The organism is Microcoleus sp. w2-18bC1, assembly GCF_036700365.1.
Lineage (GTDB): Bacteria > Cyanobacteriota > Cyanobacteriia > Cyanobacteriales > Microcoleaceae > Microcoleus.
This window is the reverse complement of sequence record NZ_JAUBOS010000012.1, coordinates 57,672-113,128: the sequence shown is the minus strand read 5'-3', so window position 1 is coordinate 113,128 and position 55,457 is coordinate 57,672. Positions and strand designations below refer to the sequence as shown.

At 45.7% G+C, this 55,457-nt stretch carries 42 protein-coding genes and 2 pseudogenes (1 of these 44 only partly in view); 30 read left to right on the top strand and 14 right to left on the bottom strand.

The window, feature by feature from the left end:
• Nucleotides 1–84 precede the first annotated feature (84 nt).
• On the top strand, nt 85–546 hold the full coding sequence (locus tag QT979_RS10345) for an HNH endonuclease (protein ID WP_333309654.1): 462 nt from the start codon (nt 85–87) through the stop codon (nt 544–546).
• A gap of 121 nt (nt 547–667) precedes the next feature.
• On the opposite strand, the gene fusA is transcribed toward QT979_RS10345, so the two are convergent.
• The 5 genes from fusA to rpsB form a co-directional block, all read right to left on the bottom strand.
• On the bottom strand, nt 668–2,752 hold the full coding sequence (gene fusA / locus QT979_RS10340) for an elongation factor G (protein WP_333309650.1): 2,085 nt from the start codon (nt 2,750–2,752) through the stop codon (nt 668–670).
• Nucleotides 2,753–3,316: 564 nt separating this feature from the next.
• Nucleotides 3,317–5,830 (bottom strand): ATP-dependent DNA helicase RecG, encoded by a 2,514-nt coding sequence (gene recG, locus QT979_RS10335; protein ID WP_333213974.1) that lies wholly within the window; start codon nt 5,828–5,830, stop codon nt 3,317–3,319.
• A gap of 178 nt (nt 5,831–6,008) precedes the next feature.
• Nucleotides 6,009–6,962, bottom strand: coding sequence for a hypothetical protein (locus QT979_RS10330; RefSeq protein WP_333309647.1), 954 nt, complete (start codon nt 6,960–6,962; stop codon nt 6,009–6,011).
• A gap of 287 nt (nt 6,963–7,249) precedes the next feature.
• Nucleotides 7,250–7,909, bottom strand: a complete 660-nt coding sequence (gene tsf, locus QT979_RS10325) for a translation elongation factor Ts (RefSeq protein ID WP_006635114.1) — start codon at nt 7,907–7,909, stop codon at nt 7,250–7,252.
• A 428-nt stretch (nt 7,910–8,337) separates the two neighbouring features.
• Complete coding sequence (gene rpsB, locus QT979_RS10320) at nt 8,338–9,168, bottom strand: 30S ribosomal protein S2 (RefSeq protein WP_333309645.1); 831 nt, start codon at nt 9,166–9,168, stop codon at nt 8,338–8,340.
• Between the two features lie 436 nt (nt 9,169–9,604).
• On the opposite strand from rpsB, the gene QT979_RS10315 reads away from it, so the two are divergent.
• The 5 genes from QT979_RS10315 to QT979_RS10295 all read left to right on the top strand — a co-directional run bounded on the left by QT979_RS10315 (nt 9,605) and on the right by QT979_RS10295 (nt 14,678).
• On the top strand, nt 9,605–11,809 hold the full coding sequence (locus tag QT979_RS10315) for a cation:proton antiporter domain-containing protein (RefSeq protein WP_333213980.1): 2,205 nt from the start codon (nt 9,605–9,607) through the stop codon (nt 11,807–11,809).
• Nucleotides 11,810–11,947: 138 nt separating this feature from the next.
• The gene (locus QT979_RS10310; protein ID WP_333213982.1) at nt 11,948–12,451 is read left to right on the top strand and encodes a hypothetical protein; all 504 of its coding nucleotides are present in this window, start codon (nt 11,948–11,950) and stop codon (nt 12,449–12,451) included.
• A 196-nt stretch (nt 12,452–12,647) separates the two neighbouring features.
• On the top strand, nt 12,648–12,770 hold the full coding sequence (locus QT979_RS10305; protein WP_333213984.1) for a hypothetical protein: 123 nt from the start codon (nt 12,648–12,650) through the stop codon (nt 12,768–12,770).
• 105 nt (nt 12,771–12,875) lie between these two features.
• Nucleotides 12,876–13,502, top strand: coding sequence for a DUF3038 domain-containing protein (locus tag QT979_RS10300; protein ID WP_333081936.1), 627 nt, complete (start codon nt 12,876–12,878; stop codon nt 13,500–13,502).
• 3 nt (nt 13,503–13,505) lie between these two features.
• Nucleotides 13,506–14,678, top strand: coding sequence for a DUF4335 domain-containing protein (locus tag QT979_RS10295; protein WP_333309641.1), 1,173 nt, complete (start codon nt 13,506–13,508; stop codon nt 14,676–14,678).
• Between the two features lie 171 nt (nt 14,679–14,849).
• Here the strand turns inward: QT979_RS10295 and QT979_RS10290 are convergent, their stop codons facing one another.
• Together QT979_RS10290 and QT979_RS10285 are read right to left on the bottom strand one after the other, a co-directional pair.
• Nucleotides 14,850–16,925 (bottom strand): abortive infection protein, encoded by a 2,076-nt coding sequence (locus QT979_RS10290; RefSeq protein ID WP_333309638.1) that lies wholly within the window; start codon nt 16,923–16,925, stop codon nt 14,850–14,852.
• A gap of 5 nt (nt 16,926–16,930) precedes the next feature.
• Nucleotides 16,931–17,602, bottom strand: coding sequence for a hypothetical protein (locus QT979_RS10285; RefSeq protein WP_333213990.1), 672 nt, complete (start codon nt 17,600–17,602; stop codon nt 16,931–16,933).
• 240 nt (nt 17,603–17,842) lie between these two features.
• Here QT979_RS10285 and QT979_RS10280 point away from each other — a divergent pair, with 240 nt between their 5' ends.
• Nucleotides 17,843–18,778, top strand: a complete 936-nt coding sequence (locus QT979_RS10280) for an OmpA family protein (RefSeq protein ID WP_333309634.1) — start codon at nt 17,843–17,845, stop codon at nt 18,776–18,778.
• A gap of 165 nt (nt 18,779–18,943) precedes the next feature.
• Here the strand turns inward: QT979_RS10280 and QT979_RS10275 are convergent, their stop codons facing one another.
• Complete coding sequence (locus QT979_RS10275; RefSeq protein ID WP_333213993.1) at nt 18,944–20,056, bottom strand: AI-2E family transporter; 1,113 nt, start codon at nt 20,054–20,056, stop codon at nt 18,944–18,946.
• Nucleotides 20,057–20,202: 146 nt separating this feature from the next.
• Here QT979_RS10275 and QT979_RS10270 point away from each other — a divergent pair, with 146 nt between their 5' ends.
• From QT979_RS10270 to QT979_RS29025, 3 genes and pseudogenes are all read left to right on the top strand, one after another.
• Nucleotides 20,203–21,159: an alpha/beta fold hydrolase gene (locus tag QT979_RS10270; protein WP_333309631.1), complete on the top strand. Its 957-nt coding sequence runs from the start codon at nt 20,203–20,205 to the stop codon at nt 21,157–21,159.
• A gap of 54 nt (nt 21,160–21,213) precedes the next feature.
• The gene (locus tag QT979_RS10265) at nt 21,214–21,444 is read left to right on the top strand and encodes a DUF433 domain-containing protein (RefSeq protein WP_333213996.1); all 231 of its coding nucleotides are present in this window, start codon (nt 21,214–21,216) and stop codon (nt 21,442–21,444) included.
• A gap of 11 nt (nt 21,445–21,455) precedes the next feature.
• Nucleotides 21,456–21,787: pseudogene (locus QT979_RS29025) on the top strand (DUF5615 family PIN-like protein).
• Nucleotides 21,788–21,881: 94 nt separating this feature from the next.
• Here QT979_RS29025 and cysS read toward each other — a convergent pair.
• Together cysS and QT979_RS10245 are read right to left on the bottom strand one after the other, a co-directional pair.
• The gene (gene cysS, locus QT979_RS10250; RefSeq protein ID WP_333309623.1) at nt 21,882–23,420 is read right to left on the bottom strand and encodes a cysteine--tRNA ligase; all 1,539 of its coding nucleotides are present in this window, start codon (nt 23,418–23,420) and stop codon (nt 21,882–21,884) included.
• 71 nt (nt 23,421–23,491) lie between these two features.
• Nucleotides 23,492–23,656 (bottom strand): annotated as a pseudogene (locus QT979_RS10245) (Uma2 family endonuclease); the annotation flags it as partial.
• A gap of 333 nt (nt 23,657–23,989) precedes the next feature.
• On the opposite strand from QT979_RS10245, the gene QT979_RS10240 reads away from it, so the two are divergent.
• The 3 genes from QT979_RS10240 (at nt 23,990) to QT979_RS10230 (ending at nt 28,716) form a co-directional block, all read left to right on the top strand.
• Entirely contained in the window at nt 23,990–25,504 is a 1,515-nt protein-coding gene (locus tag QT979_RS10240; RefSeq protein WP_333309621.1) for an efflux RND transporter periplasmic adaptor subunit, read from the top strand.
• A 73-nt stretch (nt 25,505–25,577) separates the two neighbouring features.
• Nucleotides 25,578–26,753 carry an ABC transporter permease gene (locus tag QT979_RS10235; RefSeq protein ID WP_333309618.1) on the top strand — a complete coding sequence of 392 codons (1,176 nt, stop codon included), beginning with the start codon at nt 25,578–25,580 and terminating at the stop codon, nt 26,751–26,753.
• A gap of 52 nt (nt 26,754–26,805) precedes the next feature.
• Complete coding sequence (locus QT979_RS10230) at nt 26,806–28,716, top strand: TolC family protein (protein WP_333309615.1); 1,911 nt, start codon at nt 26,806–26,808, stop codon at nt 28,714–28,716.
• Between the two features lie 154 nt (nt 28,717–28,870).
• On the opposite strand, the gene QT979_RS10225 is transcribed toward QT979_RS10230, so the two are convergent.
• Entirely contained in the window at nt 28,871–29,071 is a 201-nt protein-coding gene (locus QT979_RS10225; RefSeq protein ID WP_333214570.1) for a hypothetical protein, read from the bottom strand.
• Nucleotides 29,072–29,594: 523 nt separating this feature from the next.
• Here QT979_RS10225 and QT979_RS10220 point away from each other — a divergent pair.
• The 13 genes from QT979_RS10220 (at nt 29,595) to QT979_RS10160 (ending at nt 47,184) form a co-directional block, all read left to right on the top strand.
• Entirely contained in the window at nt 29,595–30,959 is a 1,365-nt protein-coding gene (locus QT979_RS10220) for a DUF4912 domain-containing protein (RefSeq protein ID WP_333214572.1), read from the top strand.
• An 805-nt stretch (nt 30,960–31,764) separates the two neighbouring features.
• A complete protein-coding gene (locus tag QT979_RS10215) occupies nt 31,765–33,081 on the top strand; it encodes an ABC transporter substrate-binding protein (protein ID WP_333309612.1) in 1,317 nt (438 codons plus the stop codon).
• A 204-nt stretch (nt 33,082–33,285) separates the two neighbouring features.
• The gene (locus QT979_RS10210; RefSeq protein ID WP_333309609.1) at nt 33,286–34,194 is read left to right on the top strand and encodes a sugar ABC transporter permease; all 909 of its coding nucleotides are present in this window, start codon (nt 33,286–33,288) and stop codon (nt 34,192–34,194) included.
• A 71-nt stretch (nt 34,195–34,265) separates the two neighbouring features.
• Entirely contained in the window at nt 34,266–35,129 is an 864-nt protein-coding gene (locus QT979_RS10205) for a carbohydrate ABC transporter permease (RefSeq protein WP_333214578.1), read from the top strand.
• A gap of 145 nt (nt 35,130–35,274) precedes the next feature.
• Nucleotides 35,275–36,357: an ABC transporter ATP-binding protein gene (locus QT979_RS10200; RefSeq protein ID WP_333214580.1), complete on the top strand. Its 1,083-nt coding sequence runs from the start codon at nt 35,275–35,277 to the stop codon at nt 36,355–36,357.
• A gap of 333 nt (nt 36,358–36,690) precedes the next feature.
• Nucleotides 36,691–37,038, top strand: a complete 348-nt coding sequence (locus QT979_RS10195; RefSeq protein ID WP_333214581.1) for a hypothetical protein — start codon at nt 36,691–36,693, stop codon at nt 37,036–37,038.
• Between the two features lie 378 nt (nt 37,039–37,416).
• Nucleotides 37,417–37,608 carry a hypothetical protein gene (locus QT979_RS10190; protein ID WP_333214583.1) on the top strand — a complete coding sequence of 64 codons (192 nt, stop codon included), beginning with the start codon at nt 37,417–37,419 and terminating at the stop codon, nt 37,606–37,608.
• A 21-nt stretch (nt 37,609–37,629) separates the two neighbouring features.
• Nucleotides 37,630–37,722, top strand: a complete 93-nt coding sequence (locus tag QT979_RS10185; RefSeq protein ID WP_333214612.1) for a hypothetical protein — start codon at nt 37,630–37,632, stop codon at nt 37,720–37,722.
• A gap of 299 nt (nt 37,723–38,021) precedes the next feature.
• Nucleotides 38,022–38,225, top strand: a complete 204-nt coding sequence (locus QT979_RS10180) for a hypothetical protein (protein WP_333214584.1) — start codon at nt 38,022–38,024, stop codon at nt 38,223–38,225.
• 473 nt (nt 38,226–38,698) lie between these two features.
• Complete coding sequence (locus QT979_RS10175; protein ID WP_333214586.1) at nt 38,699–39,211, top strand: hypothetical protein; 513 nt, start codon at nt 38,699–38,701, stop codon at nt 39,209–39,211.
• Nucleotides 39,212–39,433: 222 nt separating this feature from the next.
• Entirely contained in the window at nt 39,434–41,467 is a 2,034-nt protein-coding gene (locus QT979_RS10170; RefSeq protein ID WP_333309605.1) for an ABC transporter ATP-binding protein, read from the top strand.
• A gap of 643 nt (nt 41,468–42,110) precedes the next feature.
• Nucleotides 42,111–45,548 carry a PAS domain S-box protein gene (locus tag QT979_RS10165; protein WP_333309602.1) on the top strand — a complete coding sequence of 1,146 codons (3,438 nt, stop codon included), beginning with the start codon at nt 42,111–42,113 and terminating at the stop codon, nt 45,546–45,548.
• Nucleotides 45,549–45,882: 334 nt separating this feature from the next.
• On the top strand, nt 45,883–47,184 hold the full coding sequence (locus QT979_RS10160) for a cytochrome P450 (protein ID WP_333214592.1): 1,302 nt from the start codon (nt 45,883–45,885) through the stop codon (nt 47,182–47,184).
• Between the two features lie 137 nt (nt 47,185–47,321).
• Here QT979_RS10160 and QT979_RS10155 read toward each other — a convergent pair whose 3' ends face one another.
• Nucleotides 47,322–47,927: a chorismate lyase gene (locus QT979_RS10155; RefSeq protein ID WP_333214594.1), complete on the bottom strand. Its 606-nt coding sequence runs from the start codon at nt 47,925–47,927 to the stop codon at nt 47,322–47,324.
• Between the two features lie 189 nt (nt 47,928–48,116).
• On the opposite strand from QT979_RS10155, the gene QT979_RS10150 reads away from it, so the two are divergent.
• On the top strand, nt 48,117–49,736 hold the full coding sequence (locus QT979_RS10150; RefSeq protein ID WP_333309598.1) for an NAD(P)/FAD-dependent oxidoreductase: 1,620 nt from the start codon (nt 48,117–48,119) through the stop codon (nt 49,734–49,736).
• 62 nt (nt 49,737–49,798) lie between these two features.
• On the opposite strand, the gene QT979_RS10145 is transcribed toward QT979_RS10150, so the two are convergent.
• The gene (locus QT979_RS10145) at nt 49,799–50,350 is read right to left on the bottom strand and encodes an acireductone dioxygenase (RefSeq protein ID WP_333309596.1); all 552 of its coding nucleotides are present in this window, start codon (nt 50,348–50,350) and stop codon (nt 49,799–49,801) included.
• 226 nt (nt 50,351–50,576) lie between these two features.
• On the opposite strand from QT979_RS10145, the gene QT979_RS10140 reads away from it, so the two are divergent.
• From QT979_RS10140 to QT979_RS10130, 3 genes are all read left to right on the top strand, one after another.
• Nucleotides 50,577–51,542 (top strand): M48 family metallopeptidase, encoded by a 966-nt coding sequence (locus QT979_RS10140; protein WP_333309593.1) that lies wholly within the window; start codon nt 50,577–50,579, stop codon nt 51,540–51,542.
• Between the two features lie 225 nt (nt 51,543–51,767).
• The gene (locus QT979_RS10135) at nt 51,768–52,193 is read left to right on the top strand and encodes a DUF4359 domain-containing protein (RefSeq protein ID WP_333309590.1); all 426 of its coding nucleotides are present in this window, start codon (nt 51,768–51,770) and stop codon (nt 52,191–52,193) included.
• Between the two features lie 227 nt (nt 52,194–52,420).
• Nucleotides 52,421–52,987, top strand: a complete 567-nt coding sequence (locus QT979_RS10130) for a TerD family protein (protein WP_445304771.1) — start codon at nt 52,421–52,423, stop codon at nt 52,985–52,987.
• 248 nt (nt 52,988–53,235) lie between these two features.
• On the opposite strand, the gene QT979_RS10125 is transcribed toward QT979_RS10130, so the two are convergent.
• A protein-coding gene (locus QT979_RS10125) for a calcium-binding protein (protein WP_333309585.1) crosses the window boundary here: on the bottom strand, nt 53,236–55,457 show its 3' portion. The gene runs 4,453 nt beyond the window's last position; only the last 2,222 of its 6,675 coding nucleotides appear in the window; the start codon falls outside the window, past its right edge — the gene reads right to left on this strand; its stop codon occupies nt 53,236–53,238.

Genomic DNA, 55,457 nt, shown 5'->3' with positions numbered 1-55,457 from the left:
GTGCAATCGTTTGGGAGTTTATTGTTGCCAAATCTATCTTCCTTTACCTCTGCTTGAATATCTGCGGAATGTGGGCTAAAATGTTTGAGGGATTGGCAAAATCCGCTTTTTGAAAAATACCTAAAATGTTTGTTGGATTGGCAAAATCCGCTTCAGGTGCAGGAATCTGTAACTACTACTAGATTCTTTCCTGATGAAGTAGATGCAGTACAAACATTTCGTGAAGGGGCAGTACGGCAAGTTTCAGTCAATGCCTATGAACGAGAGCCTAAAGCTCGGCAAAAATGTATTGATTATTACGGTTCAAGTTGCTATATTTGTGATTTCGATTTTGGCAAAACTTTTGGGCAACTGGGAAAAGGTTTCATTCATGTTCATCATCTAAGACCCCTTTCAGAAATTGCAGAAGAGTATGAAATTGATCCTATAAAAGATTTGCGTCCTGTTTGCCCAAATTGTCACGCTATGATTCATCGTCGTTCACCACCATTTAGTCTTGAAGAAATCCAGATGTTGTTGAAGTCTGCTCGTGGTTCTACTATCTAATATGTTTTGTTGACTTATTCTAACCGATAGTTTACAAAAATTAGATCCCCGATTTCTTCAAAAAGCGGGGATCTAATTTTTCTGTTTGACTCCAGATAGCACCTACCAGGAGTCAAATACATTACTTCGCAGCTTGACGCTCTTTTGCCGCCTTAATCACTTCTTCAGCGATGTTATTCGGACAAGGAGCATAGTGCGAGAAGGACATGGAAAACTGACCGCGGCCAGATGTCATAGTACGCAAATCGCTAATGTAACCAAACATTTCGCTCAACGGCACATCGGCCTTGATCCGTGCTCCTGTTTGGCTTGTTTCCTGAGATTTCATCATCCCCCGGCGGCGGTTGAGGTCGCCGATCACGTCGCCCATGTAATCATCTGGAGTGAATACATCGACATTCATAATCGGTTCGAGCAACTGAGGCGCGGCTTTAGGCAGAGACTGCCGATAGGCCGCTTTGGCAGCAATTTCAAAGGCCATTGCTGAGGAGTCAACGGGGTGGAAACCGCCTTCTAGAAGCGTGAATTTCAAGTCTAGGCAGGGGAATCCGGCCAAGACGCCTTTGTCGATGCAGCTTTCAAAGCCTTTTTCGACCGCTGGCCAATATTCTCTCGGTACGCTACCACCAGTCACTTTGGACTCAAACTGGAAGCCGCTTCCAGGCTCACCAGGCTCGATCACATAGCCGATTTTGGCAAATTGACCGGAACCACCTGATTGCTTTTTGTGGGTGTATTCGTCTTCGAGGCGCTTGGTAATCGACTCGCGGTAAGCCACTTGTGGTTCGCCGACTTCTACTTCGATGCCGTGGGTGCGCTTGAGAATGTCTACTTTGATGTCGAGGTGTAACTCGCCCATCCCCTTGAGAATCATTTCGCCGCTTTCTAGATCCGTCACCATGTGGAAGGATGGGTCTTCTTGCACCATTTTGGTGAGGGCTGCTCCCATTTTTTCTTCGCCGCCTTTTTGTTTCGGTTTGACCGAAATCGAAATAACGGGATCTGGGAATACCATCGGCTCTAGGGTGGCGGGATTTTTGGGGTCGCAGATGGTGTGTCCGGTGCGGACGTTTTTCATACCGACGATCGCCACAATGTCCCCTGCTTGGGCAGATTCAATTTCTTCGCGCGAGTTGGCGTGCATTTCCACCAAACGGCTGATGCGCTCGGTTTTGCCTGTGGCGGTGTTGAGTACGGTGTCGCCCTTGGACAACTTACCGGAGTACAGGCGCGTGAAGGTTAAAGCACCGTAGCGATCGTCCATGATCTTAAACGCCAGTGCCCGCAATGGTCTGTTGGGATCGACGATCGCAAACTCGCCGGTTTCCTCGCCATCGAGATCGACTTCTGGCTGCGGTGTGACTTCCATCGGGTTTGGCAGGTAGTCAACTACGGCATCTAGAACCAACTGCACGCCTTTGTTTTTAAACGATGAGCCGCAGTAGGTGGGGAAAAATGCCCGATCGCGAGTACCTTTGCGAATACAGCGCTTGAGGTCATCAATACTCGGTTCATTGCCTTCGAGATATTGTTCCATCAGAGCGTCGTCTTGCTCTACTGCCAGTTCGATCAACTGTTCGCGCCAAGTTTCGACATCATCGACCATATCGGCGGGGACATCTTTAATTTCGTAGTTCATCGGATCGCCCGAGTCATCCCAGATCCAGGCTTTGCGGGTCAGCAAATCGACTACGCCGCAAAACTTTTCTTCTATGCCGATCGGCAATACCATCACCATCGGTTTAGCTCCGAGGATTTTATCAACTTGCTTGACAACGCGGTAAAAATCTGCTCCGGTGCGATCGAGCTTATTGATGTAGATGACGCGAGCGACTTTGGAATCGTTAGCGTAGCGCCAGTTGGTTTCAGATTGCGGTTCAACTCCACCCGAACCGCAGAACACACCAATGCCACCATCAAGAACCTTCAAAGAACGGTAAACCTCGATCGTAAAATCGACGTGTCCCGGAGTATCAATGATGTTGAGCTGATGCTCGTTCCAGAAGCAGGTGGTAGCAGCGGATTGAATCGTAATACCGCGCTCTTGCTCCTGTTCCATGAAGTCAGTAGTCGCCGCGCCTTCGTGAACTTCACCAATTTTGTGGATTTTGCCTGTCAGTTTCAGGATTCTTTCTGTTGTGGTGGTCTTGCCAGCATCTACGTGGGCGAAGATGCCAATATTTCGATAACGAGTGAGATCTTTCATAATTACTGTTGAGATTAAATTCGACGAACCGTCGGCGACCACCTGCAAGCGTAACCAGCGAGGAATCAATGTTGCCTTAGGCGCCAGTACAGGCTAGATTTCCTTTCCCCTGTTTCTGGCAGAACTATCTTAATTTTGACACTTTCCCGTCATTCCTGCGAAGGATTTTTGGTTTAATCAGTACGGGAATCCTTACAATTCATAAAAATACCCTAGACCAAGGGAAAAATTTTCTGTGAAAGTTAGGTTGGGTTCAGAAAGTAGGTTGGGTTGAGGCAGGCGTACCCAACAAATTCGTGTTTTTGACGCTTCGCTCAACTTGATATTTTGCACCATTGTCAGCAAAACGGTATAAAGCGGGTTTTCCTGACAAAAACCCTAATATTTTACGTGACTTTGTGGCAAGAAACCCGCTTTCTGACATTAAATAGGTAGGTGCAAATAAATCAGCCTATGGGGAGAGGGTGCGTGAGTGCAGCAATAAACTGCCGGCTTTGATAGATATTCGCTTAACCCGACCATACAAAATATTATTAAAAACACCGTTGCTGCGTCCAGAAATATCTAAGTCAAAATCGACCCACTCATCATCCGCTGATATCTCCGCTCCAATTCATCCCGCACCACCGGCCACTGATTCAAACTTTCATCATTCTCAATTACCATTTGAGCCGCCGCCCTCGCCAACTCCAAAACCTCTTGATCCTCCACCAAACTCGCCAAAGCAAAATCAGGCAAACCCGACTGCCTAGTTCCCAAAACTTGGCCGGGTCCGCGCAATCTCATGTCCATTTCCGCAATAAAAAAGCCATCTTGAGATTGTTCTAAAACCTTCATTCTCTGCATGGCTTCCGCCGTTTTGGAACCGGGCATTAACAAACAATAAGAACGGTTGCTGCCCCGACCAACTCTACCCCGCAACTGGTGCAGTTGCGACAGTCCAAAACGCTCAGAATTTTCAATTAGCATTACCGTGGCATTCGGCACGTCTACTCCCACTTCGACGACAGTAGTAGATACTAAAATATCAGTTTCTTTGTCTCGAAACTTAGAAATTGCTTCATCTTTGTCAGCACTGCTCATTCTACCGTGCAGCAAACCCACCTTAAACTCAGGAAATACACTTTTTTCAAGTTTCTCTTTTTCCTCAATTGCCGATCGCACATCCAACTTTTCCGACTCCTCCACCAGCGGCAGCACCACATAAACTTGACGCCCGCTCGCCACTTCCCGCCGAATCAAATCGTAAGCTTGAATGCGTTCTTTGGCCGACAGTACAGTGGTTTGAATCGCCTGCCTGCCGGGGGGAAGTTCATCAATTTGACTTACATCTAAATCCCCGTGCAGCGTCAGCGCCAGCGTCCGGGGAATGGGAGTTGCCGTCATCGTCAAAACGTGGGGAGCTTCGCCTTTTTGCTGCAATTTAGCGCGCTGGTGCACACCGAATCTGTGCTGTTCGTCAATTACCGCCAAACCCAATTTATGGAAATTTACCGTATCTTGAATCAGCGCGTGAGTTCCCACTAAAACAGGCAATTCTCCGGTTTCTAACTGGTTGTGAATTTCGCGGCGCTTGGCTATTTTTGTCGAACCTGTTAACAGTTCAACAGACAAATGCATTAAGTTAAACCAACCTACCAATTTGCGGTAATGCTGTTCTGCTAAAACTTCTGTCGGTGCCATTAAAGCTGCTTGATAGCCGGATTGAATTGCTGCTAGCATTGCCACTACGGCGACTACGGTTTTGCCGGCGCCGACATCGCCTTGCACTAATCTGTTCATCGGTTGCGACGAAGCTAAATCGTTGAGGATGTCGTTAATTACTCTTTCCTGAGCATTAGTCAACGCAAAAGGCAATATTTCATAAAAATGTTCGATCAATTTACCGCTAGGAATGATGACTGCACTCGCTTGAGCTTTTCTTTGGGTTTGGCGGCGCTTTAAAAGTCCTAATTGCAGGTAGAAAAATTCGTCAAAAACTAAGCGGCGGCGGGCGGCGGCCAAACAATCTCGATCGAGCGGAAAGTGAATATTAGTCACGGCATCGGCTAAACCCATTAAACCGTAACGCTCGCGCAAATCCTCTGGTAGCGATTCTGGCAACATTTTCGCCGCCGGCATTGCCGCCAAAATCGATCGCCTCACCGAACCAGCATCCACTCCCTCCGTCAGCGGATAAACTGGTATCAGGCGGCCGACTTTCATTGATTCGATCGCACCGCCGGAGTCGTCTAATACTTCTAATTCAGGATTTTCTAAAGTAATTCCATATTTACCTTGCTTCACCAACCCGGAAGCTGCCAGCACCGCACCTGTACAATACTCGCGCTTTTTAAATTCTTGCCAGCCGCGATTACTGTAGCGAGGGCCTGCAAAAAAACGACTAATTTTTATCTCTCCGGTGCGGTCTTTTAAAATTACTTCTAATATGGTTAACTTCTTATTCTTCGGGCTAGAAAAGCAATTACAGCGCTTTACTTCGGCAATTAAGGTGACAGTTTCCCCGGCTATTAGCTCGCGAATTTGTACTTGCTTTGCATAGTCGATGTGGTTGCGGGGATAGTAGTAAAGCAAGTCATATACAGTGTATAAACCCAGTTTTAGCAAGCGGTTGCCGTTGGCGGGGCCGATGCCGGTGACGCGGGTTAACTGTTGGTCGAGAGTCAGGCTGGGCGGTGGGGGGGCTGTACTCAGGGGTACTGTTCGGGGAACGGAAAGTGTTGGGGCGGTTGGTTCAGAAGCGTTAGCGTTTGCGGGTCTGACTTGTGCTACTTGTTCTTGCTGGTGGCGACTTTCTTGTTCCCAAACTTGCTCCATTTGCCTCAAAAAACTGACCGTAATGGCGATCGAATGTTGGCGCTGTTCGAGATCTTTCTGAGGATAGATGTCAAATTCAGTGGCTAGTTGTCTGGCTCGATCGCGCGCCGAAGCAGCCACAGAACCTGCCAACTGTCTCAAACTCAGGCCCAGAAACTCGCTGAAGCGGTATTGACTGCCTTGGATGTCGTTAAATCCGCGATCGGCTTCTACTGAAAGAGCTTTTTGCAATCGCTGCCATTCGGGTTGATTATTAGTCATCAGTCATTAGTTATTAGTCATTAGTCATTGGTCATTGGTCATTAGTCATTAGTCGTTAGTCATTAGTCGTTAGTCATTAGTTATTAATCATAGCTCAAGAATTCCCGACAACTGACAACTGTCAACTGACAACTGACAACTGACAACTGACAATTATCAACTGACAACTGACAACTGACTAATCTTCAAACCAACTCGATCGCCAAGCCGACTCAGCCTCCACCACAGCGAGTTCCCGCTGCTTTTTCTGGTAATCGCGGCCCAGCGAGTTCAATTTTACAGACAGGTTACGAATTTGCTGGCGCCAAGCCGAGGTTCCCGCATCGGCAAACTCTATTTCCGATAGCCGCAGTTTAATCGCTGTAATGTGCAGCGCCCTACTACCAAAGGTTGCTGCCAATTTTCGCGATGCTGATGAGGCATCGGTTTCAATGATTAAGTTTAATAAGTTAGGCGGCCCGGCAACACTATCGCCGGAGGATTCAGCTTGAGAAGCAGCTTCTAGAACAGGTTCTGGCAATTGACTCGGCAAGATTCCCGACTGTTGCAGCAAGCGGTTGGTGTCGCGAGAAAGTAGCTTGAGTATATGGGCGATCGACTTTTCAATACTATTTTGCCAGCGTGCCAAACTTTCTGGGGAATTGGCACTTGGCAATTGATAATTTGCCAACGAAAATAGATAGTTAATGGCCGAAACTTGGTTTTTTTCCTTTTCGTCTTCTTCCTTGTCGTCTGCTTCGTCTGCTTCGTCTTCCTCTTCCTCTTCCTCTTCCTCTTCCTCGAAGTCGTCTTCGTCTTCTTCTTCCTCTTCCTCTTCCTCTTCCTCTTCCTCTATTTCTTCATCTGCTTGTGATTCAGTCACCAGCGATCGCAATTTTTCCTCCGACGCCGCAGCCAAAGCCTTTACAGACTGCTGCATTTTTTGCCGCCCCTCGAAGGACAACTTGAGAAACGACTCCGGTACTGCTTGAGTGCAAAGATGATAGCAAGCCAAAATTAACTGCTGCCGCACCGCTTGTCCCAACGCAGTTAAATAACCTTCGTAGGTACTGCGAAACTCCAAATTCAAGGCTGCTAAAGCCTCTTCGAGTCCTGCCAAATCTTGCTCTATTCTCTCTCTTGGTCGCACCATATCTCTCGTATAAAATTAAAATAAGCTAATCCACATTTAAATTCCATGGTCAAATAAATTTTCACTTTTGTGGCGTGGGCAGCAGATCCCGCCCTCAACAAAAAATTTAAATGCACAACAGCTTAAGACTTACGCAATTTTTCACTTTTTACGCTGTCTGTAGTAAGGTTTGCAGCGATCAGCCTACAAATATAGTCTGTCCATAAGTCCTGTAAAAATTAAAAATTAAAAATGCAAAAAATTGATTCTTCACATTTTTAATTTTTAATTCTCAATCTTAATTGGGATTATTGAACACCCATTTGGGCTGCCACTTCATCGGCAAAGTTAGCTTCTACCTTTTCAATGCCTTCGCCCAAGACAAAACGCACGAATCGGCGCACTTGGACATTTTCTCCAATTTGGGCGATCGTTTGTTTCACCAACTCTTCCACCGAGATATTCTGATCTTTAATAAAAGGCTGATCCATCAAAGATAACTCTTTCATGCGCTTCTCAATCCGCCCTAGAACAATCTTTTCTTTGATGTTCTCCGGCTTATTGCCCAAGTCATCTTTGCCCATTTCAATTGCCTTTTCTCTTTCGACAACTTCGGCGGGGATATCTTCAACTTTCACGTATTCCACATTTGGGCAAGCTGCAATTTGCATCGCAATATCCCGCACCAACTTTTGGAATTCTTCGCGGCGTGCCACAAAATCTGTTTCGCAGTTAACTTCCACCAGCACTCCCACGCGGCCGCCCGTGTGAATGTAGCTACCTACCAGTCCTTCTGAGGCAACTCGTCCACCTTTTTTACCTGCCGAAGCCAGACCTTTTTTCCGCAGCCACTCGATGGATGTTTCCATATTGCCTTCGTTTTCAACGAGGGCTTTTTTGCAGTCCATCATGCCCGCGCCAGTTTTTTCGCGCAGTTCTTTAACAAGTTTTGCAGATATGTCCGCCATCTTCTTTAAGTTCCCAATCAAAATTAGTTATTAGTCATTAGTCATCAGTCATTAGTCATCAGTCATTAGTCACTAATTTTAATGTTAATGATTAGACCAAAGTGAAGAAATACCCAGTGGATATTAGTACCGACTTTGTAGGTGTAGCGCCAGAATTAATTCTGGCCCTCACACAATGAATGCTTTTGCCAGATATCTACTAATGACTTAGACTCGTGCTAAGCAGTCGCCCATTTAAATTGTATATTCAGGGCGGCCGGGACGCCCACCCCACAAGACTTTAATCTTTTTTGACATACAATTTAAATGCAGACCAGCTTATGTACAATTAAAAATTAAAAATATCCAACTAAAAATAATAATAATAATTATTTTTAATTTTCAATCTTTAATTTTTAATTTCCTGGTGTCAGATTCCGAGGGCAATACTAGCTGTCGGTTTCTTCGCCCTCGGCTTCAGCGGCGTCGTCGGGATCTACATAATCGGGGTCATCCAATTCTTCGATTTCGACATCATATTCAGCGCCTTCGTAGCCACCTTCGTAGTCGTAGTCTTCCTCAGAGTCGCCGCCCTGCTGACCGTGACGACCTTCGTAGATGGCATCAGCCAACTTGCCGACAATCAGCTTGATCGATCGAATAGCATCGTCATTCGCCGGAATCGCAATGTCAACCAAATCCGGGTCGCAGTTGGTATCCAACAGAGAGACGATCGGAATTCCCAACTTTTGGCATTCCAACACCGCATTATACTCGCGGCGTTGGTCTACCAGCACCACTCCGTCGGGAATCTTCCGCATAGATTTAATCCCGCCCAGGTATTTCTGGAGTTTTGCCATTTCTCGGCGCAGTACCGAAGCTTCTTTTTTCGGCAGCAAATCGAGGGCGCCTATTTCCTCGCGGCGCTCCAAATCCTTGAGGCGCTCCACGCGGGACTTAATCGTCGTCCAGTTGGTGAGCATTCCCCCCAGCCAGCGCTGGTTGACGTAATAAGCACCGCAGCGTTGAGCTTCTTGGGCTACAATCCCGGCAGCTTGGCGCTTCGTACCCACGAACAAAAACTTTTTGCCTTTTTCTGAGGCAACTCTCATGTACTCGTAGGCGTCTTCCATAAGCTGAGCGGTTTGCACGAGGTCGATGATGTGAACCCCGTTGCGCTCTGTAAAAATGTATGGAGACATTTTCGGGTTCCACCGACGGGTTTGGTGTCCGAAGTGAACCCCTGACTCTAACATTTGAGCCAAACTGACTACTGGCATTGTATTTTTAACTCCTAATTCGGGTTAATCCTCCACCCGGTCGTATTTCTGAAGGTTTGCGCCCTAGAAACACCCGAAAACCCGGATGTGCGAATTTAAACAACTTTTCTAGTTTATCACAGCGCGCGCTACTTTTTCTGACAGTCTCATATCCGTAGGGTTGGCTTGGCACCCGGAGGTGAGATTTAGGGCGCGGGTTGGGTGCGGGGTACGCACGCTGCGGTTAAAGTTACTTGCAAGGGCTTCTTAAAAACAAAAAATCCAGGTACTAAGGTTGCCAAAGCCTTTGTTCGCTTGTGAGACAATGACGTTGTTGGTGCGCCTCTTGTGCGTTCTACCTTCGATCGAGCTGGTATCCATTTTTTTCGATCGCCAATTCAGTCAGCTTTAGTACCCTGCCCTCTCGATCCGCAAAAATCCCAAAGCTAAAAACGTCATGCCCATACCCATTCTCGTTCTGCTTGAAGTTCTAATTGTCATCGCACTTTCGAGACTTGTAGGTTTAGGATTTCGAGCGATAAAACAACCTCAAGTCATTGGAGAAATTGTAGCAGGAATTATGCTTGGGCCTTCTCTGTTTGGCTTAGTTGCACCAGATTTAGCAACAGCACTTTTTCCAGCCGAAGCCGTTCCCTTCCTCAACGTGCTATCTGAGGTGGGGCTAATATTTTTCATGTTTTTGATTGGTTTGGAACTGAATCCCAAGTATCTCAAAAGCAATTTAGATATAGCGATTTTAACTTCCCACGTCAGCATTCTAGTGCCGTTTTCACTGGGAAGCTTGCTCGCATTGCTGCTGTATCCCATCGTTTCAAATAATAGTGTTTCGTTTACAGCCTTTGCCCTATTTTTGGGCGCTGCCATGTCAATTACTGCCTTTCCGGTGCTGGCAAGAATTATTACAGAACACAACTTGCAGAATACAAAATTGGGGACACTGGCCCTAACTTGCGCTGCGGTAGATGACGTAACGGCGTGGTGTTTGTTAGCGGTGGCGATCGCAGTTACTCGTACTAATTCGATGATCGGTGCTTTGCCGACAATTATTGAGTCTTTAATTTACATTGGTTTCATGCTGACTGTAGTCCGCTGGTTCTTGCAGCGGCTTTCCAAACACTACAACCGCACTGGCAGATTAACACAGTTAGTGCTCTCCGGCATTTACATGGGAGTTTTAGCTTCTGCCTTAATTACTGAATTGATCGGCATTCATTTAATTTTCGGTGCATTTTTGCTGGGTGCTGCCATGCCGAAAAATGCGGGATTAACCAGAGAATTAGCTGAAAAAACCGAAGACTTTGTACTCATATTTCTGCTGCCCATATTTTTTGCTTATAGCGGATTGCGGACTCAAATCGGCTTGCTTAACAGCCCCGAATTGTGGCTGCTGTGCGCCGCAGTTTTGGGAGTGGCAATTATCGGCAAGTACGTTGGCACTTACGTTGCTGCTAGAGTTTGTGGCATCAGCAACCGCGAAGCTTCAGCCCTGGGATGGCTGATGAATACTCGCGGTTTGACTGAACTAATTGTGCTGAATATCGGTCTTTCATTGGGCGTAGTTTCGCCGCTGCTATTTACGATGTTAGTCATCATGGCTTTAGTGACAACTTTTATGACTTCGCCACTGTTGGAGTGGACTTATCCAAAACGGTTAATTAGGTTAGATATTTCCGAAGTAAACTCTGAGGATTCAGAATTAGAAAATTCACAAATGGCTGACAGCAGCGAAGAAACTGCTAACAAATTGCTGCCCACTTATCGAATTTTAGTACCTGTTGCCAATCCCAGCACGCAGAAAGGTTTACTGCGACTAGCGGTAGCGCTGGCGCAGCCGGCGGCTGGTATGGGTGGTGAGGATTTACAGTCGGCGGCGGTTCATCCTCTGAGTTTGATAGAATTAAATGATGACTATGCCTTTGAAAGTACGCCTGCGGAAGCCGATCGCATTATTCAAGAACGTCGCTCGAAATTATCAGAATTGATTGATAGTTTGGAACTGTCTGAGGCGCGAAAATTTGTACATCCCATCATTCGGGTTACTAATGATGTAGCCAGGGAGACGGCACAAATTGCGGAAATAGATCGCGCGGATTTGATTTTAGTAGGGTGGCACAGACCTACTTTTAGCAGCAACCGTTTGGGAGGACGTGTCGGCCAAATTCTCAGCAACGCTAAGGTGGATGTAGCAATTTTTGTTGACCGAGGCCGGGAAAGGTTGAATAACTTGTTAGTACCTTACGCGGCAAACATTCACGATGATTTGGGTTTAGAATTGGCGCTGAGACTGTTAGTTAATAGCGAGGAACGCCGTTTGACGGTGCTGCGGGTGGCGGTTGACGGGGAAGCTGAAAACGAGCTCAGTTACGATTTTCAGCGAGTGATGGAGCAGTTACCAGTTGAGGTACGATCGCGAATTGAAACTCCGATTGTGGAGGCTGCTGAGCCAATTCAAGCAGTGGTGGCGGCTTCTGCTAATGCTGATTTGACTATTGCAGGTACGAGTCGGGAGTGGGGAATTGAGCGCCAAACTTTGGGACAGTATACTGATGAATTGGCTGTGCAGTGTCATTCTTCGCTGCTGATTGCGCGGTGCTACGTTAAAGTGCGATCGCACTTGGCATCGGTACTTCCTCAAAGGTAGTCAGTTGACTGTTGACTGTTGACTGTTGACTGTTGGTTATTTGTGAGTTAATACCAATGCCCGCTGCCCAATTCCCAATTCCCAATTCCCAATTCCCAATTCCCAATTCCCAATTCCCAATTATTAATTACCAAGATTATGAATCATTTAAGCCTCAAATCGCTGGCATTTTATGGGGTTGCGATCGGCTCAGTTGCACTGCTGTTTAAAGTAGTAACTGCTTATGGGGAAACAAATTTAAAGGCGGCCCCGGCAATTGCGGGCAATTATCGCTTCGATCCTCAAAGTTTGCCCGAATGTCTGAAATCTGATGTTTTGGTATTGACAATCGAGCAATCGGGTGTTTATTTGAGCGGTAATTTGCGATCGGGCAGCAGGGAGGGCAGGGAAAAAACAGCCGAAGAGAAACCTTCTCTATTTGGTAAGTGGGAAACTCAAGGATTGAACTTGTCGGGTGCGGTTCCTAATTTAGCTGGTTGCAGCGACTCCACAGCAACCGGTCAAAACAGTTCTGTTAAAATGCGCGGAATTGTGGAGCAAGAAACCCTCAAGGGAAAAATTAGTCTAACTGATAAGGCGGCGGCTACTGATTTTACGGCTCAAAGAGAAGCGGCGGTGCAACCCCAAAAGCCTGAACATTGATTGATTCTAATAGAAAATTAAGAAAGGGGAAATGGGTAATTCTTTGTCGCTTTCTGACCGAAAGCATCCAGGATACAAGCCGCCGGATTCATCCGTCCAGAAATAAAAAACCTGTATCCGATGAAACTTGCCCCCCGAATTTATCCGTGCGGTCAATGCTTCAATCTAAAATCTAAAATCTAAAATCTAAAATCGATTGACTCTTCCCTTCACCCTTGGCGAAGCAAGGAATCACAAAGCGGCGGCGGGGGTGGGGGAGTGGGCGATCGAACTCCGGCCGCCGGAGCTCGCCTGTGACGGTCGGTTGCTGCTAAATTAGAAAATATACGTAAAAGTAAATGATAAAAATAAAGTATCCCAGAGAAGTTCTTGGTTGAGAATTTGTCTTGCTCAAGACCCCCCGTGCCCGTATAGTTTGTTTGGAATGGATGTTGCCGTGATATTAATGCCGTCAGAAACTTCGCTTACCCAGTCAAACCCGTTAATTTTAGACAGTTTGCCAGACTTGTCGCCCTCCGATGGGGGATGTCCCCGCCGAGCCAGATTGCAAATTGACTTGATGTTGCTGGCGATCGAAGCCTTGTATCTCGGAGGTGCGGAAGAAATGCTGGCTGTGTCAAAGGACCTGGAATTGGAATCAATTATCAAAAATCGGGTTGCCCTTTGGCTGATGCGTAATACTAACCCGCTGAGACGCTACACGCAGCGCCGCTCCCTTACGATGGTGGAGGCAAAAGCGCTGGTGGCGATCGCCTGCAATATGGCACGCAAGTTAACCGCGACAATTCGGCAGTTGCTGCTAGATTCGCAGCAGTTGCGATCGAAAAATATCCCCCTCAACCAGCACTTGCCGCTGGCCGAGTATTTAGAACGCTTTCGAGCTCACTTTCGATCGCGCATGAACCCCAAGCGATCGCTAGTTGCAGCTTACGATTCCGATGACAAGCTCAACGAACTAGCTTTGAACTTGTTGAGCAAACTGCTATTTTGTACAGGCACAGCCGGAATGCAGCGCTTCTGGGTTAGCCTGTTTGATGGAGAAGTTGAATAAAAAATGACTATTAGGCGTCAGTACAGTCTGCCAAATTGCACCCTGGTTCTAGAAGGGTTGAGCGATGGATCGGCAGCCAGCCAGTTAGATATACGGCCGGTGCTTTCCATATTAATGAGCGCTGAATGCTATGTTACAGGTCTTGGCGAACCCCTAAGCGGGGGACGAGACTTTTTTGAAAGCTTGGTGAGGGCCGTCAGCAGCTACGCTCAAGAATTTATGAGCGGAGTGCATTATCCCGATCGCTACGGCCCGAATGTGGGTATGGTGCAGTTACACAGAATTGACGGGAATGTGCATCGGTTGACCGTTCTACCCGCCTCCACAGGCAGCGCCACCCAAATCGATCAAAAAACAGAACTGTCGGCAAAAGTTGATTTGACGACGGTACAGCTATTTGACTTGGTAGAGGCGATCGATCAGTTTTTTGCAGACACGCAGACGCTGCCGGAATTGTCCCTGCAATTAACCCCAATTTCCAGGCGTTATATCAAGTCTGCCGAACCTTTGGCGAAGCGGACTTTACCTGCTGTGGTGGGGGTGTCGAGTTTGGCTTTGGCGGCGATGGCGTTTTTCTTGGTGCCGGTGCCGGAAGTCCAGCGCCAGAGAGATCCGGTGCCGCAGCCCAATCCAGCGGGCCAGAATCAGGGGACGCCGAATCCGGGCGGATCGGGTTCGCCTAATCCCAATCCCACGCCCCCTGCTGACGGTTTGCTGCCTGGGACTCAAACTCCGAATGCTGGATCGAGTTCGACGACTCCGAGCCCCGCGCCGCAGCCGGACGCTTCACCGTTGGCCACACCGCAGTCGAGCACTTCACCGGAAAGCACGCCCAGCCCTGTTGCTGAAGGTTTGGCAAGCCCAGATGTGGCAGCCCTGCCAATTACCGATCCAGGGGAAATTGACCTGTTGAGGGGCAAACTTTCCCAGCAAATTGATGGAGTTGTGAAGGATAAGCCTCCGGTTGATGCGGAGTTGGTTTATCGGGTGAGTGTGGCCCCAGACGGGGCGATTGTCGGTTACAAGCCGGAAAATTCGGCAGCAGTTGATCGATCCGAAACGCCGTTGTCGGAGTTGCTTTACAAACCCATTGGCACAAGGCCCCCTGCGGAACCGCTGGCTGATTTCCGGGTAGTTTTGGCACCAGACGGCAAAGTTCAAGTCACTCCTTGGTAATAGTTGATTGTTGACTGTTAACGGTTAAGTGTTGACTGTTAACGGTTGACTGTTGACTGATACCAAATCCCGATTAAATTCTCCCTCAATCTCTTAGTCTGCGGAGGCAGACTTGGTTTTTATAGTAGCGATTTCAATCGCCGAATCATCTACAACAAATCGATTGCTGATTCAAAGCCTTGTCGGTGCGATCGGCTCAATATCTGGGTCAAATCCTCCGACTTGATTTGTGCGAATTATCCACAAAAATGCTCCCTGTTTTAATAAAACTTTGGCGATTTCATCTTGGGTGCGCCTCGGCAACATTGTTCGGTAACTAATAGCAGCTTTTATCAGGGTTGCTATACCAGCAAAAAAGGTTTTTTTCAGTTCAGAATCAATCCCCGCTAATCTCGAATTTTTTCGCCAATCTGGACGAACAATACCGAGGGGCATTAATACTGTTTCTAAACTTTCTCCTAATGCTACTAACTGGTGAAATCTTTGGGTTTGTGCGTCCGTCGGATGTGTTTTCAACCAGTCTTGAATCTGAGGATTTGACTCTATTTCGGAAGTGATTTTTTTAATTGTCGCGTAAATTGCCTGACTTGAATCTTGGACGCAAGAAGTTGCTGGGGTGACTAAACTTGCACCGGTGCCGTCTCCGCTGCGGTAGCGGGCCATCATGATATCTAGTTGCTGGTTTAATTCGGTTAAAGGCGACAAGGTTATCCCGTCAAAATCGTAGTCGCAACACACGCAGTCTAATTTACAGATGATATCACAAACCGGGCGATCGCCCAACCAGCCGCGCTGCAAGTCTCCCATGTAGCTTTGCCATTTGCTGGAACCTGCGACAATTCCGTCGGGATTGTGGGCGTAAACTTGTTTGTATTCTATGTCAAAACGCAGTTCGCTGGTAAAGCGATCGCGCACTACTTTTGCTACTCCGAAAGCAAAATGTCCGGTGACAATTCCCAGCGGTGGCTGTTCGCCTTTTTTCCCGCCGATACCCCCGAAACTGTGAATCACTATCCCGATATCTCCTTCTTGCCAAGGAGAGATGGAAGCGTTTTCTGTAGCATCATTCGGGGTTAACAATACTCTTCTTGCTTGCCCTTTTTGGGCTGGTGTATTTTCCCAATTTTTACTGTTTAAATAAGCTAGAGATTTTTTCAGCCCTAAATGTGTTTCATCTGGTGTTAATTGGGCAATTTTGCGGGGTTCGATTGCCTGCACTACAAATATACTGTCTTCGTCTCTTTCGCCGTAAATGTACCAGCCGTCTGGATTTAAGGGGGATTGTTCGATCAGGTGATTGGTAAACCTCGCTACGCCATTTTTGTCTGGCTGTACTTGTGGAATCCGAATAATTTCGGCGGCGCCGTCAAATTGTTGAGATGTTTTGTTGAAATGCCGGACAATAAATTTGTCGCTGTCGGGTTCTTTTCGCTGTAAAATTGATATTAAGGCGCAGAAACGTCCGATAATTTGTACTGGCTCGCGATCGATCGTGAGTTCCTGGCGATCGCTGCTGCTATAATTAATCGCAATCACCGGCCTGCGTAGCATCACAGTCACGCTGTCTTCAAGTCTGCTACCTGCTAGAGTTTCTAAAGGGCCGACATTTCGCCAGCCGTTCAATCTCTCTGGATGGATATTGCCAGATTTTTGACTTTTTTTAGTTTCTTGTGTGAAGTTTATATCTTGACTGACTGCGTGGACAAAAAACTGTACTTCGCGATTTGTACTCCATTTCAAAAATGCTGTTTTTCCAATGAAATTTTTATATTTTTTGGGGGCATTTATTACTTCAAAAAAAACCGTACCGTAAGGCTGGCGCTGTTCGTTTAATGGCAAAATTAACCGCCCGTGCCAAAGGGCTATCGGCTTGTAAAGATAGGCAACTGATGCTGAATTTTCGCAGATTATCTCCGGCTCAAAATCTATTGAAATATCGCTTTTTTCTCCAAAAATAGTAGCAGTTAAATTGCCGTCACTTTCTACAAATCGGGGTTCTAAAAAAACCTTTTCAGGTCGTGAAAAATTAGCGGTTAAATGACCAGTATTTTTTGTGGTCGAGCGTCTAAAGAGGTGAGATTTCTCGAATTTTGCTTGCAACCAATTTAGGAAAATGCGAATAAAAATAAATGCTGTTAAACCAAACACAACAGCTAAAATAATCAGCCCCAAGGTCAAAATGAATTGGTTGAAAGACTGACCTGATACTAAAAAAAATGTTGGCCAGATCAAAGAAAATGCCGCCATAATATCTAAAAACGAGTTTTAGGTTCGATCCAGTCTGTGCTGGCTTGACTGCCGAAAACTAGGGGTTTGTCCTCGGTGACAGGTACCGTTTGCCCTGTCATATCCACTGCACACAGAGGCCAAGATCGATCGCCCAAATTGCCGGCGCGGAACAGAACTTTTCCGGGACAAACTTGACTCCAACCCAACAATACAGCATGAGTGTAAAGACTGCGAGCGGGAGCAACGGTATAAGTATAATTATCATTTTTGTCCCAAATGACACCGTAGTCGGACATATCGGAAGAGTTGAAAAGTGCTTCAAATTCGCGGGCGAGAATGCGGGAACCGTCTTGATTCCAAGAAACAGGCACTAAAATGGCGATCGTCCCGGACATATCTGTATCATCGCTAGCATACATCCCACTTTCGGCTAGTGGCGAAGCAGCCGCCACTGTTTGCAGTTCCCCGGTTTTGAGATTTTCCACAAACATGACGCTGCTAACCCGACACCGGGAGAATTCCGGCTGTACTTGCAACTCAATTCGACTGTAAGCTGCGTATTGGCCGTTAGTTGATACTAGGGATGGACTGCGATAATAGCGGAGGCCTGTGCCGGCAGTGGAGCTCACTTTAGCATGAGTGGCACTAATCCATTCCCAAGGAACGGGATAAGGGCTATTTAAAGGGTCAGTCATCGGTTTTTTTTCCAAAAGTTTTACTGAATTATCCAACAGATTCAGGCTTGCAGGCAACGGATTAGACACCCGGTTTCTGCCTCGATGCTTCGCCACCAAACCCCAGATTTATAGAAACCGGGTTGATTTTTTAGATTTTAGATTGGAGGATAAATCTCAAATCTCAAATCTCAAATTTCAAATCGGATAGGTAAGATAGTATCGAAATTAATCTGGTATGTACACTGAGAGGGATGAAATATGACGCGATCTTTTAACCAAAAACCTTCAATCCCCCCCACTCGCGTCTCCAAGTCGCCGGGAAAAGGTTTGCTTGTACTGTCGCTGATTTTTCGACTGCTGCTGCTGGGGGTGGGCAGCGGTTTTGCGTGGGTTTTGGGGATGGCGATCGCTCAAATTTATCCGTCAGGCGCGACGGAAATGCCGGTGGCAGAGAGATTGCTGCGTGTAACTCAAAATTTGACCTCCACCCCGAAACGCGCCCCAGCAACGCCAATTCCGGCGCTTCCGCCACCAACCGCTACACCAACTCCCCAGTCAAAAGTTAGTCCTGCCCAGAGAGAGAAATTGCAGTCGGATTTGAGACAGTTGCAGGGCGAACTCAACGCGCTGATTGGTCGGACGGCGGCTTTGGAGAGTCAGTTGGGCAGCAGCCGCCCGACGGAAACTTTGGAAAAGCGTTTGCAGTTGATGTCGCGGGAATTGGCGGCGCCGGAAACGGCGGCAAGTCTTGCCCCTGCTTTACCGGCGATCGGCAGCAGCCCCAGTCTGAACCCTGAAACGGTTAATACTGCGCCACAGAATGCCAATAATCCGGTGTTTGGGGGGGATGGGCTGATGGTGACTCTGCCCAGCGATGTTTTGTTTGATACTGGCAGCATTTCTTTGCGCGCGGGAACTAATGCGATTTTGGACAATTTGGTGGCGGAGTTGGGCAATCATGAGGGGGCAACTGTGCGGGTTGCGGGCCACACTGACGACGCGGGGGAAGCGGCGGACAATCGCAATGTGTCGTTTGCGCGGGCTCAGGCGGTGGTGCAGTATTTGTCTGGTGTACTCGGTCAGAAGTATCATTGGGTGGCGATCGGCTATGGAGAAAGTAGCCCTTCGGTGGATAATAGTTCTGATACTAATCGGCAGCGCAACCGCCGCATTGAAGTGGCAATTAGTCCTTAGTCAGCGGACTTGTGGATACTAGATTTATTGCATGAATCTTTGATTGATAGTCAACCGCAGATGTCAGGCAGATAAACACGGATAAACGCAGATATTTTCCACAGAGGTGAGCGAATGCTGGCAATTGGAGTCTACTGTGTTGAATTCTCAAGGCGTAAGCTGCTATCACGCTGAAGGTGTCAGAGGTGGCAAGTCAGAATTATTTTTAGCCTGATCTATTGCCTCTCGATGTTCGCTCCTAAGTTTGGGTTTTAAATACAAGTTTTCAATCAAAGCTGCCACTCCCGCAAACCAAGGCGGCACAATTACGGCCCCAATGATTCCTAATACTTGAACGCCTCCCAACACAGACAGCAATTGATATAAAGGATGCACACCAACCGATGAACCAACCAGCAAAGGATCGAGGACGTAAGTTTCTAAATTCTGGATGATTACAAATAATAGTAATACCCACAAAAGTACCCAGCCACCTTTAGCTAATGCTACGATTAATGCTGGTACTGCTCCTAACACTGGGCCGATGAAGGGAATCAAGTTGGTAACACCTGCGATCGCACCCAAGCCTAAAGCAAATTCCGGCATTCCCAAAATGCTCAAACCTGTGGTAATAAATATCCCTAAAATGCCCGAAACTAACACTCGCCCGCGAATATAACTCCCCATTCTTTGACCGATGGGCGCGGCTTGTGCGGCTAATCTTGTGTCCCAAGGTTTAGGAAAAAATTGCACCAAACTTTTGATTAATGTGTCGCTGTCGGCAACCATATAACCTGAAATAAATAATGCTAAAACTAGGCTGAAGAAACCGCCTAGAATGCCTCTTGTTAAACTGTACGATCGCAAAACCAGTTGTTGACTCGATCGAATCAGCCAATTAGTCAGCGATTGAGTGTCCACCAACTGACCCACCAGGGTTGGGGCATCGTCGGTGAGGCGACTCAATACATTAGTTGCCACAGTTCGCAAACTTTCGACATAAACTGGTAGCTGCCGCAGCAGTAACTCTATTTGTTCGATTACCGTGGGCCCGATTAACACTACCGTCCCGCTAAATCCGCCGATGAGAGTTAAATAAACCATAATCACCGCCAGCCAGCGGGGAACCCGCATCGTTTGGGCCCAATTAACGATCGGGACGATCGAAGCCGCCAGCACAACTGATATCATTAGAATTACTAGCAGGCTCCGCAATTGCCACAGCAACACTAGGAGTAAGGACGATGCTACAATTAGCAGCAAGTTAGGTAAAGAAATGGTAATCCGCTGTTCTGACATGATTAAGTAATCAAGGTTTGTATTGGCGCTTATGTCATCCCGCAGGGCGGGTTTATTTATATTCTCATTTGCCCAATCTATGTCGGGTAAAACCCGTACCTACTCATATTATAATAAAAAGTAACATTGGTTCAAAAAAAAATAAGATGCAACCGCCATATTCAACCCAAGATTTCTCCACCCTTTCGCCTATAAAATCACCAACGCTGTTTTACGAATGGCAAAATTATCGCTGTGCTTATGAAATTTATAACCCAACTACTGCGACAGAAGATAGCATCCCTTTGTTATTAATTCATCCGATAGGAGTTGGTTTGTCAAGAATCTTTTGGCATAGATTTTGTGATAGTTGGTACAAAGCAGGCAACACTAATCCGATTTATAATCCCGACCTTTTGGGCTGCGGCGATTGCGAAATGCCGGCTGTGGCTTGCTATCCAGACGATTGGGCCGGACAGTTGCAGTATTTCTTGGAAACTGTAGTCAAAAAACCTGCGATCGTACTCGTGCAAGGTGCTTTACTGTCTGTAGGCTTGGCTTTAGCAAAAATTCAGCAGGAAAGTGGCTCCAATTTCATTCGTGGCTTAGTTCTCGCAGGACCTCCAGCTTGGGCTGTGATGAACAAACATTCGACAGAAAGACAGCAAAGAATTGTCTGGAATTTATTAGGTTCTCCCTTGGGAAATGCTTTTTACCGCTACGCCAGACGCGCTGAGTTTTTGCGTTCTTTTTCTGTGAAACAACTGTTTGGCGATGCGACAAAAGTTGACAGCGAATGGTTGGATTCTTTGCAGGCTGGGGCGGCGAATCCTGACAGCCGGCACGCGGTTTTCTCGTTTTTAGCGGGGTTTTGGCGCCAGGATTATAGCGGTACGATTCAAAAGTTCGATCGCCCCGCACTCATTGTGATGGGAGAAAAAGCCTCAAGCATCAGTCAAGCGGGTAAGGAAGAGAAACCGGATGAAAGATTAGCGCAATATTTGGCTAACTTTTCCAATGCGGAAGGTTTATTAATGCCGGGGCGCAATGTTTTGCCCTATGAATCCACCGCAGAATTTGTCGCGGCTGTTGCCGAATTTGTGGATAAGTTAAAGCGGATATAACTTTTCCACGACTAAGCTAAACTTAAACAAAAGTGTACTCAACTCGGTCTTGTCATGAGCTATCGCAACATCATTACGATCGAACCAGGTAAACGCGGTGGAAAGCCTTGCATCAGGCGAATGCGAATTAGCGTGTATGATGTGTTGGGTTGGCTAGCAGCGGGAATGTCTCACGCTGAGATTCTAGACGATTTTCCTGAGTTGACGGAGGAAGACATTAGAGCGTGTTTAGAATTCGCCGCTGACCGAGAACGCTGTCTGATTGCTGTTGTAGGTGGCACTTGAAACTGCTGTTTATGAAACTTCTGTTTGACCAAAACTTAAGCCGGAAACTGGTAGCTCGACTTGCAGATATTTTCCCTGACTCTAGTCATGTTCAGTTCCACAATCTGACGGAAATAGACGATAGCGAGATTTGGGAGTTTGCAAAGGCTCAAGGCTTTTGTATTTAACGCAGGACGCGGACTTTGCTGAACGAAGCCGTCTTTACGGAGCACCTCCGAAAGTGATTTGGCTGCGATGCGGTAATGCACCGACCAGTAACGTGGAAGCAATTTTTCGGTCTGGAGTTGAAACAATTCAAGAATTTATTGGCAACATCGCATTAGATTGTCTTGAACTTTACTAATGGGAGTTTTTAACCGCAGATATTAGTAGATGAACACAGATGAACGCGGATGGAATTTCATCTGCGTTCATCTGCGGTTAAAAAACTCTAAATTTCAACTCCGGTGCCAGATGGTTGTACCATCTTTTTGATCGATCAGAGTAATTCCCTTATCCTTAAGTTCGTTCCGAATTCTATCGCCCTCAGCAAAATCCCTCGCTTTCCGGGCATCTTTCCGCTGCTGAATCATCGCCTCAATCTCCGCATCACTCAAACCGTCAACAGCATCATTGCTATCACTTTCCGGCTGAACTTCTAAACCCAAAACCCCCGCCAAACTCACCAAAGTTACCCATTTTTGCTGCAACAAATCCGGTGAGGTTTCTGTTTTTCCCTGATGCACTAAAACATTGCCTTCTTTGGCCAATTCCTTAGCCAATTCAAACAAAACCGTCACAGCGCCGGGAGTATTGAAATCATTGTCCATCGCTGATTGGAATTCCTCCACAGCTTTGCTATACTGTCTAGTTTTCTCAACGTCCCAACTCAGTTGAGAACCGTATCGAAGGCCAAACAGCAAACCTTCATTGATGGTATTCCAGCCATTTCGAGCGCTAGCGATCGCCTCTTCGGTAAAATCAATTTGACTGCGGTACTGCGCCATCAACGCAAACAGCCTCACCGCCATCGGTTCCACCGCTTTTGACTTCTCGCTTCCTTCCTTCTTACTCCCCCCTTTACCAAGGGCGGGCTGGGGGGGGTTAGATTCCAAATCACCCGACCAATTCCCCTCCAACAAATCGCGAATTGTAATAAAATTGTGCAAAGATTTCGACATCTTTTTGCCATTGACAGTCACAAAAGCATTGTGCATCCAATAATTAGCAAGTGACTTGCCCGTCGCGGCTTCAGATTGAGCAATTTCGTTTTCATGGTGCGGAAAAGTTAAATCCGAACCGCCGCAGTGAATGTCAATTGTTTCGCCTAAGCAATCGCGCACCATCGCCGAACATTCGATGTGCCATCCGGGGCGACCTTTTCCCCAAGATGAATCCCAAGCAGGTTCACCGGGTTTAGCGCTTTTCCACAGGGCAAAATCCGAGGAATCTTGCTTTTTTTGAGCTTCTATTTCTGCGGTTTCCAATCTACCGCTAGCCCCGGCTTGCATTTCTTCCAACTTGCGGCCGGAAAGTTTTCCGTAATCGGGAAATTGCCTCACCTTGTAGTAAACGTCGCCGCCGGAAGCATAGGCATAACCTTTATTTTCTAATTCGTGAATCAGCCGTTTAATGCCGTCGATTGTATGGGTGGCGCGGGGATATTCATCAGCCTTGAGAATATTCAGCTTGGCCATATCTACGAAATAGGCCTCGATGAAGCGTTCCGCCACGGCTTCCATTGTGGAATTGGTTTCGCGGGCGCGGTTGAGAATTTTGTCGTCAATATCTGTAAAATTCTGCACGTAGCGCACATCGTATCCCCGCCACATCAGATAACGCCGCACCATGTCCCAAACAATGTAAGCGCGCGCATGGCCGACGTGGCAGTAATCGTATACCGTAACGCCGCAGCAGTACATCCGCACCTTTGGGGGTTCGAGGGGTTCAAAAGGTGATTCGCGACGGGTCAAGCTGTTGTAAAGCGTTAGGGGCATGGGATTTGAGATTTGGGATTGATGTACTGCTCTAATTTATTATATTGCGGTTGGTGAATCTTTCGGTGTTACTACCAAACATCTGTTAAATCTAAGACAAATCCCGGTAACACATCTTCCCCTGACAAAGTGTTGGGATTATCTAATATTTCCACATCCTGATTTTGTCTGTGTATTTCGACTTTCTTATTTTTGCGATCGGTTAACCATCCCAAAATGGCTCCATTTGCGATGTATAGCGGTTCTCAAGAAAGTGAAATACACGGGCTAGTTCGATTCCCCATGCTTTTAGACCCGATGCCCAATCCCCAAGAGCACCTCATGTTACTGAGAAAGGCTATATTCCCGCATTTTTTATTGCAATGGTTCCAGGTTGTCCGACTTAGAACGCAATACAGATTCATAAGAAATAGCGACCTTAGAAGGGAAGAGAGAAAGTAGTATGTCAACAGATGCTAGAATATGTCAGCCCCAAAGTTGCCATTTTTTTATCCAAACAGTAACCAAAACGGTTAAAGGGCGATCGCGCACGCTTAACAGTTATTTACAGTTTGTAGGGGGAGTTGACAGTGAAATATAAAGAAAAGAATAGTTTCAAAACAGGAGTCAAATGGCTACTGTGGTCTAGTTTTCTCACTCTAGGCATCGGCGGGGGCTTATTTGTCTACGGGTTATATCAAAATCGACCTCCAGAACCTATAGGAGTGCGCTTGATCCCCGTCAAACTTGGCGATATTGAAGATACGATTAATGAAAGCGGCACTATTGAATTGGCTGGTCAACAAACTCTTAAATCTCCCGTTGATGCTACTGTTGATGAAGTGTTAGTAAAAATCGGGCAAAATATCACATCTGGCCAGAACTTAATCACTCTTCGTAACCCCCAAAAACAAACAATTCTCAGCAAGCAAGAGTTGGTGATTCAAAAAGAAAAACTCACTCTAGAAAGCTTACGCCAAAAACTTGTCGCAGCCCAGGAAACGCTCAGTACCGCCCAAGAGAGAGTTCAAAATTATAAATCCGGGCAAAATAACGATTTATTAGAAATTAAAAAACAGGAAATTGCCTTAGCAAATAATCGCAAAAAAGTTGTTGACGCCGAGGTGGTTTTGGCTGCTGCTGATCTGAAACTTACCGAGCAAAAAGCCTTATTTGAAAGAGGTTATATTTCGAGAAATGACGTGCGATCCCAAGAAGACGAAGTTCGCAATGCTAAAGTCAGTTTACGAAACGCACAGTCTCAAATCAACACCGATATGCTCGAACTCAAAAGTCGGCAAATTCAGCGACAAGATAAAGAGCAAGAACTTCAGCAACAAGTGAGCGCTGCTCAGTCAGGAGTGCGACAAGCTCAGTTAGATGTTGCTACAAATAGCCCCAATCTCCAAAGCTCTCTGCTTGAGTACCGAGAAAAAGAACAGGAATTAAAAAACAATGTGGTGACTGCATCTATTGATGGCAAGGTACTTAATATTCAAGTTAAAAATGGCGACGGGGTGCTGCGAGGAACAGAGCTTTTGACATTAGGCGACCCTTCACAAGAACTGGTAAAACTACAGCTTTCTACGCTCAATGCTGCTAAAGTTAGACCCAATCAGTCCGTTCGCATCAGCATTATTGGTCCCAATTCTAATCAGTTTTCAGGAAGAGTAGAAAGCTTGTATATTCTTGCTCAAAGTGGTGATAGTAAAGGAAATGACGGCTCTAATCAAGGCAGTCAACCAACGGTCCCTGCAACAGTAAGACTCGATGCTCCAACCCGGACTTTGATTCCAGGGAGTCAAGTGAATGTGGAGATCATTTTGCAGCAGCGCCAGAAGGTAGTAGTTTTGAATACGGAGGCAATTGTGCGATCGGAGTCTAAGCCTTTTGTGTGGATTCGTGACAATCAAGGCAAAGCCCAGAAACGGTCAGTTACATTAGGTTTAGAAGGGTTAACTCAGGTGGAAGTAACTTCCGGTTTGCGGTCAGGTGACAGTGTTGTGATACCCCCTCCTGAACCTTCCTTAAAGCCAGGAACTCCTATTCAGGAAGAAAAAACAACTAAAAAGAAAGAAAAAACAGAGGGTGACGATATCGAATAAAAATTAAAGAGTAGGATAAAATTAGCTAATTTTATTAATGTCCGAAATCTTAATTTTTGATTTTTAATTACTTATGAGCCTTTCTCCTATTGACCTACTCCGCCTAACTTGCCTGTCCCTAAGTGGCAATCTTTTGCGTTCTGTCCTAACTACAGTTGGAGTTTTTATGGGTGTAGCTGCGGTCAGCGCAACGCTGCAAGTTGGCAACATTAGCCGCGCCGTGATTGCCAAGCAATTAGCTGAGAGAGAAGCCCCTCAAGTGCGAATCTTTATGTGGGGTGACACAAGCTTGAAATTAGAAGATATGGAATTTTTGCGGCAAAGGCTGAAAGGAATTCGGGCGATTAGCGCCGAAAATTGGTTTGGCTTTAATGACAATAAAGTTATATTTCAGGCGCAAAAAGCGCAACCTAATATGGTCGCGGTTTCTCAAGATAATTTATTGACATCGGGGCGGCGATTAATGACGGGGCGTTTTTTTTCCCCTAGTGATTTTGCTGACTATCGACCCGTAGTAGTAATCGATGAATGGCTGGGATCGCTACTTTTTACAGGTGACATGGAACCTGTAGGTCAGCGCATTTATGTTGACCGCAGACCTTATATTGTGATCGGCGTGATGGAGAGTAAGCAAGATTCTTCGGAAAAACCAACAGGTGAAATGTTGGTGTCGATGTCGGTTTACAAGGCTATAACAGGGAGCCAGAGAATTAACTCAATTTCGGTGCGCCCTTACAATCTCAAAGATATTAAAGGGATGGAAAAGCAGGCCAAAAAGGTTTTGAAGCAGCGCTTTCCCCAGGCAGAAATTTATGTTAGCAACAATGTTAAGAAAATTTTGGAGCAGCAGGAAACTCTGGATCTCTCTTCGCGGGGACTATTGGCGGTGGGGGTAATTTCGCTGCTGGTGGGAGGTATCGGTATTGCTAATATTACGATCGCGGCGGTGATGGAACGTACCCCCGAAATTGGTTTGAGACGTGCGATCGGGGCTACTCAGAGAGATATAATGTTGCAGTTTATTCTAGAAGCAGTAATTCTGAGTTTAGCGGGGGGAATTGCTGCTATTGTGACGGTACACGGGTTAACGGTGGTGGTAGCTGATGTTTTTAAGTTGCCTTATAAATTTGACAGCAACACAGCAGCTTTGGCTCTAGGATCGGCATTAGCGGTGGGTGTAGGAGCGGGATTTTTCCCGGCTCTGCGAGCTAGTCAACTCGATCCTGTTAAAGCGCTGCGTCAAGGGTAGTCATCCCGTAGGAAATCGCCATAAAATTACTTGCAGGAATAACTGAGTTAGCATGACTGAGCAACCGCACGAAGATTATCTCCCAAATAGCGATTCCCCTGCTCGGTACGATATTCCTTGGATATTTCGTTTTAGCCTCGTTATGCTTGCAACCTGTGGGCTATTGACGATAGTTGCTGTTGCTTTTAAGTCTAGTTCAACCGTAAAAACTGATGTTAGCTCTAAATCGGCGATCGCGCGCAAAAATTTGCCAGTTACCACTGAAAAATATCTCCCACACATCCAAAATCTACCGCAAAATCAGGCGCTTATTAAACCCCCAAATCAGAGAGAAAAGCTAACTACAAACCAGAGAATACTTATTCCTCAATTTCCCGACGAAAATCCAACAAGTAAAATCAAACACTCACCCATTCCCCATTCCCAATCCCCACTTCCAAATTCCCAAGTATTAACAACTTCTACTCAAAAAAAAACTGTTCAACCAAAATCAATAGTTATTGCTGAAGCTCCACCGAATCCAGAAATAACAGCAGAACCAATACCTAAAAATAGCCAAAATCTAACTATTCGACAGCAATCTATAGCGGATGAATTAGGGGTTGAACTAACACTACCAGAAGTTGTGTTTTTAGGCTTAGAAAACAACAGAGATATCAAAAATAAATATCTAGAACGCATCGCCCAAAAACAAGATTTATCCGTAGCAGAAGGTTTATTTGTCCCTAGTTTTACACCGAAACTGTCCGTTTCATCAATTCGTTGGAGGAATGGGGGAAGAGTCGCCACTACTGGCGAAGTCGATTTATCTGCCCAGGTGAGTGTCAAAATTCCCACAGGAGGAAATATAAGTTTTGTTTGGAGTAGTGAACAAGGACAAGATGCGAATGGTTTTGGCATTAATAGTGAAGGTTCTTTAAGTCAAAATCTAACGTTAAATTTTACCCAACCTCTGTTAAGGGGAGCTGGAGTTGCTGTCAACCGAGCACCAATTGAGATTGCTCGCCTGAGTGAAAAAAGAAATATTCTGAGTTTGAAATCGAAGCTAATTGAGATAATTACTGAAGTAGTTTTAACCTATAGAGAGTTGATCAAGGCTCAGGAACAAGTTAAAATTTCACAAAGTTCTCTGGAAATTGCCCGTCAAGAATTGCAGACTAATCAGGTTTTGATTGAGGCAGGAAGGCTAGCAAAAGTTGATATTTTTACAAGTGAAAAAGCTGTGGCAGATCGGGAAGTGACAGTATTAGCTAGTGAGGAGCAACTGAAGAAGGCAAGATTAGCACTGTTGCAAGTTCTAGACCTCGATCGCAATCTTAATATAATAGCAAGAGAATCTGCTGCTGTACAGACTAACCCTCTGGATTTCGATAATGTTTTACCATTAGCTCTGTCAAATAGTCCTGATTATTTACAAGTACAGCTTGACCGGGAAATCGCTAAATATAACTTGCTCGTAGCGGAAAATAATCGAAAATGGAAATTGGATGTAAATGCAAGTATTAATAATAATGCTACCAATCTTTCAGACAGCAGCTCGGATTTGAGAGCGGGACTGGTTTTGACTCGCGAATTTGGAAATAGAGGAATTGAGCGAGATTTTCAGAATAGTCGTGTTAAGCTATTACAAGCTGAGAATATGTTAAAGGAGTCCAATCAAAAACTGGAAGTTGAGGTCAGAAATGTAATTCGAGATATAAATTTGAATCTTAAGCAAGTAGAACTAGCTCAAAGGTCAAGGGAGTTAGCGCAAAAGCAATTAGAAATAGAGCGAGACAAAAGAACATTGGGAGTGGGAACTTCCCGGAGTATCGATATTGTGACTTTTCAGAAGGATTTAATAGAGGCTAGAAATGCAGAACTTAATGCGAGGATTGCCTATTTTAATGCTTTGACAAATCTTGATAAAATAATAGGTACTACTTTGGAGACTTGGCAGGTGAGGATTGAAAATGAACAATGATGTTAGTTAGTTGTTATCGGATTGAATGAGACTTGTCAGTAATTCCCACCAGCCTCCATCGGATTGGGATCCGTAGAATCAGCCGTCAAGCAGATAGGTACAAGGCTAAACATTTCATTCTTCACAGTAGAAATCTGAAAGTGTTTCTCAAATGTTACAACTGCGTTGTGCCTACTTGAATGGTTAATTTGCAGTCTAATATTTTTGCAAAATCGGGATGCTCCCGCGAAGCCTTCTTGTTAGAAGGATTATATAGAAAGTCTTCCACTTTGTCATATTCGCAAAGACATATCCATTCTAAACGATCGCCCCCACCCTCCAAACCCATCAAAAGCCCCCTATCCCAATATGTCATCAAATCCTGATATTGGCTTCAACACCGATCCCCTAAACCTCGCCAATGTCAAGATTCCCTGACATATTGATCCCCAAAATCACGAAAATGCGTATAAGTACCCAGGATTGAGGCAAAAGACCCCTTGACCCGATCGCAACTTGTCTGCAACATTAAGTCATGACAAAGCGATCCCAAAGAAATGCTTCGATTAAGCAGCACTGGGAGTCGAAATAGCGCGTGTGCTGCCAGCACAGCGTTGCTAGCAGCACCGATCGCACTTACAAAATCGATCTTGTCAATCAAGAATCGACAGATAAAGCTTTATTTAGATCGAACGGTGCGCGCAGAAGCCAATAAGTCGAAACCCCCGATCGCATGGGGGAAAAGACAAGCTAAAAACAAGCAAGGCTTCAAAGGTTGGAGAGATTTGGAAGCTCCATAATATGTGGATTTAAAAGAGTTTCTAACTCAAAAAGTCAACACAATTGTGTTGAAAGAAAAAAATCTAACCCGCCATCCCAAATTAGTGGAGAACGAACTCATGGCAAAAGAACGCCCACCATTAGAAGAGATGACTTTGCGACAACTCCGCAGAGTTGCTAGCGAATGTGGAGTCTCTCGCTACAGCCGGATGCGGAAATCGCAACTCCTGGCATCAATTCAAGAGATTCAGCGCACCAAATTTTCCTACAGCCCATCTCGCAAACTAGAGGCACAAGAAGCAGTGGAAGCAGCAAAGTTTGAACTAGGTCAAGAAGATAGAACAGGCGGTTCTTTGTCGTCTGTAGATGAAGGTTTAGCAGATTTGCCCAACGGCTACGGCGAAAGCCGGGTGGTGTTAATGCCCCGCGACCCAGAATGGGCCTACACTTACTGGGACATTCCCAACGATCGCAAAGAAGAGTTGCGTCGCCAAGGAGGACAGCAACTAGCCCTGCGGATCTACGACGTTACAGATGTTAACCTCGACATTCAAAGCCCGCACAGCATTCAAGAATATCCCTGCGACGAACTGGCGCGGGAATGGTACGTGCCAATCCCCGTGAGCGATCGGGACTACGCGATCGACATCGGCTACCGCTGTGCAGATGGCCGCTGGCTGGTATTAGCTCGATCGGCAGAAGTCCGCGTTCCTCCCGTCTATCCCAGCGACTGGATTGAAGACCAATTCATCACCCTCGACTGGGAAGAAGACTTGCAAGGCAAAACCTTCGCCGAACTGGTTCCTCCGGCCAAGAAACTCGCACAAGCAGCCAATGGCTTCGGTTACAGCACCGAAAACGCTATCTACGAACAAATCTTCGGCATGGCAGAATCTGCCGAATCCCTGCGCGTAGCCGGTTCTATTTTCGGTTCCATGCAGCACGTCGCCGGTTCCGTCCAGCAAGTCGGCATCCACGAACAAGCTCTCAGTTCCTATGTGTTCCCCTCCGGCGTCGGAATGTGGGCGGCTCCCACCATGTCTGGCCTCACCGCGTCGGGTGTCGGTATGTCCGGCCTCACCGCGTCGGGTGTCGGTATGTCCGGCCTCACCATGTCGGGTGTCGGTATGTCCGGCCTCACCATGTCCGGTTTCGGTATGTCCGGTGTCGGTATGTCGGGAGTTGGCTTCGCCGCCCCGATGCGCCCCCGCCAGTTCTGGTTAGTTGCTGATGCCGAACTGATCGTTTACGGCGCCACCGAACCCGACGCTACCGTCTACGTAGGCGGACAGCCGATTAAACTCAATCCGGACGGCACTTTCCGCTTCCAGATGTCCTTCCAAGACGGCTTAATCGACTATCCGATTTTTGCAGTAGCCGCAGATGGCGAACAAAACCGCGCCATCCACTTGAAATTCAACCGCGAAACCCCAGAACGGCGCACCAATACCAAGGAAGATGCTGTTGTAGAATGGTTGGGCTAATCGCTCGCGGTCGATCGAGAAACAGGCAATAGTGCAGGTTTGTGCCAATTTTTTAACCATCACAAGGCATAGCCTCAGCCGATCGTGATTTGTTAAGGTTAATCCCAGACAACAACCCATAACACCCCCTATACACCGTTCTCCTGTTTTGAGGAGCGGTGTTTTTTGTATTTAGAAGGAAGAAGGAAGTTCGGCAGCGGATTCTGTAACGGATGTAACGGATATAACGGAGCCACGGAAGGAGGAAGAAGGAAGAAGGAATAGGGAATAAGCTATTACGCATTTAAATTGGAAATTCGGGACAGGCTAGAAGCCCGTCCCACAAAATTTTTATTGATTTTTGACACACAATTTAAATGTTGAACAGCTTAAGGAAGAAGGAATAGGGAAGAAGTTGCAATCAACCGTTTATGTTTGTGCGATTAAGAACGTCCTAATCATCTTGGCGGTTGCTATATAAAACCCGGTTGCTGGGTGTCAAAAGTGTGTAATACAAAATCCGGCTTTAATACCCCGTTGATTCTTTAGTCTCAAGCGAGAGGGATAAAAATTTGACTCTTGAGCTGTTTCAACCGCCGACTTTTATCAAGTCAGACAATTCTCTCAATATCTATCTGTAGATAGATGTTTACTTAAATCCCATTCTAGCTAGTGAAATAAAAATTTGCACTCTTCACTCAAGCATTATTAAGTAAGCTAAAGTTTACTTAAATTTTTATTGCACAAACTCGCTAAATCCAGCGAAACAAAAGAAAGCGAGTTATGAGAGAAAGAAGGCGATCGCACCGCCATTTCTCAAAAGCAAATGCAAAAAATAAATTCCCCGCAGCAACGAAGCCAGAAGCGTCCCCGTCTTTTAGCCTTATTCGTTGTCACATTAGCCACCGTCTTGCTTTTATTTATTCTGCCGGCACTGACTCAACAGCCAGTCGTGCTCACCATGTTAATGCAAGGTCAAGACCTTGTTAACTGGAAACCCTTTGTCAAAGAATTTGAACAGAAAAACCCCAAGATTCGCATCAACCTCATAGAAGGGCCTTTTGACAGCAACCTCATAGAAAATCTTTACACATCTGCCTTTCTTTTAGGCGAATCGCCCTACGACATCATCAACATGGATATTGTCTGGGTTCCCAAATTTGCAGCCGCAGGTTGGGTAAGGGATTTGACAGACAGAATTCCCCCCGAACAACTATCAAAATTCATCCAAGGTAACGTCGAAGGCGGGCGGTATCGGGGCAAACTTTACCGCATTCCCCATGCTTCCGATGCCGGAATGCTTTATTACCGCAAAGACATTTTAGAACAAGCGAAAATTCCAGCGCCGAAAACCTTTGAAGATATGGTAAAAATCTCTCACAACTTGCAGAAACAGGGAAAAGCAACTTGGGGTTATCTGTGGCAAGGTAAACAATACGAGGGAGTATCTGCGATGTTTGTCGAGGTACTCTCCGGTTTCGGCGGCTTTTGGGCTAACCCTGAAACTTTTGAAGTTGGGTTAGATAAACCGGAGGCAATTAAAGCAGTGGAATTTCTCAAAAATACGATCGCCTCTGGCATTTCTCCTCCGGGTGTCACCACCTACGGAGAAGAAGAAACCCGGCTTTTGTTTCAAAATGGCAAAGCACTGTTTTTACGAAACTGGCCGTATGTTTGGAAGCTGGCAAATGCCGAAGGATCGAATGTTAGAGGCAAAATTGCGATCGAGCCAATGCTCAGCAGTACCGGTAAAACAGGCGGTTCCTGCTTGGGCGGCTGGGGCTGGGGAATTGCCAAAACCTCAAAACATCCAGAACAAGCGTGGAAAGCAATTCAGTATCTTACCAGCGAGGAAACCCAACGCAAATTTATTTTACAAACCGGTTTAGTTCCCAGTTACAAATCCTTATTTACCAACAAAGAAATAGTAGCCAAATATCCCCACTACCCGCAACTGCTAAAAGTAGTGGAACGATCAGCTTTGCGCCCGCCCCTGGCACAATACGCTCAAGCTTCTGATATTTTGCAGCGTTATTTGAGTTCAGCTTTTACCGGGAGAATGAGTGCAGAACAAGCAATGAAAGCAGCAGCTAGCGAAACTCGCAATTTATTAGGCAGTTTGAAACAACCCCAAGCTTCCTAACTTCTAGCTTTCAGATCAATCCCCCCTAGCCCCCCTTAATAAGGGGGAGATTGGAACCTTCAAAGTATTTTTTAAAAAGGGAAGAATTGGAACGTTCAAAGTCCCCCTTATTAAGGGGGATTTAGGGGGATCGAGAGTCGGCTACAAGCGAGAGATACAAAGTCCATCTTATTATTAAGATCAAACGAGAAAAAGGTGAGCAATATGCAATTAGACAAGATGCGACAGCGCGAACAAAAAACCGGATGGATATTAGTAGCACCAGCTTTGATAATTCTGATGCTAGTATTTGCTTACCCAATATTGCGCGCTTTTTGGCTGAGTTTATTCACCCAAAACCTCGGTACAGAATTAAAACTGGTTTTTTCCGGTTTTGCTAATTACAGTCGAATGTTAGGCGACGGGCGTTTCTGGCAAACTTTAGGCAACACCACTGTATTTACTGTCGCCTCTGTTGTGCTGGAATTAATTCTCGGTATGGGCATTGCCTTAGTCTTAAATCAATCCTTCGCAGGGCGCGGCATTGTTCGCACAATCTCTCTGCTACCTTGGGCGCTGCCGACTGCATTGATGGGAGTAGCTTGGGCGTGGATTTTTAACGACCAATACGGCGTAATTAACGACATTTTGAGGCGTTTAGGATTGATTCAAAATAGCATTAGCTGGCTGGGAGATCCGACTTTGGCAATGATGGCAGTGATTACAGCAGATGTGTGGAAAACTACGCCCTTTGTCAGCTTGCTTTTGCTAGCAGGATTGCAGTCAATTCCCGGTGATTTGTACGAAGCACACGCGATTGACGGCGCGAGTAGCTGGCAGAGTTTCCGTCAAGTTACGGTTCCCCTGCTGATGCCCCAAATTGTGATTGCTTTGCTGTTTCGATTTGCCCAATCTTTCGGCATTTTTGACTTGATTCAGGTGATGACGGGAGGGGGGCCGGCGGGGGCAACAGAGACCGTTTCTATCTACATTTACAGCACGGTGATGAGGTATTTAGACTTTGGGTACGGGGCGGCTTTGGTGGTGTGTACTTTTTTGATGTTAGTGGCAGCAGTTGCGCTCGCCGCTTATTTGTTATCGAGAGCCCGCACCAATGCAGCCGGAGGAAACTAAGACGATGTTAAATTGGGGATTTTAGATTTGAGATAACCCACAGTTGCACATTTATTTGATTGGTATAAATTATGTCGATCGCCAGCGAACAACCTAGCAAAAAAAACTTTGACATCCGGCAATTAATCTTGCCAATTTCAGCGATATTAATCGTCGCATATTTTCTCGCACCCATTATCTGGCAAGTGCTAACTTCTTTTAAAGTAAATGCGGATATTTCAGCGATTCCAAACGTCTATATTCCCAAACGAATTACTTTCGAGCATTATCTGTCGCTGTTCCAGCGCCGCCCGTTTGCACTTTACATTTTAAATAGCGCTTTTGTTTCCATTACTTCAACATTACTGTGTTTAGCAGTAGGCGCTCCCGCAGCTTACGCTTTAGCCCGGTTGCGACTGTGGGGGGAGAGAATCATCCTGGCAACTGTGACGATTGTGACGCTATTTCCGGCGGTGCTGCTATTTTTGGGACTGCTGGAAATTGTCAAAGCTTTGGATTTAGGCAATAATTATTTAGCATTAATTATTCCTTACACCGCGATCAATTTGCCACTGACAATTTTGGTGATGCGAAGTTTCTTTCAACAGTTGCCAAAAGATTTGGAAGATGCCGCTAAAGTTGACGGATACAACACTTTTCAAATGCTGTGGCAAATCGTGCTACCGATGACATTTCCTGCGTTAGTCACAACTGGAATTTTGACATTTATTTCAGCTTGGAACGAGTTTATTTTTGCACTAACATTTATGACTCGCGAATCTCTGAAAACTATTCCTGTCGCCACGGCTCAACTCAGCGGGGTGTCAGTATTTGAGATTCCTTACGGCCCGATCGCCGCAGCTACCGTTTTGGGAACTTTGCCCTTGGTTTTGCTGGTTTTAGTATTCCAGCGGCGCATTGTTCAGGGTTTAACTGCGGGGGCGGTAAAAGGATAAATCGATTTTAGATTTTAGATTTTAGATTGAACTGGTTCCTGGGCTGTGCCTGGGAACGAGTCAAACAACACAGTCAACAGTCAACAGTCAACAGTCAACAGTCAACAGTCAACAGTCAACAGTCAACAGTCAACAGTTTAAAATCATGGCAAAATTGCAACTCAAAAACCTCAATAAAACCTACAGCCCTAAAGTAGTTCCCGTAAAAGACATTAGTTTGGATGTTAGCGAAGGGGAATTTCTGACTTTGCTGGGGCCGTCGGGGTGTGGCAAATCTACCACGCTGCGGTTAATTGCAGGGTTGGAACAGCCAACTAGGGGCGAGATTAGAATTGGCGATCGCAATGTCACTTATCTCAGGCCGGGCGATCGTGATATAGCAATGGTTTTTCAAAGTTACGCGCTGTATCCGCACATGACAGTATACGAAAATATGGCATCGAGTCTCAAACTTCGCAAAATCTCCTCCAGCGAAATCAATCGGTTAGTGACGGAAGTTGCAACATCCCTCGGATTGACGGAATTAATCGATCGCAAACCAGGAAAACTATCAGGCGGACAGCGGCAGCGAGTCGCCCTCGGCCGCGCATTAGTGCGCCAACCGGAAGTATTTTTGCTAGACGAACCTTTGAGCAATCTCGACGCATTATTGCGGGAAAAAGTTAGGGCCGAACTCAAACAATTATTTTCCTCCCAAAAAGCTCCTGTAGTGTACGTAACTCACGACCAAACCGAAGCAATGACGCTTTCTACCAAAGTCGCAGTTCTCAACAGCGGCAACGTCCAGCAACTAGACCCGCCACACTTAATTTATACTCGTCCGGCAAATCAGTTTGTAGCTGGTTTTGTGGGCAGCCCGCAAATGAATTTGCTCGTGCTTAAATGCCAGGGAAATTTTGCGATGTTGGGCGATTTTCGAGTTCGACTCCCAGATATGCCAACTGTGCCACCAGAAATTGTGTTGGGAATTCGCCCGGAACACGTCGGCTTTGCAGATGCAGAGGCCGGCAAGATGTCTGCCCCAGAGGCAATTAAAGGTGAGGTTTTTTTAGTGGAAAACTTGGGAATGCAAAATTTAGTTAGCGTCCGAGTTAAAGGTTTGGACTCAGTAACGGTGCGGGCTTTGTTGCCAAATGACCGCCACTGGAATTCCGAAATTGTAGAGCTGGTTTTTCCGCCTCAGTTGCTGCACTGGTTTGACGTGAAAACGGGCGATCGCTTGCAATAAGAATTTGCCCTGCAGAGCATGCTTGATTAAAAATTGTCTAACCATGTGTATAAAAATATGTTTTTTGCTTCTAACTAAGTTATGACTTTAGTTAGAGGTAGAAATATTTGGCGGCTGTTAACGTGATATTCATGTGTGAAAAAGCTAATTGGCTGACACATAGGTGGCGTATTTACCAGATTTTATCGCTAACCTATAACTCTATTTAGGTGGTTAATCACAAGTTAAAGCTAAGTTGGCTTTACCTCGCATTAGCTGCTGATTTTGGAGCGAGTCAATTAGATGAAAGAACGTTGAAAGTTATCACCAATTAACTTAGGGAGTATTACTGAAATGAATTTGATTTCCACAGCCATTGCTCGCATCAGTTCCCTGCTTAAGGGTTTTCAAATCAAGAGTTTTTTGAGTGTTGTCCTAGTCGGTTTTTTGCTCCTAACAACAAATGTTGATTCGGGAAGCAGTAACAAAGGTTTTGGCGCGCAAGCTAGCTCAAAATCCGAGCTCAACAATTCTGAAAGACCCCAAACAACGCGGGAATGGAGGCAAGAAGCTCGCGAAACATCAGACTCTCCCGGCGAACGAGCCCAGAAGATTGGCCAAGAGGCAGGAGCAGCCGTGAAAGAAATGGGGGAGATGTATCAAGACACTGCTAAGAGAAGTATCCGCGAATTAAAGGATTAGTAGCTCCACCTAAAAAAATATAACACTTTGAGAAACCTGATTGCTTTCGGGGCGCAGCCAAGAGTGCTCGCCCTTCCGGGTTTCTGAACACCTGAAAAGTTTGACGTTTAAATAAGTTGAGCTACTTAATACGGCAGACGGAATCAAGTAGGCGAGCATAAACAAACTAGAACAGATGCTCAAAAACCCGGTTTCTCAGGTGAAACCGGGTTTTTGAGTTGAAAATTTTTTATCTTGTTAAATTAAATAAAATTCGGGTTAAAAAACCGTTGATCAGACTCGGTGGTTAAAACTGAGATATTGCAGGATTCTCAATCAGCATTTCAAGGACACGCTAGAAAAAATGGCCCACAATATAGAATTTGTGCGTAATTCCTGATGAATAAATATATTAACAGTCTTTGCTTGACAGGCCTGCTGTTCATCCTGCCTGTTTGTCATGCGACAATTGCCCGCGCTCAACTTCCCGAAACTTCGGAGACTAATGCCAAGCAAACAAATCTCCTCAAAGATGAACTGTATTTTGGCTTAACAAAACCGGGATGCGAGACAATTGATGAATCAGAATAGCAGGAGTTTGTCAAGGCAGTTATTACCCCTCGCTTTCGAGAATGGCTAACCGTATTAGACGGCTCCGGGCAGTTTCTCAACAGCTCTGGAATTCTGATTAGAGATAAACTCTAAAATAAATAGTTATTTTAATTTATGAAAGTAGTCCGGCAAAGAATCAAGCTATTCATTAAATTATCGAAACTTACAAGTACACTTCCCAGCAGGAGTCAGTGTTGCAGGCCACCAGCGAAGTTAAGGTCTCTTTCTGATTCGGTCATCCAATCAGCATATTTATGATATTATTCGTGGTAATCAAGGTCATATCCTCAAAGATAAGTAGGGTGCGGGTGCAAGAAAAATCATAATTTGTGGGTATCGATCGCAGACTGCAAAAAATCGCTAGACAAACCTGCCCGGGAGAAAACAAAAACATGATGAACGACGGCAACCAAAAAGCTGAAGCGCCTGAAACCGAGGATGCACAAAATTTGTCCGGCATGGCGAAAGCTTTTCTTGTGAGCGTGGCTTGGTCTTACGCAGAGGCATTGGATCGCATGAAACGATCGCGAAATCCACAGGAACCCGCGCCGGAATCTCCGACAGAACAAGTCGAACCCGATCCTGAAAAAAATTAATGAAAGACTATTAATGCGCTCGATTTGCCAAACTATCTGGGGGTGCAATCGAACGCAATAGTCAATTAGCTGTTTTGAGTTAAGAACAATCTACTCAGAACAGCGAACTGTGCAGCTTAAGCCGGATTTGTATTGGATTTTACAACAATAAAAAAAACTGAAAGCTCCGTGACCAAAAATTTTTTGATGGTACCCGCCACGTGATTTATCCGTGGAATCAATCCAAAATCTAAGATCTAAAATTCTTAAGCACCAGAATTTATCCGTGGGGTCGCCTCCAAAATCTAAAATCTAAAATCTAAAATCGAATGACCCTTCAACAAGCTCAGGAAAAGCTTTAGTCCAGGGATGACAACGGCGTTGCAGGTGCGAACCTCAACTTATATCTATGCCTAAAAGAAATTTAAACTAAACAAAGTACGGTTTTACCGCTACAGTGTACAAAACAAATAACCAATTTTTAGATCGGTCTCATGTCTAATTCAAAAATGATTGGTAAAGCGATCGCAGGTAGCCTTTGCTTGGGCATCCTCATTAGCTTCAACGCCTCACTCGGCCCAGCATCCGCAGCAACACCAACAATTGCCCAAGAAACAGCAGCCCCGGCCGCTAGCACCCTCGACCAGCAACTCCTAGGCCAATGGCAAGGCACAGTCCCCTCCGGTCAGTCTTTCACCTTCGTCTTTGCCCCAGAAGGCAAATTGTTTCTCATGGCTAAAGGCCCCGACGGAGCCGCCCGCGCCAAAGAAATGAGGTACAAAGTTAATCAGGGTGAAAAACCGATGCACATTGATGTGGGCCTCAGCAGCACAGAAACCGTTGAAACTGTTTTTGAATTGACTCCCGAAGGTCAAATGCGCCTTCAGTTGCAAGGCACCAATCCCGGACAGGCCAGACCTAATTCCTTAAACGAGCAGGCAACCGTCTTTAAAAAGGTCTCCGAGGCCACTGCACTGCCTGCTGACACTCAAGTCATTGGTTTTTGAGGAAAATTGCAGGCAGAAAGCACTCCAGTAGTTCTGAGTTTTGAGTTTTAAGTTATAAACCATTTAAAATTCAAAACTCACCCACAGCGAAGCGTTGCCAGGAATGTTAGCTTTCGCCATCTGTTATGCAAAGCAACCTTAAAATTTTCCCACTGACATCTGCCTTCCACAGGCCCTGCTACAATCCACTTAGTCTCCCTTTAATTTTTGCCATAGACCTCCATGAGTGAAACCGTCCTAGAAGTTCGCAACCTGCGGGTTCAATTTCAATCTGCGGACGCAGGCGATGCGTCTGCAACCGTCAAAGCGGTTGACGGCATTTCGTTTGAGGTCAAGCGAGGGCAAACTCTGGGCATCGTGGGAGAGTCTGGATCGGGAAAATCGGTAACATCCCTTGCTGTTATGGGTTTGCTGTCGAGTTCGTCAACGAAAATCGACGGCGAAATTTGGTTTTATTCGACAAAAGACGGCGCTAGCAATGGGCCTGTGAATCTGCTGGAAATGCCGGACAGGGAAAAACAAACATACCGCGGCAGCCAGATTGCGACGATTTTTCAAGAGCCGATGAGTTCGCTAAATCCTGTTTATACGATCGGATTTCAACTCACAGAAGCCATTTGTTTGCACCAACAGGTGTCGCAGACAGAAGCGCGGCGCCAAGCTGCTTCTCTGCTGCAAGAGGTGAAGCTGCTACCGGGCGACGATGAGCTCAGGCAGCGGTGTTTGGCTTTGCGGCAAGAGCACTCCCGGACTGCTGCGGGGAATCAAGCAGTTATGGAGGACGATCGCGATTTGATGCAGCTCGTCAACGGCCAAAAACAAGCTATGCTCGATCGCTATCCCCACGAACTCTCAGGCGGCCAAATCCAGCGCGTGATGATTGCAATGGCCATTTCTTGCAATCCAACTTTATTAATTGCTGATGAACCTACCACGGCTTTGGACGTAACCGTGCAGGCAACAATCTTAGCTTTGCTGCGGGAGTTGCGGGACTCTAGAGGCATGGCAATGATTTTTATTACCCACGATTTGGGCGTCATTGCTGAAATTGGCGATACGGTGGCGGTGATGTACCGAGGCAAGATTGTTGAGTGCGGTGCGATCGAACAAATTTTCAGCAATCCCCAACATCCTTACACAAAAGGTTTATTAGCTTGCCGCCCAACTCTCGATCGGCAACTGCGCCGCTTGCCGACAGTTTCCGATTTTATGGATGTCACCACAAATGCTAGCGGCGAATTAGTAATTGTCGAGAAAAATGCCGATTTAGATGGTGACAACAGCGGGGGAAATTCCGCTTTTGCAACAGGAAAACCGCCTCGGTTGCCGCATATTTCTGGCCCTTTACTGGCTGTTAATAACTTGCGCGTCGGTTTTCCGGTGCAGGGAATGTTTGGCGAAACTCAACGCTTGTTTATGGCGGTAAACGATATTTCTTTTGAGGTTTACCCGGGCGAGACTTTGGGTTTGGTGGGCGAGTCTGGCTGCGGAAAATCAACTTTGGCGAGAGCTTTGCTGCAATTAATTCCGATCGCCAGCGGTAAAGTGTTTTTTGAAGGTCAAGAAATTACGCCTCCTGCGAAAAGTAGTTCAGCATCGCAGTGGATGGCTAATTATCGTATGCAAAAAGAGTACGATCGCAAATTGCGGTGGCTGAGGCGCGATTTGCAAATTATTTTTCAAGATCCTTTTAGTTCTCTCGATCCGCGCCTAAATGTTGGGGATGCGGTGATGGAACCGATGGTGATTCACCGTTTTGGTAAGAATCAGAAAGAACAGCGCGATCGCGCGGCTTATTTGTTGGAGAGAGTGGGTTTAAATCCCGATTTTATGCGGCGCTACCCTCACGAGTTTTCTGGCGGACAGCGGCAGCGAATTTGTATTGCTAGAGCTTTGGCTTTGAATCCTAAGTTTATTATTTGCGATGAGTCGGTTTCGGCATTAGATGTGTCGGTGCAGGCGCAAGTTTTAAATTTGCTGAAGGAGTTGCAAACAGAGTTTGGACTGACTTATATTTTTATTTCTCACGATTTGAGCGTGGTCAAGTTTATGAGCGATCGCGCGATCGTCATGAACAAAGGTAAAATCGAGGAAATTGGCACTGCCGAGCGCATTTACCGCCAACCGCAGCAAGCTTACACGCGGCAACTCATAGCTTCTATTCCAGCAGGGAATTTGGAGCGAATTCGGCAACAGCAACTAGGTCGCCAAGCTGCTTGGCCCCCATCGCCTGCAAATGAATCAGAACAAAATTGATATTTAGTGTTTTAAACTCGTATCAATTACCAATTACTAATTAGCCATGACGCGCGAACATATCGGGCTACGAAAAACTGCTACGAAGTTTTTTTTCATTTTATCTTCCCAAATTAGCAGTTTATCTTGATTTTAACTTCATGATTTCTGGTAAAATTCTACCTGCTTGAACTTGACTAACATTCCGGGTTGTTCAAGCCACAGCTAGGGAACTCCACGCAGTATTTTCCTACATCAAACCCTGTTATTTCTAGATGCAAAAAGTGGGGTATAACAGCCTACTCTAACACAGTAAATAGCTTCAGACGCCGCCTACATAATTAGGTTATACACCCAGGAGTGCGAGTTTCTGCGTCCAGGACTAGCTAAATTAGGCCAAATGTCCAATGACTAACAACAATATGTCGCGTAGTATTATAAGTAAACTCTCTCTAGGAGTCGGAAAAATTAGAAAATGGGTACCCAGGCTAAAAAGAGATTGGTTGCTACTTCCGTAAATACACTTAATTATCGCCTCGTATTGCGTAAATTTACGTAATTATCTAATACTAGAGCTCGCCCAATAGGAAATATTTATAATATTTAAACATCTTTATTGTAATTTTTAAATCACCACAACTCAAAGTAACTCTAGATTAAAAGAATGAAACATTCAGTTCAACTAGAAGAATTCAAAAGCACTAAATTGGTGAAATTGCTGCAAGTGTGGTGGACAAAAATTACGGCAGCAGTCACCCGAATAGAAAAGGCAGAAGGCAGCAAGCAGTATGAAAAAAAAATCAGCTTAGGGACGATCGCCCCTGGCAGTGTATTCTCAATTTTGATAATTGTACTGCTGGTGTTAAATGGGTGGCTCGTAGCTGGCAGCGGCGATAATTTCTACCATCGCCAAGTCGCCCTGGGATTTTTGGGAATAGCAAATATTGTCTTTTTGGCGCTATCGGGGCGCTCAAACACCTCTTGGGCTCTAGGGGGAAACGATCGCCCATCCAGCGAACCCAACGGGGGCGATCACTTTTTTAGCCTCTCGCTAGATCTGCTGTGCGTCCTTAGTTTTGACGGTTATGTAAAACGCATCAACCCAGCAGCAGAAAAAATACTCGGCTATTCCCCAGAAGAAATGGTTGGCCAACTCTTCATTGAATTCGTGCATCCAGGCGATCGCGAAGCTACTTTAAAAGAAGCTGAAAGTATTGCTGCGGGGAAGAATACCTTTGGGTTTGAAAACCGCTGGCGCTGTCGCAACGGTTCTTACAAGTGGATAGCCTGGACTGCTACCCGTTTCTGTGAGGAAGAATTGATCTATGGTGTCGGCCGCGACATTACCACTCAAAAACAAGCAGAAGTAGCGCTACAAGAAAGCCAGCATTTTGTTGAGCGAATTGCCAATACCAGTCCGAATCTTCTCTTTGTTTACGATGAAAGCGAGCAGCGAAATGTCTACAGCAACCGCGAAATCAGTGACACCCTCGGCTATACGAGGGCAGAAGTTGAAAACATGGGCAGCAATCTACTGCCCACCATCCTCCACCCTGACGACTTAGCTAAATTTCCAGGATATTTTCAGCAATTAGAAAATGCTCCCGACGGCGAAGTTATTGAGTACGAATATCGGGTACGCGATCGACAGAATTGTTGGCACTGGTTAGTCAGCCGGAATATTGTATTTAGCAGAACAGAGGACGGAAAAATTAAGCAGCGTCTCGGTGCTGCTACCGACATTACAGAGCGCAAAATAGCAGAACAAGCTTTAGCAGAACAATTGAAACTTTCTTTATTCACAGCAGATGTGGGAATTGTTCTAACTCAAAACCAGAGTTTGCGTACAACTTTGCAATATTGCGCCGATTCAGTTGTGCGCCATTTGGATGTTGCCTTTGCTCGGATTTGGACGTTGAATGAAGAAGGAAATGTATTGCAAATGCAAGCAAGCGCGGGGATATATACTCACATTGACGGCGCTCACAGCCGCATTGCTGTCGGCGAGTTCAAGATTGGTTTAATCGCTCTGGAGCGACAACCTCACATCACTAATTCTGTGCAAGAAGATCCCCGAATCCAGGACAAAAAATGGGCCTCACGAGAAGGAATGATGGCTTTTGCTGGATATCCGCTAATTGTTGACAATAAGTTGCTGGGAGTAATCGCGATGTTTGCTCGCCAGGAGTTGAACGAATCAACGCTGATTGCTTTGGCGTCAAGTGCCGATACGATCGCCCTGGGAATTAAGCGCAAACAAACAGAAGAAGCTCTCGCGAGACAACAGCAAACTTTGAGGGCAATTATTGACAACGCTCCGATCTGGGTATGGCTGACAAATGCTAGCGGGCGGATGTTATTAATTAACAAAACTTTCTGCGAAGATGTGGCTATACCTGAATCAAGATTTTTAGCAGCATCTCACTATTCCGAAGTTTTGGGATTAGAAGCATCTGCTACGTGCATGGAATCTGACGCGCAAGCGTGGAGCCAAGATATTCCCTGTTATGCTCAAGAAGCGATGCAGCTTGCTGATGGTAAAAAACATTATTTGGAGACAATTAAAACTAAGGTCAAAGATGATTTTGGAAACACGATCGGCTTAATCGGTTTGGGTTTGGACGTTACAAAACAAAAAGAATCTCAAAGACAGTTGCAAAAGTCGGAAGCGAGATTCCGTAAGTTAGCGGAGCAGGAAGCGCTACTGAACCAGCTAGCTAGCAATATCCGCGAATCTCTGGATTTAGGCACTATTTTGGCAACGACTGTGCAGCAAATTCGTGACTTGCTGCAAGTCGATCGCTGTGTGTTTATCTGGTATTTGCCCGACGCTTCGCCACCTGCTTGGGATGTCGTCCACGAATCTAAAAATGATGACTTGTTCTCGCTTTTGGGTTATTACCCTGCTGACATAACCGGTACGCTGCCACAAAAAATCGCTAAGTTGGAAGTTTATCAAATAGATGATGTTGCCACTTTCAGCAATCCAGTAGAAAGGGAATTCTTTTTGCAGGTGGGTTACAAGTCTGTCTTGGATTTGCCGATTAAAAGTGCCGGAGGTTTAACTGGTGTTGTTAGCTGCGTTTCTTGCAGGGAGGTTCGGAAGTGGACAAAAGAGGAAGTGGAGTTAATGGAGGCAATTGGCGATCAATTGGCGATCGCCATCAGTCAATCTGAACTTTATACTAAAAGCGTCGATTCAGCACGGATAGCACAAGAACAAGCTGCCCAACTCGAAGTAACTCTGTGCGAACTCCAGCAAGCTCAAACTCAGCTCGTGCAGGCAGAAAAAATGTCGAGTCTCGGTCAGATGGTAGCAGGAATTGCCCACGAAATCAATAACCCGGTCAGCTTTATTTTCGGCAATCTTACCTACACAGAAGAATACACTAGAAACCTGATGAAACTGCTGCAAATGTATCGAGATGAATACCCGGAACCTTCTCCAGCAATTCAGGAAGAAATAGAAATGTTAGAGCTAGATTTCTTGCTAGACGACTTGCCGAAAATGCTGTCTTCTATGCAGGTGGGAGCCACTCGCATCCGGGATATCGTGCGGAGTTTGCGGAATTTCTCTCGCCTCGATGAATCTGACATGAAAAAGGTTAACATTCACGAAGGCATCGACAGCACATTGATGATTTTAGAACACCGTCTGAAATTTCAGTCCGATAGCGTAGCGGGTACGGAGTCTCATCGCCCACCAATTCAAGTCATTAAAGAATACGGACAACTGCCACGGGTGGAGTGCTACGCCGGACTGTTGAATCAGGTGTTTATGAATATTATTGCTAACGCTATTGACGTGTTACAAGAAGAGCTCGAAAATCCGGGAATTATCCGCATTCGTACAGAGGTAGAAGGTACTCTCGCTGTGATTAGAATTGCTGATAACGGTGCAGGTATCACAGATCAAGTCAAGCAACGGATATTTGACCCATTCTATACTACCAAACGGGTCGGTTCAGGAACGGGGATGGGTTTAGCGATTTCCCATTCAATTATTGTAGAAAAACATAAAGGTGAAATCAAGTGTTTCTCGGTGGTGGGGAAAGGCACTGAATTTATAATCGAGATTCCGATTAAAAGGGCAGAAAATTAAATGGGTTTGTTGGTCAAAATACTAAGGTGCGTCAGTTGGAAAAACCAGTTCTTTTTGTACTAACTTTAAGACTAAAAAACCCTACAGATGCCAACATATAAAAGTTATTTTAGCAGAATTTTGTCTGGTTGACAATATGAACTAGACAACTAAAATTGATATGATATTAAAAATCTAAAATCTAGAATCTAAAATCTAAAATTTAAAGACGCACCCTACAGGCTACCAACAGAGAAAACTTGTTTTACCAGAAATTTGTCGGTGTGTATTGCCCACCCTCCAACTAAAATTGATATCATATTAAAAATCTAAAATCTAAAATCTAAAATCTAAAATGGCATTACCTCCCGGCAGTTTCGGTTTACCCCTAATTGGCGATACCCTCAACTTTTTGCAAGATTCCCAATTTGCCAAAAAACGCCACCAGCAGTACGGAAATATTTTCAAAACCAGCATTTTCGGACAGCCTACCGTGTTTGTGTGTGGCCAAGAGGCGAATTTGTTTGTTTTAAGCAATGAAAACCAATATTTTGTTGTGACTTGGCCTCCCAGCACGAAAGCGCTTTTAGGGCCACTTTCCTTAGCGTTGCAAACGGGTGCTAACCACCAAAATCGGCGCAAGTTGCTGTACCAAGCGTTTCAGCCGCGAGCTTTAGCCGGCTACATCGGCGGGATGGAAAATATCACTCAGCGCTATTTGGAAAAATGGGCCAAAATGGAAACGCTGACTTGGTATCCCGAACTGAGAAATTATACTTTTGATGTTGCGGGTAAGTTGTTAGTAGGGATTGATAATGGTTCGGAAACGGCGCTGGGACATTATTTTGAAACGTTTTCTGATGGTTTATTTTCTATTCCTTTAGATGTGCCTTGGACTCGGTTTGGCAAAGCTAAAAATGGCAGAAATTTACTGTTAGCCGAACTGGACAAAATTATTCGCGATCGCCAGCAAGGAACCCCTAGTGGCAAGGATGCTTTGAGTTTGCTGATTTCGGCTCGCGATGACGAGGGAAATAGTTTGAGTTTGGATGAGTTAAAAGATCAAGTGCTGTTGCTGCTGTTTGCGGGACACGAAACTTTAACTTCGGCGATCGCCTCTTTTTGTCTTCTCCTAGCTCAAAATCCAGATGTGATGGCAAAAGTGCGGGCCGAACAGCAGCAGTTCCCCGCAACTGAACCGCTAACCTTGGAACAACTCAAACAAATGACTTATTTAGAGCAGGTTATGCGAGAAGTGCTGCGGTTGGTTCCACCGGTGGGAGGCGGTTTTCGGCAGGTAATTAATGCTTGCGAGTTCGGCGGCTACGAAATTCCCAAGGGTTGGAGCGTACTTTATGAAATCAATCAGACGCATCAGGATAGCGCAGTTTATCCCGAACCCGATCGATTCGACCCCGATCGATTTAGCTCGGAGCGATCGCCTAAACCGTTCAGCTACGTACCCTTTGGCGGCGGTTTGCGAGAATGTTTGGGCAAAGAATTTGCGCGATTAGAGATGAAGTTGTTTGCGGCAAAGATTGTTCGGGAGTTTGAATGGGAGCTTTTACCGGATCAAGATTTGAATTTAATCCGAGTACCGACTCCGCATCCCCGCGACGGTTTGCGAGTGAAATTTCGTCGAACAACTATGAAATAAATAGAAGCTTCAGTTCTACACCCTCCTTATTTTCCTCTTCTTCTTGAGAACAGGCAAGATGCCTGTTCCACAAAGAGTGAATTTTCTTGTGGAACAGGCATCTTGCCTGTTCTTGATAATGGTGCAATATCTCAGTCTCAATCAACATCCAATTGCATCGACCCCAAATACTTAGTTAAATAAGGAGAAAAAACCTCATAAATCAGAGTCAATGGCTTCCCGTGATGCCAAAACAAATAGTGCCGCCCCCAAAAAGGGCCCGACTCTTCAAACGCTGATTCCAAAGCAGCCGAATTACCGCAATAAATGCCCTGCACATCGCGATACAATTCTGTCCGCAGCCTCGCTAAACTAGCCCAAATTGGCAAAGATTTATTTTGTAAATATTCGTCTACGTGGCTCGCTTCCCACCAAGAAGTCGCATAGGCTAAACGCTGTCCAGAAGCAGTTCGCAGCCACACTTGGCGGCGCAGGCGCGGCCCCGGAACCGCGACAATTTGCTGGGGCGCGCCGTCTGCGTCTTCACCAACTAAAGACATATCGATGACATCAACTTCTGTGGGTTCCCCTGTCAGCAGTTGCAGGTGACGGGTGGGGGAACCGTCGCCTAGGAGCAGTATTTGCCATGCCGGTGCGAGCTTGGTGTGGGGCAAACCCTTCTGTACTGCCTCTTCGGCTCCTTGCCACAGGGGGTTGAGAGCGTGCCAGGTGCGGCTGTTTTTGGGTGTGAATGTTGCAGTCAAGGGTCTTTACAAAACTTAATTTTTTGTTTATTATAACGCTTCTGCAATTATCAACTCAAAAATTAAAAATTGATCGCCCAATGACGATCGCCCATAGGATGCCCGGTTAAATAGTTATAATACTTCTGTTCGGGATTTTTATTCTTCCTTCTTCCTTCCTTCTTCCTTCTTCCTTCTTCCTTCCACTATATGTTACGAATAACCGAAATAAAACTCCCCCTAGATCATCCTCCAGATGCGATCGCCAGCGCCATTCTCAAAAAGCTGCAAATTCCCCCCGAAGAATTGCTCGGCTATTCCATATTCAAGCGCAGCTACGATGCTCGTAAAAAAGCAGAAATCCTCCTTGTCTATATTGTGGATGTAGAGACGACACAGGAAAAGCAACTTTTGGCGCACTTTAAAAAAGATCCTCATGTGATGGTAACACCAGACACGAGTTATCGCTTGGTAGCCAAAGCCCCCAGCAATTTGACGATTCGCCCCATTGTGATTGGTACAGGGCCGTGCGGTATGTTTGCAGGCCTGATGCTGGCACAAATGGGGTTTCGCCCTATCCTTTTAGAACGCGGAAAAGCAGTTCGCGATCGCACAGTTGACACCTTTGGATTTTGGAAGAAAAAAGCAGAATTCAACCCAGAATCTAACGCTCAGTTTGGTGAAGGTGGTGCGGGTACTTTTTCCGATGGCAAACTCTACAGCCAAGTTAAAGATCCTCAGCATTATGGGCGGAAGGTGCTGACGGAACTTGTGAATGCGGGAGCTTCACCAGAAATTTTATATATTAATAAACCGCATATTGGCACCTTCAAACTGGTGGGAATTGTCCAAAGTATTCGCGCCCAAATAGAATCATTAGGCGGAGAAATTCGGTTTCAAACTCGTGTGGAAGATATCCACATCGAAAATGGAAAAGTGCAGGGACTTACCCTCGCCAGCGGAGAATATATTGCTAGTAATTATATAGTTCTGGCGGTGGGACACAGCGCCCGCGATACTTTTGAAATGTTGTTTTCGCGCGGGGTTTACATCGAAGCAAAACCATTTTCTATTGGTTTTCGAGTCGAACATCCCCAAACTATCATCGATCGCTGTCGTTTTGGCGATCGGGCAGGCCATAAGCTTTTGGGCGCCGCCGATTACAAACTGGTTCACCATTGCCAAAACAATCGTTCTGTATATAGTTTCTGTATGTGTCCCGGTGGTTTGGTAGTGGCGGCTGCGTCAGAACCGGGGCGACTTGTCACTAATGGGATGAGTCAATATTCTCGCAATGAACGCAATGCTAACAGCGGGATTGTGGTAGGTATCACGCCGGAGGATTATCCCGGTCATCCCTTAGCAGGAATTGAGTTTCAGCGTCGTCTAGAAGAACGGGCATTTGAGTTAGGAGGTGGCACTTACAACGCCCCTGGGCAGCTTGTGGGGGATTTTTTGGCGAATCGCCCTTCCACGGCGCTAGGCAGTGTGCAGCCGTCTTATACGCCGGGAGTTGTGATGACTGATTTGAGCGAAAGTTTGCCAGATTATGCGATCGCAGCTATCCGCGAAGCACTTCCGGCTTTTGACAAACAGATTAAAGGATTTGCGATGGATGATGCGGTTTTGACTGGGGTGGAAACGCGCACTTCTTCACCAATTCGGATTAAACGCAAGGAAGATTATCAGAGTTTGAATACAGAAGGCCTTTATCCTGCTGGGGAAGGTGCAGGATATGCGGGTGGAATCCTGTCGGCAGGAATTGATGGGATTAAGGTGGCGGAGGCGGTTGCTTTGAGTATTTTGCAATCTTCAAACCACAAAATTTGAGGCTGGATTTGAGGATTTTTAGACGATTTGAAGATTGCCGTCAACCGTCAACTGTCAACTGTTCAAACAGCAGCTAAACGCGATCGAATTTCGGTATCGGTATACTCAGGCGTCCAGCCTTCTTTAGTGGTAAAATAGCGCACCGCTTTAACTTTCCGGGCTGCTGTCAAATAAAACCAGTGTTCTGTATTCGCCGGCACGTTGATAAATTCTTCCGGCTGCACTGTGAGTTCGACTTGGCTGCCGTCGGGCCGCACGAAGCCGAAAATGCCCTCGCCTGCTACGATATAGCGGACTTCATCATCGGCGTGGATGTGGCACTTGTTGAATTTGGACAGCATGGTGTCGAGGTTGGGAATGTCTGGGTGCAGTACAATTAAGTCGCGATCCTGATAGCCTGCACTTTCCGACAACTGTTGAAAGTAGCTGTCGAGGGCTTGCAACACTTGCTCTTTTTGAGTGTCGTCAAGAGCATCTTTAGCTAACAAATTTTGAATTTCAGCGCTGTCACCCACTGGCCAGCGGTTGAGTTGAATGTTTAAGGAAGCGAGTTCTCGGGTAATGTCGCTTTGTTGAGTGTAGGTTGTACCGTTTTCGAGTCGCAGGATAGCCATTTTTGCACGTTCCAATTTTTGGGTGAGGCGATACACAGGCACTGTGAAAGATGTTTGTCGATCGCGCCTGTACCAGAATCACAATTTTAACGCTAATTTGAACAGGCTTTCCGCGCTGTTCCACAACAGTTCAATATTTGTCGCGATAATATTATAAGTCAGGCGCCAGCTAGCACCAGCAGCGATCGGCAATCCTGATATCTTAAATGTAACTTTTGCAACAACTATGCCTACTTATACGGGAATTTCTAGCGAAGCATTTCAGCATCCCCTCGATCGCCAAGCTGAGGAAGCGTTACGCAGCGTACCTGGATTTGACTTAATTGCCAGCAAATTTGTAGAATTTGTCTACGAACGACCGCAATTCGTTTACCTAATGGGAAATAGCATTCAAGTCGGGCCTCGCCAATATGCCAGCATTTATCATATATTTCGGGAGTGCGTGCAGGCTTTAGATGTTTTTCCAGAACCGGGTTTATTTGTTTCTCAGAATCCCTCAGTTAACAGCTATGCCCTGGGAAAAAACCAACCTTATGTAGTATTAAACACGGGTCTTTTAGACTTGTTGGATGAGGCCGAACTGCGGGTAGTCTTGGCTCACGAGTTGGGACACATTAAATGTGGCCACCCAACTTTAAATCAAATGGCGATGTGGGCGATGAGCGTCGCATCGACAATTGGCGAGATGACTTTCGGTTTGGGAAATATGGTCGGTAGCGGTTTAATTTTCGCTTTTTATGAGTGGCGGCGCAAGGCTGAATTGTCGGCGGATCGGGCGGCTTTGTTGGTGACGGATGACTTGAACAGTGTGATGAAGACGATGATGCAACTTGCGGGAGTTAGCAGTAAATATGCTGACCAATGCAGTTTGCAAGAATTTATCCGCCAGTCTGACAACTATCAAGAGCTCGATCGGGACAATCTCAACCAAGTGTATAAGTTTTTACTTTACAACGGCGGGCAAGGCGTGATGCTGAGTCACCCTTTCCCGGTGGAACGCCTGCGGTATTTGCGAGACTGGGCAAGTTCCGAGGAATACCGCCAAATTAAGCTGGGGAACTACAAGCGGGCTGTAGCTGAGGGTGCGGTTGATGTGAAGTCACAAACGGCTAACAGTGAAACGGAGGCTTTGCGCCGTCAAATTGAAGAGTTGCAGCGGGAGATCGATCGGCAAAAATCAAAGCGAAACTAAGTTTAAATTCCTCGTCCCCAGGCTGTGCCTAGGAAGCAGCTAAATGTTTTGTTGAAAATTTACCGGATTTGAGGGAGGGGGAAACGTAAAAGGAAGGTAAACCAGTCAGAGACTTACTCGCAACTGGCCTCCAATCTAAAAACTGTCCCCTCCTTTCGGAAATCTGTTTCTGAGGAGGTGTAGTTTAAATCAAGAGAAGCTTATAAATCAACGGGGCTAAAAAAAATGAATATTGATAACGCAATGAATACTAACAAGCCAACTTCTAATTTTTTCGGCAATGTGGGAAAAGTCGCGATCGCCCTGACTCTTCTAGCCGCCGGCATGGCATTTACAAATCCTGGGAGAGCTCAATACCTAACTTATGCTTCCGGCGTACTCCAAACCGAGTTGGAAAGCACTGTGTGTAAAGATTCTCGCGTGCCGAAATCTTTGAGCGGCATTACAGATACTTTGATCGGCAGTTGCAAGAATTTGCTGACTTCGCAGCGGGACACGATCGAAAGCTTGCTCGACAATACAACGCAGCGTCAAAATTTAGGTGTAGTCAGTATTTACACAACTGAAGTAGGCAAAAAAAGCTATCAAACGGTTGGAGCTTTTGGTAATTTTGTGACGCTGCCACCTAGTTCGGAAAATGCTCAAAATTAGAGTCCAATTAAGTTCAATTGTAGAAACCGGGTTTTGTAGAAAGCCCGGTTTTTGCTTACGTAATTCTCTCTCAATAAATCTCAATAAATTCGGAGATCGGTAGCACATATTTTTAATGAGGCTCGCTATTAGAGACAAAATATTAAGTTTTATTAAAGAAGAAAAGTTATTGTCCCACTTAATATTAACATGAACGCTATAAAGTTTGATATTTAACAAATAAGCAGATGGCAATGCAATTAAGTAAGGGTGAGAGATTTAATATCTCTAAAGAAGCGCCCGGTTTAAAAAAAATGGCGATCGCCCTCGGTTGGCAGGTGACAGAGGCAGGAGAAAGCTACGAGATTGATGTCTCTGCGTTTATGCTAGGTGCTGACGGCAAAATACCTAACGATAAATATTTTATCTTTTACAATAATCTGCAATCCTGTGACAGTTCGGTATTGCAATCAATTCCTGACCAAAACAACCGAAGTCAAGAGAATAAGACTATTTACGGCGTTATTTTAGAAAGAGTTAATCCTGAAATTGAGGAAATAACTTTTGTTGTGACTATTCACGAAGCAGATAAAAATAAGGCAAGTTTTAGCAATATCAAAAATGCTTTTATCAAAGTTTCCAATTTGGATACAAAAAGCGAACTTGTTCGGTATGAATTAAAAGAGAAGTTTTCGGGAGAGACTGCTGTAGAATTTGGTCGTTTGTATAGAAAGAATGGAGAGTGGAGATTTCAGGCGGTAGGAGCAGGATATCAGGCAGGATTGCAGAGTTTTGTTGACAAGTATTGCAGCTAAAGTAGTAATAATATTTCTCCAATTACTCACGAGTTGGCAGCGGGAACAGCAGATGATTTGCAGTTCCCGGCTGGGGAGTTGGAGGTGGACTCAGAAACGGAAGCAGAACAGTCTCGTCTGGAGCTTTTGGTAAATTTGTTACCTTGTTACCTAGGGCGTGTTTTCAAACTACAACTTTCGGGGGTGAAGTCTTTTTTCGCCATCATAAATGGGGTAAGTAACCAGAGTTTGGTATCAGTCAACGCTATTTATGTTCCAACAAAGGTAAATGCAGCATCCGTAAGAGAAATAGCTGGCACATAAGACAGAACTGTCAGTAATTCTTGATTAGCAGCGATGCGGACGAAGGTATCTCGTGAAGAGATGCCAGTACCTTGAGCGATATCTAACTGCTCAAACCTCAAACCACCGGACAATTCGAGTCGATCTTGACCTACTCGAAAGTCAGCGATCGCGTCTACTCCGGTAGCAGGATCCAGAACAAACAAATCGTTACCAGCACCACCCATAAGAGAATCATTGCCTTGACCGCCAATTAATGTGTCATTGCCCGGATTGCCGAAAAGGTTATCATCTCCCAAGTTTCCCAAAATCAGGTCATTGTTTTTGCCACCGCGGACAATATCGTTGCCTTCGGCACCGTACACGGTATCGTTACCATGATTCCCGTTGAGAATGTCTTCGCCTTGATTGCCATAGAGTAAGTCATTACCCAGTCCCCCAAAAAGACTGTCATTTCCCAACTTACCGATTAAGACCTCATCACCTTGACGACCGATGATAAGGTCATCACTGTTAGTGCCAATTAGGGTGTTGGTTTCTTCAAGGGCTGGGGCTGACTCTGGGATTGGTTCGAGAGTGGGGGCTGTAGGAAGGGGATTACCAGTGCTGCCACTATTGCTTGCCGTTTTTCCCAACATACCGGGGTCGTAAATAACACCGTTTATTTCTCCGTCGGCATCTCCTACATCACCATCTTTGAGATGGATTTTGACTAGATCCACTAACCCATTGCCATTCGAGTCAATTAGTTCTGCCCCCGTACCAGTTGCAGGATTGTAGTTAAATTCAAAAGTTTCACCAGTGCTAGGCTTTATCTTGATAAAAGTATTAGCATCCTGCTCTTGGGCAAGCTTAAACTCAATGACTTCTTTTGAAGATGTATCGGGTGTCTGTACCAAAAACTCCAGAACAGAACTGCTGGCGTTGAACTTTTCTCCCTTAGTATTGCGATATTTTTCAAGCACAGCCAGCGATTTGGCTAATAGAACTTTATCAACGATCAGGTCTTCTAAGGAAGGAATATCAATAGAGACGATTTTGCTTCCTTCAACAGTTCTTAGCTCTAAGTTCTGCTCAGAAGTTTGGATTGTTACCTGAGTTTGATCTTCATTAAAGGCAGCAGCGCCTACAGAGGAAGTTGGCACTTCATCAATGGTGAAAGTGCGATCGCTAAACTCAAATTTTTCAGTGTCTCGATACAGTTCAATTCCTTCATTGTCGGTGGTACGCTCATCAATCAGCAGGATAGAAGCATCAAGGCGTTTTCTGAGCCTGTAGTCGGTACTTGTGCCGGACGAAACACCTGTATCTGTTCCTTCGCCTCCTTCAATTAAGTCATTGCCTTTGCCAGGAATCAGGCGATCGTCACCGATACCTCCCAAAATAATGTCATCTCCAAACCCGCCATTGATGACATCGTTTGCAGAAACAGAAGTTGAGGTTGAGGTTTCTGTACCTAATGCTGGAGCCATATTTTGGGCTAATGCACTATCACCATCAATGATGTCATCTCCGCTTCCCCCCTCAATGGTGTCGCTTCCAGGATCGCCGGAAATGAAGTCTGAGTCATCACCACCGAAAAGTCGATCGTCGCTTGCGCCTCCGTAGATGATATTTTGTCCACCATTGCCTCGGATCGTTTCAGCTTGGTCGCTGCCGTCTATGTTATCGTTGCCATTGCTACCGTTAAACTCGTTGTTAGAAATTCCGGCTTGGAAAATGGTTCGCAAGTCTTGTAAGGAGATGACTTCTGAAGGGTTGAGATTGAGACGGACAAGGTGAGAATAGCCTTCTGGTTCGGTGATGATGTAACTGATTTCAAACGGGAACGAGTCTAAGGTAATAGGATTGGTAGATTTAATTAACCATCGATCGTCTAGAGTTTCGACTGGAATAATTACATCAATGGTTTCAGTTCCCTGAACGACTTTTTGAGTAACTTTTAGATCGCCGATCGTTAAGTCATTGAGGGTATAGAGATTTTTAACGCTGATATCTGGGTCTTTGAACTCTTTGAGTAAAAGTGCTTTGGTTAGGTTAAATTCAGTTAGTCCAACCGGAATCTCATAATTCCCACTCGTGGGAACTGCGCCGGGTTGACGAATCTCCTGTTGCGTGACATCGACGCGATCGACTGCCCATTTATTATCCAGTTGAATGTCAAAGCTTTCGCCATCTGGACGGACAA

Coding starts and splice junctions, on each gene's coding strand:
- QT979_RS10330 (WP_333309647.1), bottom strand. CDS start 6,962: ATGGTGCGACCAAGAGAGAGAATAGAGCAAGATTTGGCAGGACTCGAA.
- QT979_RS10150 (WP_333309598.1), top strand. CDS start 48,117: ATGTTACGAATAACCGAAATAAAACTCCCCCTAGATCATCCTCCAGAT.
- QT979_RS10180 (WP_333214584.1), top strand. CDS start 38,022: ATGATGAACGACGGCAACCAAAAAGCTGAAGCGCCTGAAACCGAGGAT.
- QT979_RS10230 (WP_333309615.1), top strand. CDS start 26,806: ATGACTGAGCAACCGCACGAAGATTATCTCCCAAATAGCGATTCCCCT.
- QT979_RS10175 (WP_333214586.1), top strand. CDS start 38,699: ATGTCTAATTCAAAAATGATTGGTAAAGCGATCGCAGGTAGCCTTTGC.
- QT979_RS10265 (WP_333213996.1), top strand. CDS start 21,214: ATGAGCTATCGCAACATCATTACGATCGAACCAGGTAAACGCGGTGGA.
- rpsB (WP_333309645.1), bottom strand. CDS start 9,168: ATGCCAGTAGTCAGTTTGGCTCAAATGTTAGAGTCAGGGGTTCACTTC.
- QT979_RS10280 (WP_333309634.1), top strand. CDS start 17,843: ATGACGCGATCTTTTAACCAAAAACCTTCAATCCCCCCCACTCGCGTC.
- QT979_RS10140 (WP_333309593.1), top strand. CDS start 50,577: ATGCCTACTTATACGGGAATTTCTAGCGAAGCATTTCAGCATCCCCTC.
- QT979_RS10235 (WP_333309618.1), top strand. CDS start 25,578: ATGAGCCTTTCTCCTATTGACCTACTCCGCCTAACTTGCCTGTCCCTA.
- QT979_RS10160 (WP_333214592.1), top strand. CDS start 45,883: ATGGCATTACCTCCCGGCAGTTTCGGTTTACCCCTAATTGGCGATACC.
- QT979_RS10295 (WP_333309641.1), top strand. CDS start 13,506: ATGACTATTAGGCGTCAGTACAGTCTGCCAAATTGCACCCTGGTTCTA.
- QT979_RS10270 (WP_333309631.1), top strand. CDS start 20,203: ATGCAACCGCCATATTCAACCCAAGATTTCTCCACCCTTTCGCCTATA.
- QT979_RS10165 (WP_333309602.1), top strand. CDS start 42,111: ATGAAACATTCAGTTCAACTAGAAGAATTCAAAAGCACTAAATTGGTG.
- QT979_RS10205 (WP_333214578.1), top strand. CDS start 34,266: ATGTCGATCGCCAGCGAACAACCTAGCAAAAAAAACTTTGACATCCGG.
- QT979_RS10190 (WP_333214583.1), top strand. CDS start 37,417: ATGAATAAATATATTAACAGTCTTTGCTTGACAGGCCTGCTGTTCATC.
- QT979_RS10210 (WP_333309609.1), top strand. CDS start 33,286: ATGCAATTAGACAAGATGCGACAGCGCGAACAAAAAACCGGATGGATA.
- QT979_RS10130 (WP_445304771.1), top strand. CDS start 52,421: ATGGCAATGCAATTAAGTAAGGGTGAGAGATTTAATATCTCTAAAGAA.
- QT979_RS10170 (WP_333309605.1), top strand. CDS start 39,434: ATGAGTGAAACCGTCCTAGAAGTTCGCAACCTGCGGGTTCAATTTCAA.
- QT979_RS10135 (WP_333309590.1), top strand. CDS start 51,768: ATGAATATTGATAACGCAATGAATACTAACAAGCCAACTTCTAATTTT.
- cysS (WP_333309623.1), bottom strand. CDS start 23,420: ATGCCCCTAACGCTTTACAACAGCTTGACCCGTCGCGAATCACCTTTT.
- QT979_RS10290 (WP_333309638.1), bottom strand. CDS start 16,925: ATGGCGGCATTTTCTTTGATCTGGCCAACATTTTTTTTAGTATCAGGT.
- QT979_RS10215 (WP_333309612.1), top strand. CDS start 31,765: ATGCAAAAAATAAATTCCCCGCAGCAACGAAGCCAGAAGCGTCCCCGT.
- recG (WP_333213974.1), bottom strand. CDS start 5,830: ATGACTAATAATCAACCCGAATGGCAGCGATTGCAAAAAGCTCTTTCA.
- QT979_RS10145 (WP_333309596.1), bottom strand. CDS start 50,350: ATGGCTATCCTGCGACTCGAAAACGGTACAACCTACACTCAACAAAGC.
- QT979_RS10310 (WP_333213982.1), top strand. CDS start 11,948: ATGAATCATTTAAGCCTCAAATCGCTGGCATTTTATGGGGTTGCGATC.
- QT979_RS10285 (WP_333213990.1), bottom strand. CDS start 17,602: ATGACTGACCCTTTAAATAGCCCTTATCCCGTTCCTTGGGAATGGATT.
- QT979_RS10275 (WP_333213993.1), bottom strand. CDS start 20,056: ATGTCAGAACAGCGGATTACCATTTCTTTACCTAACTTGCTGCTAATT.
- QT979_RS10200 (WP_333214580.1), top strand. CDS start 35,275: ATGGCAAAATTGCAACTCAAAAACCTCAATAAAACCTACAGCCCTAAA.
- QT979_RS10220 (WP_333214572.1), top strand. CDS start 29,595: ATGGCAAAAGAACGCCCACCATTAGAAGAGATGACTTTGCGACAACTC.
- QT979_RS10300 (WP_333081936.1), top strand. CDS start 12,876: ATGGATGTTGCCGTGATATTAATGCCGTCAGAAACTTCGCTTACCCAG.
- tsf (WP_006635114.1), bottom strand. CDS start 7,909: ATGGCGGACATATCTGCAAAACTTGTTAAAGAACTGCGCGAAAAAACT.
- QT979_RS10315 (WP_333213980.1), top strand. CDS start 9,605: ATGCCCATACCCATTCTCGTTCTGCTTGAAGTTCTAATTGTCATCGCA.
- fusA (WP_333309650.1), bottom strand. CDS start 2,752: ATGAAAGATCTCACTCGTTATCGAAATATTGGCATCTTCGCCCACGTA.
- QT979_RS10225 (WP_333214570.1), bottom strand. CDS start 29,071: ATGACATATTGGGATAGGGGGCTTTTGATGGGTTTGGAGGGTGGGGGC.
- QT979_RS10195 (WP_333214581.1), top strand. CDS start 36,691: ATGAATTTGATTTCCACAGCCATTGCTCGCATCAGTTCCCTGCTTAAG.